The following is a 57,671-nucleotide window of genomic DNA, read 5'->3' on the forward strand; positions in this document are numbered from 1 at the left end:
GTATACCGTTGGGGAGAAGATGGACTGGCGGGCATTTCAGACTATTTGCAAAACTTATGTTTTGCTGTGGCTTTATGGAACGGTAAAGATCCTATTTTGAAAGAACGATTGTTTGGGTTAACGAATAGTGAAGGGAATCACGGAGAAGATGTAAAGGAACTATATTATTATTTGGACAATACTCCTACACATTATTACATGAAGTATTTGTACAAATATCCGCAAAGCGCTTATCCGTATAATGAACTGATAGAACGAAACAAAAAGCTTCCAAAAACAGAACCTGAATATGAGCTATTGGACACAGGTATCCTTGACGAAGGCAATTATTTTGATGTAGTTGTTGAGTATGCTAAAAATAGCAGCACAGATATTTTTATTAAGATAGAGATCATTAACCGCAGCACTCAACAAGCAGCACCTATAACGGTAATGCCTACACTATGGTTTCACAATCGTTGGTGTTACGAACCGCAGGCAATAAAACCTTCTATTGAAGCGGTTGCGAACGGCGTTTTAAAAGCTTCTCATCCTGTCACGGGAGAATATTTTTTTTATTTTGATTCCTCTGTAACCACATGGTTCACAGAAAATGAAACGAATACAGAACGGCTTTTTGAAAAACCCAATGCATCGATCTTTGTAAAAGATGCTTTTCATGAAGCGTTGATCAATAATAAAAATATAGATCTTGTAAAAAATAAAAAAGAGGGAACAAAAGCTGCGCCTGTATTTCAGTTGAATGTAAAGCCCGGCGAATCCCAAACGATTTTTTTACGCCTCGCAGATAAAAGTATTGACAAGCCCTTTGATGAAAATACATCAAAGCTCTTTGATCAACGAAAACAGGAGGCAGATGAATTTTATCGATCTATTTTATCAAAGCAATCCTCTTTAAGTGCTATTCAACGGCAGGCATTATCGGGTTTGTTGTGGAGCAAACAATATTATCATTATGATGTAGCGGAATGGCTGGAAGGCACGGATAATATTACTGCACCCAGTGATGAAAGAAAGAATGGTCGCAATCATGATTGGAAATATCTTAAGAACAAGGATATTATTATAATGCCCGATAAATGGGAGTATCCGTGGTATGCAGCATGGGATACTGCTTTTCATTGTATTGCATTTGCTTTGATCGATAGCGTGTTTGCAAAGCATCAGCTTATTTTATTAACAAGAGAATGGTTCATGAATCCCGAAGGACAAATGCCGGCGTATGAATGGAACTTCGGCGACGTAAACCCTCCTATTCATGCGTTTGCTGCATTGGAGATATATACTATCGAAAAACAAAAAAACGGAAAAGGAGATATTCAATTCTTAAAGAAAATATTTCAAAAGCTGATCATCAATTTTACCTGGTGGGTAAATAGAAAAGACGCTAATGGCAATAATGTGTTTGAAGGAGGATTTTTAGGATTGGATAATATTGGTGTTTTTAACAGGAGTGTTCAATTACCAAATGAAGTATTGTTGGAACAGGCAGATGGAACGAGCTGGATGGCAATGTATGCGTTAAACCTGATGGATATAGCATTGGAAATTGCACAAACAGATGACGCCTTTGAAGATACGGCCACAAAATTCTATGAGCATTTTATTTATATAGCCGAAGCGTTAAATAAAATGGGTTTATGGAATGAGGAGGATTGCTTTTTTTACGATGTGCTGTTAACCTCCGGGCAGCCTCCTTTTTCTTTGAAAGTCCGTTCACTGGTGGGGTTGGTTCCATTGTATGCAGCTTCTGTAATTCCTTCAAACGTATTAGAGATACTAAAAGACTTTAAAAAAAGAACAGACTGGTTCAATGAGTATCGTTCAAAGCATAACCTGTTTTTACCTAATAAGGAAACAGAAAATAATAACGATATGCTGCTCTCCGTGGTAAATAAAGAAAAGCTGTCAAAAATTTTAGAAAGACTATTAGACGAAAGTGAATTTTTATCAAAAGGGGGTATAAGAGCATTATCAAAATTTTATGAACAAAATCCTTACTCTGTTAATTTAGGAGGACAAGAGTTTTCTGTTGCCTATGATCCTGGTGATTCCACATCGGGAATGTTTGGCGGCAACAGCAATTGGCGTGGGCCCGTATGGATGCCGGCTAATTATCTTTTAATAAAAGCTATAAAAAAATATGGAGAATATTATGGGGATAGTTTTAAAACAGAATACCCCAAAGGTTCCGGCAATTTTTTAAACCTTCAACAAGTGGCGTTAGAACTGGCAAAAAGAGTGATCGGTATTTTTTCGAAAGATGAATCAGGTGACCGCCAGGTGTTCGGAAAGTACAATCAATTTTACAAGCGGCCTGAAAATAAAGACTTGCTTTTATTTCATGAATACTTTCATGGAGATACATCCAGGGGAATAGGTGCCAGTCATCAAACAGGCTGGACAGCTTTGGTTGCTAATTTGATCGCGGAATTTGAAACAGCTTAATTTCCGTATACGCTTAAAAACTTAATACGCATTATTTTTAATTGCTCCCAATCAAAATTGCTGTCTGCTAATTCTTCCTGTGCAGCTTGTAAGCTGCTTGTTTCACACGACTTAAAGTAATCTATGATCTCGTCCTGTTCATATTCATCTACTAATTCATCAATAGCATAATCCAGGTTTAGCCTGGTACCGCTTGCAACAATTGTTTCCATTTCTTCCAACAATTCATCCATTCGCAAATCCTTGTTTTTAGCAATGGTTTCCAGGGGAATCTTTTTATCAACGTTTTGTATGATGAATATCTTGTTGTTATTACGGTTTACAACCCCTTTCATTACAAAATCATCAGGACGTTCAATTTCATTTTCTTCAACAAATTTTGCGATCAGCTCAATGAATTTTTTACCGTAACGAATGGCTTTTCCTTTGCTTACACCCTGGCATTTTTCCAACTCTTCTATGGTAGTCGGGTACATCGTCGCCATATCTTCCAGCGTACCTTCTAAAAAGATAACAAAGGGAGGAAGGTTTTTTTCTTTAGCCACCTGCTTGCGCAGATTCTTCAGCATTTCCAGCAGTTTTTCATCTGCAGCACTGCTGCTGCCAATTGCCGGTGCGCCTTCATCATCATCTGCATCAGCGCCTTCAAATAAATTGTTCAATACAATTTTAAAAGAGGTAGGTTTTTTTAAAAAAGCTTCCCCTTTTTTAGTGAATTTCAGTACGCCATATTCTTCTATGTCTTTTTCTATCAAACGTTCCAAAAGCATTTGTCGTAATAAAGAATTCCAGAAATGCTCATCTTTATCTTTCCCGATCCCAAAAAAATCTTTTTCATCATGCCGGAACATTTTTACCTGTGGATTAGGCTTGCCTAATAAAATATGTAGCAGGTAATCCATGGTAAACTGTTCATCCAAACCCTTAATAACTTTTAAAGCCTGTTGTGTTTCAGCTTTGGTTTCGATCAGTTCTTTGGGATTGTTGCAATTGTCGCACATGCAATTGCATTGCTTGGTATTATATTCTTCACCAAAATAATTCAATAAGATCTTTCTGCGGCAAACAGCACTTTCTGCAAAAGAAACAGTTTCGTTGATCAATTGAGCACCCACTTCACGTTCACTCAATGGTTTGTCTCGCATTAAATGTTCCAGTTTTGAAACATCCTTATGAGAGTAATACAATATGCATTTTCCTTCCATTCCATCCCGCCCTGCACGACCGGTTTCCTGGTAGTAATTTTCTATCGATTTTGGAATGTTATAATGAATTACAAAACGAATGTCCGGCTTATCGATACCCATTCCAAATGCAATGGTGGCAACAATTACCTGTGTATCTTCATTTAAGAAAAGGTCCTGTCGTTCTGCACGCAGCTTAGCATCTAGTCCGGCATGATAGGCAACTGCCTTAATGCCGTTAGCCATCAGCATTTCAGCCAGTTCTTCGGTTGTTTTTCTATTAAGGGTGTAAATAATGCCACTCTTTCCTTTGTTTTGAGAAATAAAGCGGACAATACTTTTAATAGTTTGATCTTTTTTTATTTTGGGTAATACCTCGTAATAAAGATTGGAGCGATTAAATGAAGAAATATAAATATCCGCATTGCGAAGTCCTAAATTTTTGACGATATCGCTTTGTACTTTTGGTGTAGCCGTTGCTGTTAGTGCGATCATGGGAGCTTTTTCATTTATCATTTCCATCATTTCCCGCAAACGGCGATACTCAGGACGAAAATCATGTCCCCATTCAGAAATACAATGCGCCTCATCTACAGCAAAAAAAGATACATTAAGGTCTTTGAAAAACTCAATGTTCTCTTCTTTGGTCAATGTTTCAGGAGCTACGTACAACATTTTTGTTTTTCCGGCTACCAGGTCGTCCCGAACTACTTTTTGTTGTCCTTTATTTAATGTGCTGTTTAAAAAATGGGCTACATCATCCTTGCTGCTGTAGCTTCTTACCAGGTCAACCTGGTTTTTCATTAATGCAATTAATGGAGAAACGATAATGGCGCAACCCTCACTTATAATGGCAGGCAATTGATAGCATAAGCTTTTACCCCCTCCGGTCGGCATTATTACGAATGTATCTTTACCGGCTAATAAATTTTTAATGATAACTTCCTGCTGACCTTTAAATCCTTCAAACCCAAAATGTTCTTGCAATTGAGCAGCAAGATTATTGTTTTCTTTCGATGAGGTTTTTATAGTTTTTCCTTTGACAGCAGTTTCTTTAACAGGTTTTTCTGCTTTAGGTTTGGGTTTTGCTTTTGTTGTCGTCATTCTCTCTCTACATTAGTTTAGGACAAAAAATATTCATCAAAAATTTAAAGGGTAGCGAAGTTACTTTAATATGCCCGCAATTTCAAATTGGCAGTACATTTTAAGTTATCATTAAGATACATAAAATTCCCGATAATCCTATGGGTTTAACAAACTATATTCTTTTGCTTTATCGGGTAATTAAAGTAGGTTTGTGCTTTTTTATAACAGATATACAGCATGGGTAAACATCATTATGTGGCAATAATGGCAGGTGGTATTGGAAGCCGTTTTTGGCCAATGAGCAGAACAGATTTTCCTAAACAATTCCTGGATATTTTAAACACAGGCAGAACGCTGATACAAGGCACGTACGATCGTTTTGCTAAATTTATTCCTGCAGAAAATATTTATATAGTTACATCTGCTCAGTACAGGGACTTAGTTATTAAACAACTTCCCGAATTAAGCGAAGATAATATTCTGTGCGAACCTTCCCGTAAAAACACAGCACCTTGCGTTGCTTATATTTCTTATAAATTATATCAAAAAGATCCTGCTGCTAATTTGATTTGTGCGCCTGCAGATCACATTGTTACAGATATAGAAGGATTTAAAAACGTTTGCGAAAATGCACTGCATTTCACGTCGCATATTAAAGCGTTGGTAACATTGGGCATAAAGCCTACACATCCAAATACTGGTTATGGGTACATACAGTTTGAACAACAACCTGTAACGGAAAATGTATATAAGGTAAAAACTTTTACCGAAAAGCCGGATAAAGAATTGGCAAAAACGTTTTTGGCAAGCGGAGATTTTTTATGGAATGCCGGCATATTTGTGTGGCAGGTTAAGAATATTATTAAAGCATTTGAAAAGCTGCTACCCGAAATTCATGAGTTGTTTGAACAGGAAAAAGTGAATTTTAATAGCAATAAAGAAAAAGAGTCAATCGAAAGAATTTATCCTCAATGCGTAAATATTTCAATTGATTACGGCATTATGGAAAAGGCAGATAATGTGTATGTAATACCTTCTTCATTTGGATGGAGTGATCTGGGAACCTGGGCCAGCGCTTATGAAAATCTGGAAAAAGACTATCTTGAAAATGCTGTGGCAGGCAATAATGTAATGGTTATTGATGCAACCAAAAATGTGATTCACGCGGATAATAAAAAACTTGTATTACTGCAGGGATTAGACGATTTTATAGTTGTTGACACAAAAGATGTATTGCTTATTTGTAAAAAAGATAAAGAACAAACCATTAAAGAATACGTAGCAGAAGTAAAAAGAAATAAAGGCGATAAATATTTGTAGGTTTTATGTAAATTGGGTTTTAAATCAACCATGACAAAACCCCTGCTTGCGCTGTTTTCTTTTGTTTTATTTATACCCAACCTTATCCATAAAGATATTAATGAAGTGTTGCCTTATAATGGCATAGAAGCATATGATCCTTCACTTGCTTACCTGAATTCAATTTCAAAACTGGAAAATTATGTGGATAGTGTAGCAGAGAAAAAGAATATTCCTATAAATGATAACCTGGCTTTTATGGAAGTAATGGCGAATACCATAAGAGAAAGATTTTATCATGGATTTTCGCACTATACTTTAAATGAAAATTGGATAGCGGCAGTTTCTGGTAAATATATTTGGTATAACCTTGCATGTATAGTTAACCCTGAAGAAATCATGAAACACGATTATGCTGCTTGCTCTCAGCAGGCGCTGGTTGTGATATCAATACTAAGACATAAAAAGATTCCTTACCGCACAGTTCTCTTTCCACATCATTATGCACTGGAAATAAATATTAATGAGCATTGGTATTATTTTGACACCAATCTTGAGCCTAAGATCTATGGCGAGCAACGGTCGGCGGAAAAATGGAACGACTCGAACGATAGCATAAAACAATATTACACTTGGTTGAATCGCGGTAATGGTTGGTTAGATACAACATTTGGCGTACATCAGAAAACTCAATATGGACCTGTAAATAATATACCGGCCCGGCATGCAAAACTTTTCCATTTAAGTACCAAGATCATTTCAAAAACAGCATGGTTGCTGCCTTTGCTATTTATTTTTTTCTTAGAAAGAAGACAAACTAAAAGAGCAGATTTTTCTGTTGAATAACATCTCTTCCCTGGAATTTTTTCTTTACACTTTATGCGAAATAAAAATCTAATTTTATTTCATGAACCCTTTTATACAAAGTAAGCTTCCTACTATTGGCACTACTATATTTACAGTAATGACTTCTTTGGCTGCGGAGTATAGATCTGTTAACCTGGGGCAGGGCTTCCCTGATTTTGAAATGAGTGAGCAACTGGTTGAGTTGGTAAATACCGCCATGAAAAAAGGGAACAATCAATATGTACATATGAATGGCTTACAGCTGTTACGGGAACGCATATCCGAAAAAATACATACCCTTTATAACACTTCCATCGACCCGGATAAAGAAATCACCATAACTCCGGGTGGTACTTATGCTATTTACACCGCACTAACAACTGTACTGCAACCTGGCGATGAGGTAATTGTTTTTGAACCCGCATACGACAGCTATATCCCTAACATTGTAATAAATGGCGCAATTCCGGTTTTGATTCCCCTCATCCACCCTGAATATAAGATTGACTGGCAGTTAGTGAGAAATAAGATATCGCCCAAAACAAAAATGATAATGCTGAATACGCCACATAACCCTACCGGCAGTATTTTAAGTAAAGAAGATATTGAACAATTGCGCAGTATTGTTAATGACACTAATATTTTTATTTTGAGTGATGAAGTGTACGAACACTTGATATTTGATGGCAAGCAACATGAAAGCATGTTGCGTTATCCTGATCTATTGGAACGAAGCTTTATTTGTTTTTCGTTTGGTAAAACCTACCACTGCACCGGATGGAAATTGGGGTATTGCATTGCGCCTGCATCATTAATGAAAGAATTCAGGAAAGTACATCAGTTCAATTGCTTTAGTTGTAATAGCCCAGCACAATTTGCCTTGGCTGAATTTTTACAACAGAAAGAAGCGTATTTGCAGGTAGGAAAATTGCTTCAACAAAAAAGAGATCATTTCCAAGGCCTGATGCAGCAAACAAAATTCAAAGCATTACCTTCTTACGGCAGTTATTTTCAATTGTACGATTACAGTAACATTAGCAATGAAAAAGAAAATGACTTTGCAGTTCGGTTAACGAAAGAATATGGTGTCACAGTAATTCCGGTTTCAGCCTTTTATCAAACTGAAACCAATAATAATGTAGTGCGATTCTGTTTTGCCAAAAAGAACACAACATTGGAAGAAGCCGTTAACAAATTGATTACAATATAGAAATTTTCGTTGTGCTTCTTCTCCTCCTTTGTTGGAAAAATCAAGATATCTCTTTTAAAAGGCATCCTTTTTTTGTAACTTTAAGAGAACTAAAAACTTGGTTATGAAAACGATTCTTGCGCCTGTAGATTTTTCAGATGCAGCCTTCAATGCAGCTGAATTTGCAGGAAACCTGGCGTCTTTTTATGGTGCTGATCTATGGTTATACCACGCTTACGAGTTACCGGTTTCCATTTCAGAATATGTTTTTCCAATAATGGGCAGCGAAGAAATGCAATTAGCTGCGGAACATGAGCTACAGACATTTGTCGATGATATACATGATAAGCTAAGGTTCCCCATCACTATAAAAACTAAAACAGAGATGAGCGTTCTACGTGATGGCTTGAACAATCTTGCAGAAAACATAAAACCTGATATTATTGTAATGGGTTTAACGGGTAAAACAGAATTTGAAAAATTATTAGTAGGAAGCAACACGATCAAAGCCATTCATTATCTAAAATTCCCTGTATTGGTTGTTCCTTATATGGCAACGTTTACGCCTGTACGAAAAATAGGTTTTGCCTGCGATTATGAAAAAGTATTGGAGAACACTCCAATAGATGTGCTTGGAAAAATTGTAAAAGATTTTAATGCTGAGCTGCATGTAATGGATGTGCATCCTAAAGATAAATTATACAAGCCCGCAGAAATTACAGAAGGGTTATTGATAAGTGAAAAACTGAAGGAATTTAAACCTGAATATCATACAATAGAATCGAATGATGTTACAGAAGGAATAAACTGGTTTGCTGAAAGGACAAGACTGGATTGGATTGTAGCTATTCCTAAAAAACACAATTTGGCAGACAAACTATTTAAAAGAAGCCATACTGCACACTTGCTACATCATACGCATGTACCGGTATTATGTATGCATGAATGATGCTATTGTTATAAAGAGATGAAATAAGAATAATCTCCACTGCCTTTTGATATAAAAAAGAACGACCAAACTTTATTTCGCTTAAATAATAGATACGTCAAAACGGTTTCTCCTAAAAGGACACCATAAATATTTTTATTGCTTTTGCCGCCAAACACCTGCTTCTGTTTTGCTTCAATTGTATCGTATTGAACAATTTTAATTTTATCTAAATTTTGGCCGGCAAGTAACGTATCCAATTCTTTTTTAGTTTCTACAACAAAATATTTTAATATACTATTTACAGTATCAGCGTTATTTCCGCGATGGTAAATCGGTGGCATGTAGTTTTTTAAGTTTTCTACAGATGAATCCAACAACAAATTTGTAATAAAAGCTTTACCTGTTTTTATTCTGGATTCCTGTGCAACTGTAATTGCGGAAAAGTATATAATGCAAAAAAGTATAAGGGTGCTTTTTTTCATTTTTCAAATTTATCATACACCAAACTGTCTCAAATGATGATCCAAATGTTTGTACATCATTTGTCCCCATTGTTCTTTGGTAAATTTTCCAAAAAAAGGGTGTGGATGATTACCCGCTTTCATTGGGCCTGCCGAATAAAATTTATCAACCAACGTTATCAATTGTTGTTTTTCCTCAGTAAAATTTCGCTGGTCTTTGATTATAAAATCAGGAGAGGTAGGTAAGCCCTGTTTCCAAACCTTATCGTTATACAATTGAGACTTGAACATAAAGCCAATAACTCTGCCCAGAATCATCCTGGGATAAGCAAGATCACTTAAAGGTATTTTAAAAGCTTCTATACAATGAGCCATCATTTGCGCCACATCCATTTTTCCCCATTGGCGAGGCGATTGTTCGGATAATTTATTAAGCCGTTCTTTTATTTCCGTGTAAGTAGAATTATCGAATAAAGATTTCATGGATTAAACTTATTGCTCTTATTTTTCATCCCATTATTAAAATAAGAAATTGGAATTTGTTGGTTACAACCTGGAATTTAATAATTGATCACCTGCTCTTCCATTACTTCCGGCATCTTTCTAAACTCGTATTGCTGGTTGCGCAATTGAGGTTCAAAGCCCGCTTCTCTTATAGCTTCCTGAATTCCTTTGCTTGTAAAGCGGTGTGGCGCACCTGCTGCACTAACAACATTCTCCTCGATCATGATACTGCCGAAATCATTAGCGCCTGCCTGTAAACATAGTTGCGCTGTTTTTTTGCCAACTGTTAACCAGCTTGCCTGTATGTTTTTTACATTCGGTAACATGATGCGGCTCATGGCGATCATACGAATATATTCTTCAGGAGTAGTTAAATTATGAACGCCACGTATTTTAGTAAGTAATGTATCAACATCTTGAAACGTCCATGGTATAAACGCTATAAAACCCTTTGCTTCTTCAGGCTTCCTGCTTTGTACCTCACGTAGCTTTACCAAATGCTCAAAACGTTCTGTAATTGTTTCAACGTGACCAAACATCATTGTTGCCGATGTGGTAATATTTAGCTTATGTGCCTCATGCATGATATCCAGCCATTCCTGGCTGCCGCATTTTCCTTTGCTGATCAAGCGACGAACCCTGTCCACTAAAATTTCTGCTCCAGGCCCAGGTAAGCTGTCCAAACCTGCCTCTTTTAATGCCATTAATACTTCACGATGTGTACTCTTTTCTAACTTGGTAATATGCGCTACTTCCGGCGGGCCAAGTGTATGTAATTTTAACGTAGGATATAATCGCTTTAAATCTTTAAAAAGATCTACATAATATTTCAATCCTAAGTCTGGATGATGACCGCCCTGTAATAACAACTGTTCACCACCATATCGAAACGTTTCATCGATCTTCTTTTTGTACGTTTCAATGTCGGTGATATATGCTTCCGAATGGCCGGGTATTCTGTAAAAGTTGCAAAACTTGCAATTAGCAATGCATACATTGGTAGTGTTTAAATTCCTATCAATGATCCAGGTTACTTTTCCATGCGGCACTTGTTTCTTTCTAAGTTCATTTGCCACATACATTAATTCGGTAAGCGGTGCATTTTCAAATAAATAAACTCCTTCTTCTACTGAAAGAAATTCAAAGTCTAACGCACGTTGCAATAAGTTATTCAGTTCCATTTTCCGTTTATATAATTAATAACAAAAGTACGTTCATTCGGTTGTATATTTATTTGTAATTGCCATGAAAAAAACAATTTGCATACTGCTTATTTTATTATGCCATTTTTGTAATGCTCAGAATGCAGCGCAGGCAAGCTTTTTGACGTCGTTTAATTTTGAGCAGTTTACCGGCGGTATCATATTGGTGAAGGCAACCCTGAACAATTTTCCTGATTCATTAAATTTTATTTTAGACACCGGTAGTGGCGGTATCTCGCTCGATTCAACTACTTGCGTAGAGCATGGATTAGATCCTGTACCCTCTGATACCACCATTACTGGTATGGGAGGCGCACGAAAAGTAAAATTTCTATTTAATCAAACACTTCATTTACCCGGCTTGGCAATCAGTGGCTTAAATTTTCATATTAATGATTATAGCTTACTTACCAGCGTATATGGAGAAAGAATTGATGGGGTGATCGGTTACGGATTTTTTAACAGGTATATAGTGAGAATAGACTTTGACAGTACAAAGATTGAAATATACCGTCCCGGTAAAATTCAATATCCAAAGCAAGGCTATTTGTTACATCCTCTGTTTACAAGTATTCCAATACAATCAGTACAGTTAACAGATGCTCGTCCTATCGATTTTAATTTTTATTTTGATACCGGCGCCGGTATTTGCTTTTTAATGAGCGAACAGTTTGCACAGGATAGCGCTGTTTTATTATCAAAGAGAAAACCTGTTGCCACTTTTGCTGAAGGTGTTGGTGGCCGATTGCAGATGCACTTGACAGTGGTGAATAAAATACGTATTGGCAAATACAAGTTTAGAAAGGTACCTGCTTATATTTATAAAGATGATTACAACGTAACATCTTACCCTTATATAGGTGGATTGATTGGGAATGATCTATGGCGTCGTTTTAATTTAATGATCAATTATCCCAACAGGGAAATTTATTTGACTCCTAATACTCATTTCAGAGATGCTTTCGATTATGCTTACACCGGAGTGTCGCTTTACTATGAAAACAGCTTAATTGTGGTTGATAATATTGCACCGGGTTCTCCTGCCGAAAAAGCCGGTTTAAAAAAAGATGATATTGTAATAGGTGTTTCTAATAATTTCAGCAATAATATCCAGCAGTATAAATTGTTGCTGCAATCCCCTCATGAAAAAATAAGATTATACATCAATCGGAACGGACAATTATTAGACCTTATTTTAAAACCCCAAAGTATTTTATAAAATATTTCAGTGAAGAATCTTATCCCTTGAAGCTTGCTTCTTGTAACTTACCTTTGCCGCATGATTCACTACGAGAAATTTACCCTAAGCAATGGCTTGCGAGTTTTAGTGCATCCCGATAAAAGTACGCCCATGGCGGTTATCAACGTTATGTACGATGTGGGAGCAAAAGATGAAAATCCTGACAAAACCGGCTTTGCGCATCTATTTGAACACTTAATGTTTGGTGGCAGCATCAACATTCCAAGTTATGACGAACCCTTGCAATTGGCAGGTGGTGAAAACAATGCGTTTACCACAAATGATCTAACAAACTATCATTGCCAGTTGCCGGCAGAAAATATTGAAACAGCTTTTTGGCTGGAAAGCGACAGAATGCTAAGCCTTGGCTTCAACGAGAAAAGCTTAGAAGTGCAACGCAAAGTTGTTAGCGAAGAATTTAAAGAACATTACATTAATAAACCTTATGGTGATGTTTGGCATCAGATAAGAGAGCTGGCATATACAACACATCCTTATAAATGGATGACGATCGGTAAAGAATTAAGTCATGTTGAAAATGCAACCTTGCAGGATGTAAAAGACTTTTTCTTTAAACACTATACACCAATCAATGCCATCCTGGTGGTTGCAGGTAACGTAGAAGTTGATAAAATAAAAGAATTGGCTGAAAAATGGTTTGGTCCTATTCCCGCAGGAACAAAATATCAACGCAATATTCCTATTGAGCCCGAACAAAAAATTGCCCGTAAAAAACAAGTACACGCCAATGTTCCGTTGGATGCATTGTATAAAGTATGGCACATCTACCCCCGTTTAGATAAAAGATATTACACGGTTGATTTAATGACCGAGATATTGAGTGGTGGCGGTTCTTCACGTTTAGTGCAATCATTGGTAAAAGAAAAGCAATTGTTCAGTGGTATCAGCTGTTATCATTTAGGAAGCACAGATGCAGGCTTACTAACTATTGAAGGCAAATTAGTAAAAGGCGTTAAGATGGAAGATGCTGAAGCCGCACTCAATCATGAATTACAATTATTACAACAACAAGGTATTTCCGAAGAAGAATTGCATAAAGTGATCAACAAAACAGAAAGTCTGCTTTCTTTTGAAGACATGAGCGTAGAAAATCGTGCAACCAAATTAGCCATGTACGAGTTGTTGGGGGATGTATCCTTAATAAATACAGAACTCGATAATTACCAGTCTGTAACCGCAGAAGAAATTGTAAACGAAGCAAAAAAAGTTTTTGACCCCAATAATAGTAATACGTTATACTACTATTCAAATAATTAAAGATGATCGACAGAACAATAGCTCCATCCATAAAAGACGCAGTAGAATTTGATCTAAAATTAAAGCCATACGAAAAATTTGTATTAGACAATGGCGTAGAAGTATATGCTGTAGATGCAGGTGTACAGGAAGTATTGCAATTGGAATTAGTATTGTATGCAGGCAATAGTTTTGAAACACAAAATGCTGTAGCCACTGCAACTAATTACATGTTAAAGTCGGGCACATCCGGTAAAACAGCCTTTCAATTAAACGAACACTTTGAATATTACGGTTCATTTTGCAAGCGGGCTTGTTATAATGAAACAGCTGTTTTCTCTTTGCATTCACTAACCAAACATTTATCACACTTATTACCTGTAATGAGTGAAATGCTTACTGATTCTATCTTTCCTGAAAATGAATTGAGTATCTATAAGCAAAACACCAAGCAAGCGTTGGCTGTTAGTTTAAAGAAAAGTGATTTTGTTGCAAACAGGATGATCGATGTTTATCTTTTTGGAAAAGATCATCCGTATGGAAAATATAACAATGCCGAAGATTATGATGCACTACAAACGGAACAACTTAAAAAATATTACCAACAATATTATTTAAATGGTAACTGTGTAATTTTTGTTGCGGGTAAATTACCTAAAGATTTGTTTCAACAACTCAATAACAATTTTGGCAAGCTAGCCTTACGTCCAAAACCTTCAGCTTTAGACCTTTTATCTCCTTCTCCGGTGGTAGAAAAAAAATATCGTTTGCAAAACGATGATAATGGTGTACAGGGTTCAATAAGAGTAGGAAGAGATTTTCCCAATCGCCATCACCCTGATTTTGCAAAAGCAATGGTGTTGAATAGTTTGCTTGGCGGTTTCTTTGGTTCACGTTTAATGAGCAACATCCGTGAAGATAAAGGTTATACCTACGGTATATACAGCTATCTCCAAAACAGTATTCAGCAAAGCGCATGGATAATCAGCACAGAAGTCGGGCGTGATGTTTGTGAGCCAGCTATCAAAGAAATTTATCATGAACTTAAAACATTGCAGGATAAGTTAGTAAGTGATGAAGAATTATTATTGGTACGCAATTTTATGATGGGCAGTATTCTCGGTGATTTAGATGGCCCGTTCCAGATCATCGGCAGATGGAAAAATCTTATTTTAAATAACCTGGATGAACAATACTTTTATAGTTCAGTCAACACTATAAAAAATATTACCGCGGCTGAAATAAAACAGTTGGCAGAAAAATATTTTAACCCGCAAGATTTCTACGAATTAGTCGTTATATAAGCAATGAAGTTTTTATTAAAAATATTGATCACTACCGTTAATGTTTTTATACTGGCGTATATATTACCGGGCGTTGATATTGTGAATAACAATATTTTTACGGCAGTAATAGTGGCGTTTGTATTAGCCATTTTGGATTCATTTGTAAAGCCAATATTGATCTTATTTACGCTACCCGCTACCATTTTCACGCTCGGTTTGTTTTTGTTTGTCATCAATGCCTGTATTATTTTGATCGGCGCATATTTTGTACACGGTTTTAAAGTAGATAGCTTCTGGCATGCATTATTGTTCAGCGTATTCCTTTCATTTTTCAATTCTTTCATTCACAAACGAGCCTTTTCCGACGAAAAGGGTAATAAATAGTTATCCTCGCCGACTGTATTTGTTTTCTCAAAAACAACCAATAAATTGTGTATGATTTTTGGGAACAAACATTGTGCTGTTATTAAGCATCGTTGTGTCACTCCCTTGTACGGCATACCATTATTGAACTTATTTCACACAGCGTCACTAAGAATACAAAGTAAACAAAGGTATTGCGTTGTTTCTCTGTGTCCTTTGTGTGAAATTTAAGCTGAGAGAAACAAAACAAAATGCAATTCAATCGCAAACAATATAACAACGAATTACTCATCAATCTTTATAAGAGCCTTCTTTATCCAAGATTGATAGAAGAAAAAATGCTGTTGTTATTACGACAAGGAAAAATCTCAAAATGGTTTAGCGGCATCGGTCAGGAAGCAATAGCAACAGGCGTTACCATGGCGTTGCAAACTGATGAATGGATAATGCCTTTGCATCGCAATCTCGGCGTATTTACCACACGACAAATGCCTTTGAATAAATTATTCAAACAATGGCAAGGCAATAAAGACGGTTATAGCAAAGGAAGAGAAAGAAGCTTTCATTTCGGAAGTAAGGAATATCACATCTGCGGAATGATCTCACATCTGGGACCACAACTGGCATTAGCAGATGGCGTTGCATTAGCACATAAACTAAGAAAAGAAAATAAAGTGTCTGTTGCTTTTACCGGTGAAGGCGGTACCAGCGAAGGCGATTTTCATGAGGCATTAAATGTTGCCGCTGTGTGGGATCTTCCTGTAATATTCATTGTTGAAAATAATGGCTATGCATTAAGTACACCAATCGAAGAACAGTTTCGCTGTTACAGCATAGTGGACAAAGCAAAAGGTTACGGCATGGAAGGTGTTCGGATTGATGGTAATAATGTATTGGAAGTGTATGATACTATAAAAGGAGTAAGAGAGTATTGCATCAAGTATCAAAAGCCATATTTAATTGAATGTATGACCTTTCGCATGCGTGGACATGAAGAAGCAAGCGGCACCAAATATGTTCCGCAACGGCTATTCGACTTATGGGAAAAGCAAGATCCCATTAAAAACTATGAACGTTTTTTATTGGACCAAAAAATTTTAACCGATCAAGCAGTTGTGGCTACACGAAACGACTTGCACGCTAAAATTGAAGAAGAACTGCAGATTGCTTATACAGCTCAACCAGTTTCACCAAATACTGAAGAAGAATTAAATGATGTATATGCTCCTAAACTACAAAGCATAAACTTAGCGCCACAAGCAAAAAAAAGCTCACGCTTTACTTCGCCTGCACCTTCTTTTGATCCTTCAGATCTCACGTCTCACCCATTACGTTTCATCGACGCTGTTCAACAAGCGCTTCGTCAATCCATGCAAAAACATTCTAACCTTGTTTTAATGGGACAGGACATTGCAGAATATGGCGGTGCTTTTAAAATAACAGAAGGCTTTGTGCAGGAGTTTGGAAAAGAAAGAGTGCGTAATACTCCCATCTGCGAAAGCGCTATAATCGGTGCCGGACTTGGGTTGAGCATTGAAGGGTATAAAAGTGTTGTTGAAATGCAGTTTGCCGATTTTGTAACAATGGGCTTTAACCAGATCGTAAATAATCTTGCTAAATCATATTATCGCTGGGGGCAAAATGCAGATGTAGTTATACGAATGCCAACAGGCGGCGGCGTTGGAGCAGGACCTTTTCACAGTCAAAGCAATGAAGCATGGTTCACGCATGTGCCTGGCTTAAAAGTGGTGTATCCTTCTTCGCCTGCGGATGCAAAAGGATTACTCATTGCAGCAATCAACGATCCTAACCCTGTTTTATTTTTTGAACACAAGGCTTTGTACAGAAGCGTTACCGGCGATGTTCCGGAAGAATATTATGAAACAGCAATTGGAAAAGCAACACATGTTCGTACAGGCGCTGACGTTAGTATTATAACTTATGGCATTGGCGTTCATTGGGCGTTGGAATTTGTAAAAGCAAATCCCGGCATTGATATAGATATTTTAGACCTGCGAACTTTGCTGCCACTGGATCATGACGCCATTCGTTCATCTGTTGCCAGAACCGGAAAAGTTTTACTATTGCACGAAGACACGTTGACCGGTGGTATTGGCGGCGAAATAGCTGCATGGATAGCTGAACATTGTTTTGATGTGTTGGATGCTCCAATTATGCGTTGCGCAAGTTTGGATACACCTATTCCTTTTAATATCGACCTGGAAAAAAATTTTATGGCGTATTCGAGATTAAAAGAAAGCATTCACAAACTAATGAAGTATTGATCTAAAACATTTATCTCCGCCATTCGTTCTATCTAACAAATGATAATCACTCTACTAATAATTATTCTTTTTGTTGCGGCAATATTTGTATTCATGCAACAACCTGTTTTTGGAAAAAAGCTTATGGGACAAAGATTAAAGGAAATAAAAAAGCTGCCGAACTATAAAAAAAGTTTCCAAAATATCAGTTATACTCCGAGTATTTCTGAAGACACCAATATCTGGAAAGTATTGTACGAGTTCATGTTTAAATCAAGCAAACGAGCAAAGCCTTTGCAAAAATTACCCTCAATAAAAACGGATCTATTGAATCTTAATAAAGATGAAAATGTATTGGTTTGGTTTGGACACTCTTCTTATTTTTTACAGATAGATGGAAAAAGATTTTTAGTTGATCCGGTTTTAAGCGGTTCTGCATCGCCGGTAAGCTTTACCAATAAAAGCTTTGTTGGCAGCGATATTTATACAACCAATGATATTCCTGAAATAGATTACTTATTTATCTCTCACGATCATTATGATCATTTGGATTATATCACCATTAAAAAATTACAACCCAAAATAAAAAAGATCATTACAGGCATTGGTGTTGCAGAACATCTGCTGTTATGGGGCTATAAACGGGAACAGATCATTGAAAAAAATTGGAATGATAAAGAAACACTCGAACCAGGGTTTTCTATCGCTGTAGTTTCTGCACGCCATTTTTCAGGAAGAAGTTTTAAAAGAAATAGTTCATTATGGATCTCATTGGTGCTGCAAACGCCTACTATGAAATTGTTTTTAGGCGGCGATAGCGGTTATGATAAGCATTTTAAAGAAGCAGGAGAACAATATGGTCCGTTTGATTTAGCGATCTTAGAGTGCGGTCAATATAATAAAGGCTGGAAGTATATTCACATGATGCCGGAAGAAACGGTACAGGCTGCCATCGATCTAAAAGCAAAAAAATTATTACCGGTGCATTGGGCAAAGTTCAAGCTGGCAAACCATTCCTGGGATGAGCCAATTATAAGGGTAACTAAAGAAGCAAAAGAAAAGAGCTTGTTAATTGCTACGCCAATGATCGGCGAAGCAGTACATTTGAACACGCAACAACAATTCTCCGATTGGTGGACAACGATGCAATAAATATTATTGATCATTTAAAAAAAGCATTCCTGCTTTTTAATGCAATTTATTTTTAGTGGCTGCAATGTTTTTGCCCCCAAGCGATTTTACCCGTAATCAAAACCATTTTCCATTTATCATCAGCAGAAAACCTGCAGGAAAATTTATAGTTTAATTCTTCGGCGCCGATGGATTAATTATTCCTCCGTCACTTTTATCCGTATTTTTCTTTTGTAGCATTTCCAATAATTGCAAACCCATTAATCCGCTTAAGCTTCCATCAGCCCCATTACCACCATTAATTAAAACCTCCGGAATAATTTTTATACTGCCTTTTCCAATCTCTTCGGTGATCTTATAACGGGTAAAGTTGTCGCCGCCCATTGCTTTTACTTGTAATTCATACGCCTCCGCAGTTGATTTACCAATTGCCATAATTTTTTCCGCTTCTGCCAAGCCTGTTTTGCTTATTTTCTCTGCATCGGCACTGGCATTCAGCTTGGTGGCTTCTGCCTGTGCACCTGCTCTTGCCTTAGTAGCTTCTGCTTCGGCATTGGCCCGCATTTTAGTAGCAGTAGCTTCCGCATCCACTTGTAGTTTTAAACTGCTGGCATCCCCTTCTGCTTTTTTAACGGTGGCATCTGCAGTACGTTGTGCGATTTCTACACTTTGTTGTGCTTTTACAATTTCCTTTTGCATATCGGCAATGGCAGTTTCTTTTTCCATTCCCTGCCTTTGCTCCTGCGCCATCTTTTGTGTTTGATATGTTTTTTGTTCTTCCTCTGCGATCTTTCTGTCAGTCAATGTTTTCATCAGTGCTTCAGGAGGAACGATATCGCCGATCAATGTATCAACAGCGTTTACATTATAATCGTCTAACACAGCTTTAATATGTTCTTTAGCTGCAACCTGTCTTTCTTTACGGGTAGATAAGAAAGAGATAACATCACTGTCCTGAGCAGAGTTGCGGAAATAGTTACCGATAGTAGGTTCCAACACTTGTGATACGAGATTACTCATACTGCCAAAGCGAGCAATAACTTTGGGTGCTTCATTAGCTGGTATATGAATGATCTGTGCCACATCTAAATTAAAAGGAAAACCATCTTTCGACCGAACAGTGATAGTTGATAGGTTTTTATCAAGATTATGTGCTTCACTTCTTGCCGTAGCCCAGTTCAATACAAGATTGGTTGTTGGTACCAATTCAACCTTCATGGTGTATTTATTAATGGGATATTTACCCGGGCCAAGCGGCTCCAGCCAGACTCCACGAAATCCTTTATCAACAATGTTACCATGTTTAAATGTATCACCGGTAAGATCTTTCCCATCTTCTCCGATATAACTTATTACTACACCCACATAACCAATAGGAACATCCGTCATGGGAATTTCTTCGATCTGCACTGCCCATGGATTTAAATAATAACTACCCGCTAAAATTACCTGTGGCTGTAACCCACGATTACCGCCGGTTTGTAAAAAACTGTCTATGTCCTGGAAATTATTATGACCTTCTATATGCTTACCAGCGATCTGTCCTTGTATAATCGGCGCTCCGTCCATGGTAGTTATAATGCCCAACATGTTTTCATGAATAACAGCCATATCAACCGTTGTAATTGTAAAAGCATAGGTGTTGATACGATAAGTACCCGGTGTAAGCAAATGTGTTTGTCTACCTTTTTGTCCGCCATTATTTAAAAATGCTTCCGCATCCTGGAAATTATCAGAAGGTACTTTTCTTGCGAGGATATTTCCTGTTGGCAACTCTGCACCATCATTACTTAATATCAAGCCCACTTTTCCTTCAGGAATAACAGTGAATGCCTGCATATCTACACCATATTGCCAGGGCCAATAACCCCAATATAAACCGGGCGCTAACGCTTTAGCCTGGAAACCAGCTTCACCTTTTGTAGCAATAATTCTTCCATCGGGCAACGATTTATTGGCGCCTACCAATGCAAACTTTTTGGTGACCAACCCGATTCTGTCTTCGGGAACGATCACCATCCCAAAGAAAACACGTAAAATAAATTTGTAAAAAACAATAGCAAGAATGACTACGATTATCCACCAGTAACTTGCTAAGAATTGACCGAAATCCATAATAAGGGTATTTTAATGTTACGAATAAAAGCTAATTAAAATTCTCTTAAATGTAGATTATTTTATTGATCCCTTTGGCAAATAATCAGCTGATTTAAGATAATTTAATAAAGTGGTAGTATTTGCTGTTGCACCACATTTATTGAGATGATAATGTGGAACATCCATTTGATTGTTTAAGAACTGGCTGCTAGAAAATGAATTTATTGTAGAAAAGATATTTGCCAAAGTGTCTATTTCTGTAGTTCTAAAAGAATAATTATTTTTATTTAACTCAGGAAGATAGTAGTAGTGCGGCTGATTAAAATTAGCATCGATATAATTCTTTACTTTTTTAATGTAAGTCATATTTAGTTCATTCCCTACTCGCTGTTCTTTTGCTTTGTAAGGATAAGAGCAATCGAAATAGGAATCTAAAAAACTTCCATTATGTGGAGTTTGTGTTATTAATAATTCATTTTTCCCCAATGGGTTAAGTACAGAACTAGTAGAGTTCTTCCAATTATTGAATACGAGTTCAAAATAAGTAATTAGGTTTGAATTTAAAACAGATTGGTTAATTAAATATTTGCAAAGAATTTTTGGAGAAAATTTTAAAACAGATTTATAATCTTCCAGAGACAAACATCCATACACAGCTGTATTGGCTGGAAGAAAATTATCTTCTTCGTAAATATTATACGTAAAATCAAACAACATAATATCATTTAATGTGCTATTTGCTTTTGCATTCTTTAACATTAAATATAATCCCCATGGAGACGTCAATGATGACGATCTTGCTGTAAAGCCATTTAATTGATTATTTATTCTGTTATAGTCAAAATTTGCCTTTACGTTTGAGGTGCCAACAATTATAAAGTTTTTGGCAGAATTAATTCCATAGTCTCTTTCCCTATAATTTGCAGTAACATTGTATGGGGAGGATTTGCACCACATAATGGCACCAAATAATATTAGTTTATACCCAACAAAAATTGCCGCCAGAATAGAAAGAGATTTTATAAAACGACGCATAAATTTAAAATTGGAAATAAATAAATTGCTGTGCGATGGATTTATTAAAGCTAATTAGAATAATTTCAACGATGGCAACATAACAAATCATTCTTGCCCATTTTGGTTTTATAAGTTCGAAAATGGTAATAACTTTTTTTCTGTTTTGTATAAATTCTATAACAAATAAAAATAAGATTAATCCTAAGTAAGTGATCAGCGAACCAACTTCCTGCCCTTCTGAGTATTTGAAATTCCAATATTTTAAATTATTAAAAATCTGTAAAGACTGGGAAAAATTTTCTGCACGAAAGAACACCCAAATAAGGCTAACAATAGAAAAGGTTATTAATGTTGCCGGTATTCCTTTATTCCTATCAAGTTTAAAGATCCTTTCAGCAATAACCAATAGACCATGTAGAGCTCCCCACACAATAAATGTCCAGTTTGCACCGTGCCAAATACCGGAAATCATGAAAACGATCATTAAATTTTTATAGATTTTCCATTTTGAACTTGATTGACTTCCTCCTAATGGAATGTACACATAATCTCTAAACCAACTCGATAAAGATATATGCCATCTTCTCCAAAACTCTGTAATGGAAGCTGAAAAATATGGGTAGTTAAAATTTTTCATTAACTCTATTCCCATAACCCTTGATGCCCCTAATGCTATATCTGAATAGCTGGAAAAATCACAATATATCTGTATTGAAAAAAAGAGGATAGGGAATATTGAACTAGAGGAAGTCTCATGTAAATTAGAATAATAGGTATTTACAAAAAGGGCGAATTTATCTGCAATAACAATTTTTTTAAAAAAACCCCAGAGCATTTGTCTAAGTCCAGATACTACGCGATCATAATCAAAAAAATATTTCTTTTTAAATTGATGCAATACATTTTGAGGACGTTCAATGGGCCCCGCCACTAATTGTGGGTAATACATTACGTATAAAGCATAGTAGCCAAAATGTTTTTCTGAATGTTGATTTTTTCTATACACTTCTATTGTATAGCTCATGGCTTGAAAAGTGTGAAACGAAAGCCCTATTGGCAATATCATATGCAGATAAGGAATATGATTTTTAAAACCTAATAGAGAAGCTAGTCCTGTAATGTTATCGTTAATAAAATTATAGTATTTAAAAACTGCCAATATTGAAATGTTGGCAATTAAAGAAATAACCAAAATTCTTTTTCTTTTCTTTTGATCCGCTGTTCTTTCCAAAAAAATACCTACATAATAATCAATTATGATAGTAAACAAGAGTATTAAGATATACTCCGGTTTGAAGAACATGTAAAAGAAACAGCTTGCCGATAATAATAACAGCCACCTATAACGAAACGCTAAAAGAAAATACAATATAGTAACAACAACAAAAAATATAATAAACTCAAATGAGTTGAATAACATTTTATAAAGGATTGTTTGTAAAGTACAATATAATTAATTGAACTGTCCATTAATTTTCTTAATCTTCTTTGCTTCCTTTCTCACCCACAAACCAATGTTCTTTATCTTTAAACAACACATTAAAGGTAGTAAGCGAACCATAACAACGGGTAATATATTGCTGGATGTTTACTTTTTCTTCATCATTTAGTTTTTTATTGCTATTGATATTTTGCTCCAATACTCGTAGCCTGTCTCTTAACATTACTACTTTGTGAAAAAAATCTTCAATCGGGATTTCTTTCGCCTTTTGTGTTTTGTCATAAGGCTGCAGTAATAAAGTGCCGCCTTTCCAACGATCTCCTAAAGAAACAACTTCGCTAACGCCACCCCATAAACGCAAAATCTTTAATAAAGATTTTTCTGTTTCCGAAACGGTTTCAACCTCAACACTTGCATTCTCAGGAATGATCTCATCTAATTGCGGATCGGTTTTATCGATTTCTTTTATTCCATGATTAATGAAGGAGATAAGATAAGTTGCGTAACGAATGCCAACAATAACCCCGGGTCCAAATTGAGTATGTTGTAAGCGGGTACCAACTCCTAAAGTTGTTTGTTCCATGTTGTAAATGATTTGAACAAAAGTACAGAAGATATTGTATTTATATAATATTAGCGGTTAAGGAGATATTTGGTATAACTTTACAAAGCCTGCTAAATTAATAGACTATTAAATTATGTATTATGGCAAATTCTATTGATTGTCCGGTTGATCTTATACCGGTTAATGAAAACAGGGTTCGCTTAACAGCTCTGTGGGTGTTTTTGTTGGTTGTAACAGCATTACTATTAAATAAATTCGGACATTTTGTTTTTGCTTTTTTAACGGTGGATTTTTTTCTGCGTGCATTTAAGTATGGGAAGATAAGCCCTTTGAATATTTTGAGTGGAGCTGTAGTAAAAAAATTAAACATTCCTAATAAGCCTATCGATCAGGCTCCTAAAAGATTTGCTGCAGGAATAGGATTTGTTTTATCGCTGGCAGTATTCGTTTTTATTATTACAGGGTTTTCTAAAACAGTAATAGTGCTTTCAATAATATTTGCAGCTTTTGCTTTCCTGGAATCTTTTCTGGCTTTTTGTGCAGGTTGTAGGGTATATACCTTACTGGTAAGATTAAAATTGATACGTAAACAGTAAAAAAATTTTATTGATAACCGTAAGCACAATGCTTACAATTGTTGCCGCAACAAGCACCTCTTTGAATATGATACAATTCTGTAAAAACAAATAAGCCCTTTTCCATAGTATAATGCAGCCCTTCCACCAGCAATTCTTTTTGTAAAGGAAAAGAATGTTGATGGCTGAATTTTACCATTTCGTTGATCTGTCGTAAACAATTGTTGCAAAGACAATCATATCGTGTTTTTTGTAAAAATCTTTTTGTTTCGTCAGATATTGTGACAGCACCGCATTGGCAATTAACGATATCACCAACCTTACACTCAAATACAGCTTTACAACGTGGACAATATTTTTCTTCGTGCTTCTTCAAACAAAAAAATTTAAAATGACAGGCTATAAATATACAGCCCGTCATGGATTAAAATTATACGGTTGCCGCAACAGCTTCTCTTAATTCTTTTGCTGCTGCCACCATTTCTGTTAATGCGGTTTTTGTTTCATCCCAGCCGCGGGTTTTTAAACCACAATCGGGGTTTACCCACAATTGTTCACCCGGAACAACTGCTTTTGCTTTTTCCATTAGTTCCATCATTTCAATTTTAGATGGTACACGTGGCGAATGAATATCGTATACGCCCGGGCCAATATCATTTGGATATTTAAATAAAGCAAATGCATCCAATAATTCCATTTGCGAACGGGATGTTTCAATCGTAATGACATCCGCATCCATATCGGCAATACTTTTAATGATATCATTAAACTCGGAGTAACACATGTGCGTATGTATTTGTGTACTATTCTGCACACCACTTGCCGAAATGCGAAATGCACGAACCGCCCAATCCAAATATTGCTGCCAGTTTTCTTTGCGTAACGGTAAGCCCTCTCTTATTGCCGGCTCATCAATTTGTATAATTTTTATTCCAGCTTTTTCAAGATCAACAACCTCATCTCTTATTGCCAGAGCAATTTGTGTGCAGGTTTCGCTGCGAGGCTGATCATTACGTACAAAGCTCCATTGTAAAATCGTAACAGGCCCGGTTAGCATCCCTTTCATCCATTTTTTAGTAAGTGATTGTGCATATTCACTCCATTCAACGGTCATTGGTTTTGGTCTATACACATCGCCATAAATAACAGGCGGTTTTACGCATCTGCTTCCGTAGCTCTGCACCCAACCATTTTCTGTAAAAACAAATCCTGCTAATTGTTCGCCGAAATATTCCACCATATCATTGCGTTCAAATTCGCCATGCACTAAAACATCCAAACCAATTTCCTCCTGCCAGCGAACGGCTTTTTCTGTTTCTGCTTTTAATAGATTATTGTACTCATTATCAGTTAATTCCTGCTTTTTCCATTTGGCTCTCCAGCTTCTTACTTCTTTTGTTTGAGGAAAAGAACCGATGGTTGTTGTTGGGAAAGATGGAAGTTGTAATAATTCTTGTTGTAATTGTTTTCTTATTGCAAATACACTTTCACGTTGGTTATCTTTTGCTGTTAAATGTTGAACTCTTGACTTTACATTTGGTTTATGAATTAATGAAGAGGTATTTCTATCTTTTATTGCCAGCTTATTTTCTTCCAATGCTTTTAATGCTTGCTCAGAAGGTTCGTCGGTTGCGAGCTTTGCTAATGTTACTACTTCATCTAATTTTTGTTTAGCAAATGCCATCCAGTTTTTTACTGTTAAAGGAAGGCATAGTTCGTTTGTTTCTAAATCTAAATCACATGGTGTATGCAATAAAGAACATGACGGAGCGATCCACAAGCGTTCTTTACCAATTGCTGCAATTGCTTTTTTTATGATTGTCAATGATTGTTCAAAATCGTTCTTCCAGATATTTCTACCATCAACTATACCCAATGAAAGTTGTTTATTCGATTGAATGAATTCGTTTGTTAGAATATCATCTAACTGCGATGGACAACGCACTAAATCCAAATGCAATGTTTTAACAGGAAGACTTACTGCTGTTTGTAAATTTTTTCCGTAACATTCAAAATAGCCGGCTACAATAAAATGTATATGCGAAAACTCTTTCTGCAATTCCTTATAAACATTTGTAAATACCTGCTGTTCTTTCTCTGTAAGATTTAATGACAAGCAAGGTTCATCTAACTGTAAATAAAATACATTGCCATCATCCAATTTCTTAATTACTTCTTTGTAAACAGGCAATAATTTATTGATCAAATCAAGCCGATGAAAGCCCTTTTCTTTCTCTTTACCTAATAACAAAAATGAAACCGGGCCTAATAAAACAGGCTTTGCAGTATATCCTTCTCTCTTTGCTTCGTTAAATTGATTAATAACTTTTTCTGAAAAAAAAGTAAAGCTTTGATTGATGGAAAACTCCGGGACGATGTAATGATAATTGGTATCAAACCATTTGGTCATCTCCATTGCCGTAATATCATACTCGTCTTTTTGATAACCTCTTGCCATAGCAAAAAGCAGATCGACCTCGGACAATTGTTTTTGAATTAACAGGTCATGATAGCGCTTGGGAATAGCGCCTACCATCAGGCAGGTGTCTAATACATGATCATAAAAAGAAAAGTCATTACAGGGAATTACATCAATGCCGGCATTCTTTTGTGCTTCCCAGTTTTGTACACGAATGCTTCGTGCAGTTTGCTGCAATTCGTTTGCAGAAATTTTGCCTGCCCAATACTGCTCGCAGGCTTTTTTCAGTTCGCGGTGGTTACCAATGCGGGGATAACCAAGATTGTGTGTTTGCATTTTTTTTGTTTAAATCGTGAAACAATTAATGATGCTATTTGCAAACAGCACAGCGGTACAATAAAAGAATAGAAAAGGTGAATAGACAGACGTTTCCCTTACAGGAAAGAATTTCAATACGCAACCAAACTTTATATCGTGAAAGCTGTGTCATTAAGATATAGGCAAGTCTCCTGGCTTGTAACATTTTGTCTCCTTCTCATCTCGCCTTAGGCAAGACAATGGATTTGATTGACAAAACTTTTTTGTTACTTACAGTTGCACGACAGCCCGTGATTTTCACACGGTTCCTTATTAATTCCGGTTAGGGAAACCAATATCTGATTGTAGTATGCAAAGAACGTGGGGCAAATATACAGGATAAAGATTGTTTGAGAGATGAACTTATTGTTCTTCCTTTTTTTTCTGCATCAGCATTTCGCTTTTAAATTGATACGATGCATCGAGAATGTATTGATAGAACTGAACCGTAGAACTGGTGCTGGTAAATAAATAATCAGGACGATAGATCTTCATAAAGGTGTCCAGCTCTGCACTGTCCAAGCGTGTAATCCTTTTTACCAATCGTTTATTAAAACGATAATCAATGTATTTATCCTGCTCCTCTTCTTCCAGTCTTTTTTGTAAAGATTGCAGCTGGCGGTTTCTTCTAAAGCGAAACACATTGATCAACTCATCCAGGTCTAATCCGGCACCACCGGAATAGCTGTCTGTGGTAGTGCTGATGCCAGGTTTTTGATAACCAAATACATCTCTGTTATCAATGCGGTTTTCCAATGAATCCTGTCGGTATGTATTACTATAAACTCTTACTTCTTTTAATATTTTATATTTTTCGTTTACCCGTACCAGTAAGGAAATATCAAATTGTGCCAGGTTTTGTATTTGCTTAACAGAAAATTTTAAAGTAGACTTGTTATTATAAATAAAAGTAAGAGAATCCTCCTCTCTCACCATAATATCATAATGCCCTAATGAATCGGTTTTTGTTGTACTGCCAAAGCTGCTTTTGACAATTACGTTTTTTACGGGAACAACTTTGGAAGAGTCATACACGTTACCACTTACGATGAATTGCGCCATGCTGCTATTGGTGAGCATGAGTAAAAGAAAAAAACCTAAAAACGAAAATCCTTTGTGGTATCTCATTCGTGTAATTCGCTAAAATTCGTGTAATAAAAACTCATTTAAGCAAAGGGTTAATTTTTTAACTGCGATTTTGCAATTCTATCAATTCTCCCAAAACTCTTGGAAAATGTAAATGCTCCAATACATGAATTTTTTTTGCCAGCAAATCAGGAGTATCGGCTTCGTCTATATCACAGGTTGCCTGGTATATAATATTACCGTGGTCATACAATTCATCTACATAATGTATGGTAATGCCGCTTTGTTTTTCTTTAGCAGCAATTACAGCTTCGTGCACAAAATGCCCATACATTCCTTTGCCGCCGTAATTAGGTAATAATGCAGGATGAATATTGATGATCTTATTTGGATAGGCTTGTATCAATGCCAGGGGAATTTTCCATAAAAAACCTGCCAGTACTATAAAGTCGATGTGATGTTCTTTTAATTCCGGTAAATAAGCATCGCCTTTAAAAAAACGTTCTTTATTTATTAATAGTGATGGGATCTTTTCGGTTTTGGCGATATTCAAAACGCCGGCACCTTCTTTATTGCAAACGATCAAAGCAATTTTAATGTGAGATGAGCTTCTGAACCTATCGATTATTTTTTGCGCATTGCTTCCTGCCCCGCTGGCAAAAATGGCAATATGCATAACACTGGATGATGACATGGCACAAAGGTGAATTAAATAATGGTGAAACAGAAATTTGATGAATAGAACGTCGATGTGTTATAATACTGCTGATTTCCGAAGATTTTTATTTTGTCAAATCATAAAAATCGGAGGAATCTATGTTCTATTCATTTACGAAATCGGGAACGTTCCCAACTAAAACCGACATAAAAAAAATATAAAATATGAGTATCGGGACCAGTTGACCAAAATATGACAATCATCTTAACAAAAAACCCAAAATCGGCTGAAACTCAAGCCAGATGCGGATAAATTTTTTTTAAAAATGTTGATATTATATCATCTTACTGGCTTATTTTTGCAACCGAAATAGGATTTTTTTCCACACAAGCATCCGAATTAACTATATGAGTTGTTACCGAAACATCATTACAAGAGCGTTCATAAGTTTATTATTCGTTTTTTCTTTTTCTCTATTTAATATAAGTTTTGCGCAAGACGGTGAAGCCTTGTTTAAGGCGAATTGTGCATCGTGCCATAGGCCTTTAGAAGACTTTACCGGTCCGGCTTTAAAAGGAGCTCGCGATAGAGAACCAAGTAAAGACTGGGTTTATAAATGGGTTTACAATACCAATTCAATGGTAAACAGCGACCCTTATGCGATGGCTTTGAAAGCTAGGTTTCAATCGGTAATGACTCAGCAAAGCGAAGCCAATCTTAGTAAAAAAGATGTTGAAGCAATTTTAGATTGGGCAGATAAATACGAAAAACCTGCACCAACAAAGACTCCTAATGGTGGAACAGGAGAAGACAATTCTTTATTATACGGTATTCTTACTATCATATTAGCGGTAATTGCATTTATCCTATTGCAGGTAAACAGCAGCCTTCGTAAATTATCAGATGAAAAAGAAGGCATTCGCCGTTCAGAACCGGTTCCTTTCTATCGTAACAAAACTTACCTGATGGCGGGTATTTTAGTATTGTTCCTGATAGGTGGTTATTTTGTAATTGATGCTGCGATTGGCTTGGGTCGTCAACAAAATTATCAGCCTGAACAACCTATTTATTATTCTCACCAGGTACATGCAGGTGTTAACCAGATAAGCTGTTTGTATTGTCATACCAATGCACAATACAGCAAAACAGCAGGTATTCCTTCGGTGAATGTTTGTATGAACTGCCACAAAGGAATTAAAGAATATACCGGCGAACCTATTTTAAGAGAAGACGGTTCCCAGGTAGATGCTACAGGAGAAATTCAAAAATTATATGAATATGCCGGATGGAATCCAGTAAAGAAAGTATACGACAAGCCTGGCAAACCAATTCAATGGGTAAAAATTCATAACCTTCCTGATCACGTTTATTTCAATCATAGTCAACACGTAATGGTGGGTAAACAACAATGTCAAACCTGCCACGGACCAATTCAGGATATGCCACAAGTTTACCAGTTTAGTCCTTTAAGTATGGGCTGGTGTATCAATTGCCACAGAACTACCAAAGTGGATTTCTACAATAAAGAAACCGGCGAAGGCAATAAGTTTTACAGCATTTACGAAAAATTCCACAACGATATAAAATCAGGTAAGATCGATAGCGTAACCGTTGAAAAGATCGGTGGAACGGAGTGTCAAAAATGTCACTACTAAGCAATATGCTAATTAGCTAATATTGCTAATGTACTGGTGAAAATGCAGAAACTAACAATTGAAGAATTAGCATATCAGCACATTATCGAATTAGCACATTATTAAAAGAATTATCGAATTAGTATAATATGGAAAAAAAATATTGGCAAAGTTTCGGAGAATTAAATCATACTGAATCCTTTGAGGAGTCGAACAAGAATGAGTTTAAGGAAGATCTATTGCCGTTTGAGGATGTAGATACCGGGATGCTGGATGCAAAAACACCACGTAGAGATTTCCTTAAATATTTAGGTTTCAGCACTGCCGCAGCAATGATTGCAGCAAGCTGCGAAATGCCTGTGCGTAAAGCAGTTCCTTATTTGCATAAGTCCGATGAGGTGGTTCCGGGTGTTGCTAACTATTATGCTTCTACTTATATTAATGAAGGCGATGCAGTTCCCGTTGTTGTAAAACAAAGAGATGGTCGTCCGATCAAGATAGAAGGAAATGAATTATCAACGATCACAGGAGGCGGTACCAGTGCGGCTGTTCAGGCTTCTGTGTTGGATCTATACGATACAACACGTTTACGTTTTCCTTTACAAAAAGATGGCGGTACATTTAAAGAAGTAACTACGTTTGATGCATTCGATAAATTGGTGGGTGATGCAATAGCTGGTATCGGGGCAAAGCCTGTAGTATTATTAACTTCTACTATCAACTCTCCCTCTACTTTAAAATTAATTGAAGAGTTTAAAGCAAAATTTGCCGGAAGCCGTCACGTACAATACGATGCGGTGAGCTACAGCGGTATGTTGTTGGCGAATGAAGCTACTCACGGTAAAAAAGCAATTCCTTCTTACCGTTTTGATAATGCAAAAGTAATTGTGAGCCTGGCGGCTGATTTCTTAGGCACCTGGTTAAGTCCTGTAGAATTCGGTCATCAATATGCACAAACTAAAAAGATAAAAGGCGAAAAGCCTGAATTAAGCCGCCATATTCAGTTTGAAAGCAACATGAGTATGACCGGTAGTAACGCAGATGATCGCTTTGCACACAAACCTTCTGAAAAAGCAGCGGTTGCTTTGGCTTTATTAGCTAAAGTAAGCGGCGGTGCAGAAGTAAGCATCAGCGATGCGAAGTTGAAAAAAGGAATTGATTTAGCTGCTGAACAATTATTAGCTCACAAAGGCGAAGCATTGGTAGTAAGCGGTAGCAACGATGTAAATATTCAGATAGTTGTAAACGCAATTAACGAAGCTATTGGTGCTTATGGCAAAACAATCGATTGGTCGGTAACCTCCAACTATCGTGCAGGCATAGACGCAGATTTTGAAGCGTTGGTTGCAGACATGAATTCCGGCGCTATCGGTGCGTTGTTCATTCAAGGTGTTAATCCTGTTTATAATTATTACGCAAAAGATAAATTCATCAGCGGACTTAAAAATGTTGGTGTAACTGTTTCGTTCAATGCAACGATGGATGAAACAACGGAGCTGGTAAAATACATTGCTCCTTCTCCTCATTGGTTGGAAAGCTGGGGCGATGCTGAACCTAAAACCGGTTATTACAGCATTCTTCAGCCAACAATTTACCCTTTATTTAAAACGCGTCCATTCCAGACTTCTTTATTAAAATGGAGTGGTAACAATACCAGCTACGACAATTATTTCAAAGCATATTGGATCAGCAAATTAGGTAGTGAAGATGCTTACTTTAAAGCATTGCAGGATGGTGTGATTGAACCAGCATTGCTTGCTGCTGCAGTAGCAGCCGTTGCTTCTACAACAATCACTTTCAGCAATGCAAAATTGGCTGAAGCAACTTCTAAATTGAGCGCTGAAAAAGTTAGCGGTGCAGATACTATTGAATTGGTATTGTATCAAAAAATTGCAATGGGAACCGGTAACCAGGCAAATAACCCTTGGTTACAAGAGTTGCCAGACCCAATCACTAAAGTAACCTGGGATAACTATGCTGTTATAAGCCCTGCATTGGCAGAAAAATTATTAGGCATTGATGTTGTAAAAAATCAACGCCAGGGAGATGCTTATGAAGTACATCCAGAAAAGCCAACGATCAAGGTTACACTAAATAATATTTCAAGAGAATTGCCGGTGTTGATCATTCCGGGAGTTCATCCAAGTGTAATCGCAGTGGCTGTTGGTTATGGTCGTCAAAGTGCAGATGATAAAAACACGAGTGACTATATAGGAAGAGCAGCTGCAGGTGCAGGTTTTAACGCTTATCCTTTTGTAACGTATGATGGGATCAGTCGCCGTTACTCCTCTGTAGTAAAAGCAGAAAAAACAGGCAACACTTATATTATTGCTCAAACACAAGTGCATGGCTTTACAGAAGGTCGCCCTGTTATTTACGAAACTACTTTAGAAGAGTTTATCAAAAACCCTGAAGAAGTTTTAAAAGAACCAAATGAAGAAAGAGAAAAATTAATTCCTTACGGACATACAGATTTTGTAAAAGATGCTACCATTTATCCTCAGCACGATAAGCCGGGAATTAAATGGGGTATGAGTATCGATTTAACTACCTGTACAGGATGTAGCGCCTGCGTAGTGGCTTGTACCGCTGAAAATAACGTAGCAGTTGTAGGAAAATCGCAGGTAAAGGCTGCGCACGAAATGCATTGGTTACGTATTGATCGTTACTTTACCGGTGATGTTGAAAATCCGGATGTGGTGTTCCAGCCAATGTTGTGTCAGCATTGCGATAATGCACCTTGCGAAAACGTTTGCCCGGTAGCCGCTACCAACCACAGCAGTGAAGGATTAAACCAAATGGCTTATAACCGTTGTATCGGTACAAGATATTGCGCTAACAACTGCCCGTTCAAAGTTCGTCGCTTTAACTGGTTAGATTTCACCGGCGCTGATAGTTTCCCTGATAACCAAAAACCGTTGATGGGTTCTGCAGAAAATGGATTAGATCCTGCAGTATTTCAGATGAACGAAGACCTAACAAGAATGGTATTGAATCCGGATGTTACCGTTCGTTCAAGAGGTACTATGGAAAAATGTTCTTTCTGCGTACAGCGTTTACAGGATAGTAAATTACAAGCGAAGAAAGCGCAGGATCCAAGCTTGGTTCGTAATGTAAAAGTAGCTTGTGCACAGGCTTGTAGCTCAGGTTGTATCACATTCGGCAATGTGAACGATCCCGAAAGTGAAGTATCGAAATTAAGAGCAGACAAGCATCGTACGTTCTACGTGTTGGAACAACTGCACGTACTCCCTAACGTTAGTTACATGGCGAAGATCAAGAATACGGATAGAAAAGTAACGAACGAAAAGGCAGAAGCTTAATAAAAAGGCGCCGTTGCGTGAGATTATCTCATTCTTTTACTGAAAGAAATAGATAACAGAACAAGTTCACAACGGTGTTGATTAAAGAAATATAGTTGACAACAAAATAAAAAATAGCCGAAGGCTTAAAAGATATGTCATTATTAAAATACGAATCGCAATTAAGGGAACCGTTGGTAGATGGCGAGAAAACCTATCACCAGGTAACGGAAGACATTATACGTCCGATTGAGGCAAAGCCAAGCCGTTTGTGGTATGTTGGTTTTTACATTAGTGTGGCATTGCTGATGTTTGGAGTGTATAGTATTTATCGTGAGGTTACTTATGGTATCGGTCAGTGGAACCTTAATAAAACCATCGGTTGGGGTTGGGATATTACCAACTTCGTTTGGTGGGTTGGTATTGGTCACGCCGGTACGTTGATCTCTGCGATTCTATTATTATTCCGCCAGGGTTGGAGAACAGGTGTGAACAGAGCTGCGGAAGCGATGACAATTTTTGCGGTAATGTGTGCGGGTCAGTTCCCGATCTGGCATATGGGTCGTGTATGGATGGCATTTTTCGTATTACCTTATCCAAACACCCGCGGTCCTTTGTGGGTTAACTTTAACTCACCATTACTTTGGGACGTGTTTGCGATCTCTACTTATTTCACTGTATCATTATTGTTCTGGTATAGTGGTTTGATTCCTGATATGGCAACCATCCGCGACAGGGCTAAAACTAAAACACGTAAATTATTATACGGTATCGCTTCATTTGGTTGGAGCGGAAGTACCAAACACTGGCAACGTCATGAGAGTTTATCATTGGTGTTAGCGGGGTTGAGTACTCCACTTGTATTATCGGTGCATACGATCGTATCTTTTGACTTTGCCACTTCAGTAATTCCTGGTTGGCATACAACTATCTTCCCTCCTTATTTTGTGGCGGGTGCGATCTTTAGTGGATTTGCAATGGTGCAAACATTGATGATCGTATTACGTAAAGTTTTTTATCTGAATGATTATATCACATTGGGTCATATCGAAGCAATGAATAAGGTTATTGTATTAACCGGTTCTATTGTGGGTATTGCCTACTTAACCGAGTTGTTTGTTGCATGGTACGGACAAAATCCTTACGAATGGTGGGCATTCAGCCAAAACCGTGTAAACATCAACAGTCCTTACGGATGGAGCTATTGGTTAATGATGTTCTGTAACGTGGTTTCTCCGCAAGTATTCTGGAGCCGTAAGCTGAGAAGAAATATTCCTTTTACTTTCTTCATGAGTATTATTGTAAACATCGGTATGTGGTACGAACGTTTTGTGATCATCGTTACATCTACGTATCGTGATTATTTACCATCATCGTGGAGCACGTACTATAGTCCTTCTCCTTATGAAATAGGATTTTATCTAGGAACGTTCGGATTGTTCTTTACTTGTTTCTTCTTATTTGCTAAATACTTCCCTGTAATTGCAGTGGCGGAAATTAAGTATGTATTGAAAACAAGCGGTGAGAACTATAAGCGTAAAATGACGGATATTGAAAAAGCGGATGCAGAGAAGTTTTATCATGACGAAGTAGAACATGCTCATTAGAATTAATAATTTATAATTAATAATTAGAAATTAATATGGCTGGTGGAATTAAAAAATTTGTGGTAGGAAGCTTTGATGATGAAAAGGTATTGTTCCCTGCGGTAAAAAATGCCCGCAAGTCAGGATACAAAATACACGATGTGTATACGCCTTTTGCTGTTCACGGTTTAGACCACGCAATGGGCTTACGTGAAACAAGCTTACACACTGCCGGTTTCTTTTACGCTATTACCGGAACAACTACTGCGTTAAGTGGTATCAGCTGGATATTGGCAAAAGACTGGCCGTTAAACATTGGCGGTAAGCCACACTTTTCTTTACCGGCGTGGATTCCTATTACGTTTGAGTTAACGGTATTGTTCTCTGCAGTAGGTATGGTATTGACGTTTTGTTATTTGTGCCAGATAGCGCCATTTGTAAAAAAGCACGTGTTTAGCTCAAGAGCTACCGATGATGCATTTGTTATGGTTATTGAATGCACCGATAAAACAAACGATGTAGAAGTACAAAGCTTTTTACAAAATGCAGGAGCGTCAGATGTAAATGTTCAAACAGTAGAATCAGGCTGGTGGATCGGAACATACGATAAAGAACAAAAACTATACAAAGAATACGAGCCGGGATATTAATTGAAATTGATAATTATTTAAGATAATTTATAAATGAAACGAATTACTTTTTTAACAGCTATTATAATTGGAGTTATTGTTACGGTAACGAGTTGTGATAGTAAGAAGGAGCCTGGCAAAGTATATATGCCTGATATGGCTTATAGCCGTGCGGTAGAAACGTACGCCGGTTTAGACTCTGCTGTTTTTATGGATGATACTGCTGAATTAGGTCATAAAATATTTTATAATCGTTTACCGGTAGATAGCACTATCAGAAGAGGGCATGATGATGATTTTCCTTTCTTAGCACCTCCTCCAACAGCCGATGCAAATGGTAAAATAGATTCTACAGGATACAGAGTAAGCGAAAGCATTAAAAATCCTTTACCTCCTTTGGTAACAAAAGATAGCATTGAAGCAGCCCGCTTGTTTAATATTAATTGTGCGGTTTGTCATGGTGCAAAAGCAGAAGCAAACGGACCGGTGGCTGCAAAAATCGGTGGTGTAAAAAGTATAATGAGCGCTGCCGCAACTTACAGCGATGGGCATATTTATTATATAATGACCTACGGACAGGGAAACATGGGAAGCTATGCTTCGCAATTGGATAGAAAGCAACGTTGGATGATCATACAATTCATTCGTTCGTTGCAACCAAAGCCTGAAGCAAAGCCAGTAGCGGACAGCGCAGCAGTAACTAAAAAATAATTAAAAGCATTCATTCAAAATAGAAGTTTAAATGAGTAATCATTCATTCGAATTACCGGCAGGATATAAAAAGTGGACGATAGGCCTTATAGTTGCCGGTGTTATAGCCTTGTTATACGGGGCAATAGCATACCATCCATTTGGTCATTCCGAAGGGATAACGGACAGCACACGCTTTTGGGCAGTGTTATTACAAAACAGTGTGTTTTGGCTATTAATAGTAAATGCAAGCATGTTCTTTATTTGTATTACTACTTTAGCATGGGGCGGATGGCAGGTTGCTTTTCGTCGTGTGCCGGAAGCGATTTCGAGTGTATTACCTGTATTAGGCATTATTGCTTTTGTGGTATTGATGGCAATTGTTTGGGGAGGGCATCACGATATTTATCATTGGACAGATAATGAAGTGTATAATAAAAGCTCTTCGCTTTACGATAAAATATTGGATGGTAAACACGGCTTTTTAAATCCAAAATTCTTTACCATCTGGTCGGTTATTACAATTGGATTATGGTGGTTTTTAGGACAAAAAATGCGTAGCCTTAGTTTGGAAAGTGACAAAGGCGGCCCAATGGATTATGAAACAGCTAAGAAATGGAACATTACTAATATTACTTACGGATCTGCTTATCTTATATTTTTTGGTTTAACAGTAGGTTCAACCATTCCCTGGTTATGGCTAATGAGCATTGATGCACATTGGTACAGCACCATGTTTAGCTGGTATACTTTTGCGAGCTCATTTGTATCTGGTTTATCATTGATGGCATTGTTTGTTATCTTCTTAAAAAACAGGGGACAACTAGAATATGTTACAGACGAGCATTTACATGATATAGGTAAATTCATGTTTGCATTCTCTATTTTCTGGACATACTTATGGTTCTCTCAATACATGTTGATATGGTATGCGAACATACCGGAAGAAACAGGATACTTTAAAATAAGAGTGCAGGGTCCTTTCCGTGGAATATTCTTCCTGAACCTGATCATCAACTTTATTTGCCCGATCTTGATATTAATGAAGAAAGGCTCTAAACGTAACTGGACATTAATGACGTTCATGGCCGTATTGATCATATTCGGACACTGGATAGATTTCTGGCAAATGGTAATGCCTGGCACATTAAAAGAAAATGCTCATTTATCATTCTTTGAATTTGGTATCGGTGCTTTGTTTGTAGGTATTATAATGTGGAGAGTGGGTGTGTATTTAACAAAGAATCCATTGTTGGCAAAAAATCATCCTTTCTTAAAAGAAAGTATAATACACCATACCTAATAAATTATAATTGATAATTAAGAATTATCAATAGGCTGAATAAAAATTTACGGTTGAAGAGAGTGACACAACGATGTTGAATAAAGTGATAATGCTTGTGTCATAATAAAATAAAAATAGAATTAGTAAAATAACTTTGCATCATGACAGGAATTTTGTTAGTAGCGATTATTGTGATGATATTCGTTATCATCTTTCAAATCTCGAAGGCGAGCGAATACGTTAGTGTTTTAAAAGGAGAAGAAACAGCTCGTAAACAAAACAACAAGATCAATGCTTTTTTGATGATCACATTTTTGATCCTGGGTTTGATCGGTGTTTGGGTATGCAATGATTTTTACTATGGTAAAACATTATTTGTACAAGGGTCTGCTTCTGAACAAGGAAAGAAAATTGATCTGATGCTGTACATTACCATTGGCGTAACCGGGGTGGTATTTGTAATTACGCAGGTATTGCTTTTCTGGTTTGCGTTTAAATACCAGGAAAAAGATAATCGCAAAGCATTTTATTTTCCTCATAACAACAAGCTGGAATTATTATGGACAACCGTTCCTGCTATTTTCTTAACGGTACTGGTAGTATTTGGTTTAAAGTATTGGTTTAAGATGACGGGTCCGGCACCTGATAATGCAGTTGAAGTGGAAGTTACAGGGCACCAGTTTGGATGGGAATTTCGTTATCCCGGACCTGATGGAATATTAGGTCATAAAGATTATAAATTAACACAAGGAGCAAATAGCTTAGGTATTGATTTTAGTGATAAAGCAAGCTTAGATGATATTCACGTTGGCGGAACAATGCACATACCTGTTGGCAAACCAATTAAATTAGTTATCAATTCACAGGATGTAATTCATGATGTCGGGTTGTCACATTTCAGAATGAAAATGGATGCGGTTCCCGGTATTCCAACTACGCTTTGGTTTACTCCTTTGTATACTACAGAACAAATGAAGAAAAGGACCGGCAATCCTAATTTTGCTTACGAGATCAGTTGCGATCAGATGTGTGGTAAGGGCCACTTCTCTATGAGGGGTGTAATTATTGTAGAATCAGAAGAAGAGTATAAAAAATGGTTGGCTCAGCAAACCCCGGAATACTACACGGTATATCCGGAAAAGAAACCACCAGTGCCTGCAGCACCTGCAGACAGTACAGAAAAAGGTAAAACAGCGATGCTGTCTGCAACTAAATAAAATATTATTAGAGAATAGAAAATATTCAAAAAGACTATGAGTAACGCGGCTACATTACATGCAACAGATGCACATCACGGACACGATGATGCGCATCACGAACATCACCATCACGAAACGTTTATTACCAAATACGTTTTCAGCCAGGATCATAAAATGATCTCTAAACAATTCTTAATAACCGGTATTATCTGGGCTATTATTGGTGGATTGTTTTCGGTGTTGTTTCGTTTGCAATTAGGTTATCCTGAATCTACTTTCCCTTGGTTGGAAGATATTTTGGGACATTGGGCAAAAGGAGGAAAGATTTCTCCTGAGTTCTATTATGCGTTGGTTACCATGCACGGAACCATATTGGTATTCTTTGTATTAACAGCCGGCTTAAGCGGAACCTTTGCTAACTTTTTAATTCCTTTACAGGTGGGTGCAAGAGATATGGCTTCACCCATGTTGAATATGTTGAGCTATTGGTTTTTCTTTTTGGCATCTATCATCATGTTCTCTTCTTTATTTGTAGAAACAGGTCCTGCAGCAGGCGGTTGGACGATCTATCCTCCGTTGAGTGCATTAGGAGAAGCATCAATAGGATCTAAAATTGGTATGGACTTGTGGCTGGTAAGTATGGCAATGTTTATTGTAAGTTCTTTATTAGGTGGTTTGAATTATATCTCTACCATTCTTAACCTTCGTACAAAAGGAATGAGCATGACGAGAATGCCATTAACTATTTGGGCTTTGTTCTTTACGGCTGTATTAGGAGTGTTATCTTTTCCTGTATTATTATCAGGTGCAATTTTATTATTGTTTGATAGAAATCTAGGTACGAGTTTTTATTTAAGTGATATAGTAGTTAATGGTAAAATATTGCCGAATGAAGGCGGTAGCCCTATTTTATTCCAGCACTTATTCTGGTTCCTGGGTCACCCTGAAGTATATATCATCTTATTGCCTGCAATGGGAATGTCATCAGAAATATTAGCAACACATAGCCGTAAACCTATCTTTGGTTATATGGCGATGGTAGGTTCTTTATTTGCTATTGCGATATTGGCTTTCTTGGTATGGGCACATCATATGTTCGTAACAGGGTTGAATCCATTCTTAGGAGCATTCTTTGTATTATTAACACTATTAATTGCGGTTCCATCTGCCATTAAAGTATTTAACTGGTTAACTACCTTATGGCGAGGGAATATTCGGTTTACGCCGCCAATGATGTTTGCCATTGGTTTTGTGAGCTTATTTATCAGTGGTGGTTTAACCGGTATCTTCCTGGGTAACTCCGCTTTAGATATTCATTTGCACGATACATACTTTGTTATTGCACATTTCCATATTGTAATGGGTGTGGCATCCTTCTTTGGAATGTTTGCAGGCGTATATCATTGGTTCCCTAAAATGTATGGCCGTTATTTAAATAATACCATGGGATATATCCATTTCTGGGTAACGATCATCGGTGCTTATTTGATCTTCTGGCCAATGCATTACGAAGGATTAGCAGGTATGCCTCGCCGTTATTACGATTATTCAGGATGGGAATCATTTAAAATGTTTGCAGGATTGAACCAGTTCATCAGCTTTGTTGCGATGATCGTGTTTGCTACGCAATTGTTGTTTGTATTTAATTTCTTCTATAGCATTTTTAAAGGAAGAAAAGTTACTACTCCTAATCCATGGGGTTCAAATACATTGGAGTGGACAACACCTATTCGTCCGGGTCACGGAAACTGGCCGGGTGAAATACCTGAAGTATTCCGTGGGGCTTATGATTATGCGAAAGACGGAAAAGAATTTATTCCGCAAAATGTACCTATTGGTGCAGATGAGAGCGAAAGCCATTAATCCCTAAATTCCCTGAAAGGGGACTTAAGAGGAGTAAAATAATTTGAAGTTCTTTATGGAGGAGCAGCAGGATAAAACTACCATATCCAATTCAACATCGTTTGCATTGGCAGCTAAGGTGAAAGATTACTTTCAGTTGATCAAGTTCACTTTAAGTTTTATGGTGGTGTTTAGTACAGTAGTAAGTTACCTGCTGGCACCGAATGTAACGTTTAACTTACTATCAGTTCTTTTACTTTTTGTTGCAGGCATGTTGATAACGGGTTCTGCCAATGCTATTAATCAGGCAATGGAAAAAGATACCGATGCCATGATGAAACGCACTGCTAAACGTCCGGTTGCATCCGGCCGTATGAGCGTAAGTGAAGCACATACTTTTGCAATGATTGCAGGAATATTGGGCGGTTTTATCTTGTGGTCTGTGTTTAATATTTCCAGCGCATTATTGGGCATAGCAAGTTTGTTTTTGTATGGGTATGTTTATACACCATTAAAAAAAGTGAACTCTGTTGCGGTATTGGTTGGCGCATTGCCGGGAGCTTTACCTTGTTTGATCGGCTGGGTGGCAGCTACAGGAGAAATAAACCCCGTAGCGGTTATTCATACAAATCATGGTGATTATACAAATGCGGGCGGATGGATCTTGTTTGCGATACAGTTCTTATGGCAATTCCCTCATTTTTGGGCAATTGCCTGGGTAGCGCACCAGGATTATTCCAAAGCAGGATTTAAATTATTGCCAAGTGATAAAGGGCCGACGAAGTTTACAGCAATACAAACCATCATGTACAGCACATTGATGATACCGGTGGGAGTATTGCCGTATTATTATCACATAAGCGGTGCAATCAGTTTATGGATATTATTGGCTTGTAATTTATGGATGGTTTTTGTGAGCGTGTTGCTATATATAAAGATGGATGTGAAGAGTGCCAGAAAAGTGATGTTCAGTTCTTATTTTTATTTGATGATCGTGTTTTTGTCGTTGTTGGCAGATAAAGCTCATTAAGAGCAAGCCGTACAAGGGAGTGACACAACGATGTTGAAAGAAGAACAAATGTTTGGGACAAAAATTAATAACAAAAAATTGCCCTTTAGGGGTTAGGGGTATGAGTACAGTGGTGATGGAACAACGAAAAAGAATACATCCGCACAAGTTTACACTTTGGGTGGGCATTGCAAGCATTATTATGATGTTTGCAGGGTTTACAAGTGCGTATATCGTAAAACGTAATCAACCCAATTGGGTATCGTTCGATCTGCCTAAGGTTTTTTGGTACTCAACGGCGGTGATGGTTTTAAGTAGTGTAACCATATGGCAGGCATTAAAGGCTTTTAAGCAACGTGCCATGCTGAATTACAGGAGACTGGTGATGGTAACGTTTTTTTTGGGAGTTCTTTTTGTAGTGTTACAGATAATTGGATTTAACGAATTATATCAAAAAGGAATTACGTTGCAGGGAAATGTTTCGTTTTCGTTTTTGTTTATAATTGTAGGATTACATGCATTGCATGTTTTGGGAGGAATAATTGTTTTGTTGATACTTTTTTTAAAAGCATTCAGCAGTTCGGTTAGAAACTACAATACAGTACCGATTGAACTGGCGAGTACGTACTGGCATTTTGTAGATTTTTTATGGGTTTACTTATTGATTTTTTTAATATTGATTAGATAAAAATTATGTCAACAGCAGCAGCACAACAAGGCACTAAATGGTGGAGCGGTGGTAGAAGCCCGTTCAATGCAAGCTATGGTAAAGTGATGATGTGGTATTTTTTAATGAGCGATGCATTTACATTTGGCGCTTTCCTGATTAGCTATGCTACACTTCGTTTTAGCTTGAACGATTGGGTGGATGCTAACCATGTATTTAATGCATTTCCATTTTTTGGGCATCAGAATTTGCCACTGGCATTTGTGAGCTTGATGACATTTATTTTGATCGCCAGCTCTGTTACCATGGTGTTAGCTGTACATGAGGGACATCATATGAACAAGAAAGGTGTTGAAAAGTACATGTTGTTAACCATTTTGGGAGGTTTGGCCTTCTTAGGTTGCCAGGCTTGGGAATGGACGCACTTGTTAACTGGAGAGCATTTTATTTTAGCGGCAAACGGAACAATTGAAACATTAAATACTACTGTTAGTCATAACCCATGGGGACATTTGGTAGGTAGTGCAGAAATATCTGCAGCATTGCAAAAAACATCACCGGAAGTATTGCGTGCAATGATCCTGGAACATGATCACTCTGCAACAGCCGCTTCTTTACAAAGTTTATCTGTAAGCGACCTGATCAGCAAGATAGATCTAAATGCAGTACAGATACATCATATCGGTCCCCCATCATTTGGTAGTTACTTCTTTGGTATTACGGGGTTCCATGGTTTTCACGTATTTAGTGGGGTGGTGATAAACGTAATTATGTATATCAAAACAAAGCTGAACCATTTTGAAGACAGAGGACATTATGAAATGATCGAAAAGGCAGGATTATACTGGCACTTTGTGGATCTGGTTTGGGTGTTTGTGTTCTTATGTTTCTATTTAATCTAATAATTATTTTAATAAAGATAGTATGAGTGAAGTTTTAGCATCTCCGGAAATTACGTTTGCACACGAGCCTGCAAAAGGTACCGGAAGAATCTGGAAAATATTTTGGATTTTATCAGGCATCACAATTATTGAGCTGGCGTTGGGCTTTGGTTTAGCCAAGGAATGGTATGGCGATCCACATGCACATGCAACTGCTATTCTTTTTGTAAAAGGAGTTATCTGTATTTTATCGTTAGCCAAAGCATTTTATATTGTTTCTGTATTTATGCATCTGGGTGATGAAATAAGAAATTTTATCATGACAATTGTTGTTCCTCTTTCTTTATTCATTTGGTTTATTGCTGCGTTTTTGTGGGATGGGAACAGTTGGAGAAACTTACGTAATGAGTATAAAGAGAAAAGGCCGACAACAGAACAAGTAGCGCCTGCCCCGGAGCATTAATTGTGTTATAAACTTAGTTAAAAACATTTTTTATAAATAAAACCATCGCATCTTTGCGGTGGTTTTTTTTGAAATACGCCGGTAAGACAGCAAGACATTTAATATATCATTCTTCAGCTTTCCGCCTTTCCGGCAAAAAATAATCTCAATAAATTCTTTGCGACTTAGCTCCTTTGCAGCTTTGCGTGAAATAAGTGATTATGAATAAGAAAGCTTTTTTAGCGTTAATGCTGGCGATACTGATGCCTGTTACAGGTTACCTGTTGGTAAAATATTATGCAGAACGTGATGTGCAAATGCCCCGCCGTTATTTTTATGATGATGTAAAAATAATTGAGAAAGACGGAAAGATATCTAGGGATACTATTTGGCACAGCGTACGAAATATTACATTGGTAAACCAGTTAGGCGATACCGTTAACCTTGATGATCTGAAAGGAAAGGTATTGGTAATTGATTTTTTCTTTACACACTGTCCTACCGTTTGCCCGGGATTGGCCCGCAGCATGCAACGGTTGCAAAATTCTTTTAAGGATAATAATGATTCTATTGTTCAGTTTCTTTCTATCAGTATTGATCCGGTACACGATTCAGTTAAAAATCTAAGAAGCTTTGCCAATCATTACACTTCCAATCATGATACATGGTGGTTTTTAACCGGCGATAAAAAAGACATCTATGATTTTGCTTTGCATGAAATAAAGGCAAATATTGCGGACATTAATATAGATACAGCATTTGTACATACTCCTATGTTTTTTTTATTAGACAGAGACAGGGTAGTAAGGGGCTGGTATGATGGACGTGATTCTGTTGAACAGGCAAAGCTGGTACGGGATATTCCTTTATTGATGTTGGAAAAAGACAGGAAACGAACCTTTGGTCAGTTTTTAAAAGAGTTATTTCAAAGAAGTTAATTTAAACTATGTTACCGGAACCATCTATAAAAAAAGATGATAAAAAAGCTGCTATCTTAATATGGGTAGTGTCAATAGTTGTTTTTGTGGCTGTTGCTTTTTTAGCGTCTAAAAAATTCGATATTAAATTAGGTTTTGATGTACACATTTTTGCATTGATAAATGCTATCCTCAATTCGATAGTGGTTATGTTATTAATTGCAGCACTGCTGGCAGTTAAGCAAGAAAAATATGTACTGCATAAAAACTTAATGCTGATAGCAATTGTTCTATCGGTGTTATTTTTAGTTTCATACATCTGTCATCATTTATTGGCAGGAGAGACAAGATTTGGAGATATCAATCATGATGGTATTTTAAGCGATGATGAAAAAGTAAAAGTCGGCGTTGTACGGTATATTTATTTTATTCTTTTATTTACACATATTCCATTAGCGGCAATTGTATTGCCTTTTATTTTATTTACTGCTTATCGTGCCTTGATAGGAGAATATCCCCAGCATAAAAAATTAACTCGTATTACTTGGCCAATGTGGTTATATGTAGCTGTTACCGGAGTAATTGTTTATTTAATGATAGCTCCCTATTATACATTAAAGTAGTTTCATAGGAGTACGGATGGGTTGGGTTTTTAGGGTTATTCGAACGCTTTACAGTATTCCAGGGTGATCGTTTAATATCTGTTGCGTTTAACAAAATCAATTCCTTGGGCTTATCTTTTTTAAGTCGCCATTTGGTGTGATGATAAAATATTCTTTAAGATCATTTTTGATGTCTTTTTCCATATCAACTTCTAACTTAATTTCATAAGTTATTTGGATGGCGGGTTCTAAAATTGTTGGGTTTAGTACAAGATCAAAGTCTTTGTTAACGACGGGCTGATAGTATAGAGTTGTCGATTTTTCAACCTGGTTACTATTTGCGGTTTTCTTTAGATCAAGGTCTGAATTGGAATATGCCTGGTATGAATTATACATTTCAACCGGATACATTATTTTAAATCCATCCACTAAATTCTTCTCGCTGCTGTCAATTCTTGAGCCTATAATTTGCTTGTAGCCTTTAATTTTTTCCTGCAGTAAAAGCTTAGCTCTATTCACAAGGTCTGCTTTAGTAGCTTCTATCTTATCCGAAATATAATCTACACGAACCAGGTCATAAATTTCTGAATTTGCAAGAGTGGCAATTATTTCATTCAACAGGTTCGGATCCTTATATTTTATGTGAATGTTTTTTTTGACCTCAAAGCCTTTGGGAATTTCATTGTAAGTTTTTTTATTGAATAATTTTTTCTCTACTTCATACTCATACACCGGTACAAAAGAGATCATATCTACGTATGTTTCTACTCCTTGTTTAGTCTTTATGTTTTTTAAGGCTTCATTTATTCTGTTATCGATCAAATTATTGACCTCTTCTGTAGTTTTTCCTGTTTGCGCCACACTAAAAATTGCTACATAATTGTCTGCAGTAAGATTTGCTAATCCTTTTACAACTATTGTCAATTTAGAGTTAGAAGGAATATCTAATTCGAAATTATCGTTTGAATACCGAACCTGTCTTTGGTAATTAATATTTCCCGATACCTGTCCGCAAGAAATTTTGCTGACAATACAAACCAAAGAAATTAGAAATATTTTTTTCATGATGATTTTTTATTTGAAGCATTATAAACAGTACCTGAATAGTATTATAGATTCGCTAATTTTTTATCTTTTGGATATTTAACAGTATAGCTGAATTTGACTTTTTGGCTTTCGCCTGGTTTTAATTGTAGCTTCCAGTTGAGAATACCCGTTTCCGGAATTACTTCTGCGTTGTCTGAATCATTTAATGTTACTTCAACTTCTGAAGTAGTGCTTATTGGATATTGATCTTTCAAGGCTACATTAACTGGTGTCAATTTGTTATTCTTGACTGTTATTTCGTAAGTTACTGTTTGAGAAGTGGTGTTGCCTTTGGTTTTTACCGTCGTAAACTCTTTAACAATATTTCGTTTTATAGCGATGCGTTTGTCTTTTCCTAACGATAAACTTAATGTATCCGCAATACTGTTAGGATCAATAACAGATTTACCTAAATAAGTATCATCTATAATAATATTGGCGGTGCCTGGCAGTAAATCCAGGTTTTCCCAATCAGTTATGTCCGCAAGTAAATAAGCGCTGTTGTCTAATTTAGGGATCGCATAATTTTTTAAGCCTGCATTTATCTTTTCTTCTTTGATCGTTACTGCATGTATTTCTCCATCGCTTTCTATATCATAAGGCAGTGCAATTTCAAAATTGGTATTTAACTGACTTTCTTTTAAAGTGGTAAACTCCTGTAACGTGCTGGGTGTAACAGTGTCATTGGTAGTTTGAGGAGCAAGGTAGTTTAGGCTATTGGATGTGCTGTTTGCAAAGCCAATGAAAGAAGTGTTCATTGTTGCTTGATTGCCGATTTTTCTTTGTAATGAGTTAGAAAGATCTTTATACAATAACGGTACATACCATTGCAAATACCACGCATTTAAAACGGGCATTGTATTGCTCATAGAAGGATTAGCCGTGCTTAATGTTAGATTTGTGTGCTTCCAGTCAATGCCTGTTGATTGTGTTAATGAAGCTTTGTAAACCAATTTTATTTCATTGGTTTTGGAATTTACTCTAACGTCGTAAAGTGGCGTCCAACCGGCAGTATTAGTAAAATAACTGAACGATATAGGTACAGTTTGTGCTTCATTGCAAATAACCTGTAAAGTTAATTGCCCGTAAGGCTTTGATGAAGGAAGCGTATTGTCATTAGCTGTATTAATTCTTTCTTGTAAAGATTGAACTTTGGCATTCAATGCGGTTTCTATTTCTTTATAATTGAAGATGTTGGTCTTTGCTTTTTCAATTTTGATGGTATAAGCATTTACCAATTTCAATATTTCATCTGATGAAGTTGCTTTGTTTCCCTCATTTGAAACGGCGGCTTCTATTAATACTCCTGTTTTAGCTAACGTTTGCTCTTCTATCGAGATCAAATTAGCATTGCGTCGTAGTTGTATATTAAGAAGCGTAATGCTATCCTGTAATGTTGTTGTGAGCGGATCCTTTACAACCTCAGCCTGTGGATAGATCACTTTAAATTTTTGCGATAATAAGGTGATGCTTTCAGGGACTTTTATCTGCAAGCTGTTTTCATCAATAGAAGTACTTAACTGGCTTATCACAATTTGTTTGGTGCTGTTGTTTACAGATGCTTTTGTTTCATGTGTCAGCTCTGCGCCATAACCATAATAAACAGTTGCAGAAATTAATTTGGAAGATGCTTTTGTAGTGTCTTGTGCTGCTGTAGTAAAGTAAGAAGCGATCATTAGTACAGCGATAACTATTTTCTTCATAACATTCTTTTTTGTTTGGTAAAAATAGATGGGGCAAAAGGCGTTTTATTGGCATACTTGGTGAAACCGCATTTTGACTTGGTGAAGGATAGTATAAAACGGCTTAAAAAGTTCTTATTTTGTATAAAGTTTATAATGCGCCGGAATTATAATTTTTTAATTGCAGGTTTTTTGTTGCTTTTTAGCAGCATGCAACTCCGTGCCCAGGATGCAAAGGGTTATACTAATATGAATGATGCTTCTAATAAAATAGAAAAAGGATTTAAGCAAAACAATTCGGACACATTGGCGCAAGGTTATTTTGATTTTGCTGAAGGTCTTTACCAAAAAGGGCAAGTACAAAAAAGCGAATACTACTTTAATAAAGCAAAGGAATTATTTACAAGCGCAAACAATTTAGAAGGTATTGTTAAGAGCAGTCGGTATTTAGCTAAAGTGCAGGAAGAGCTGCATAAAAACAATGAAGCCATTTCTAATTATAAAATAGCGCAGCAAAACAGCACAAAAAACAATGACAGTATTACCAACTTTTTAAGCACCAATGATGTGAATAGGCTAAGCTATGCACAGCCATTAAACAAACAGGAACAATTTTTATTCAAGAATATTAAGTTAGGGGTTATAAAAAAAGACACCAATGAAATTGTAACAGGATTTTCAAAAATAGCAGATATTAGTCTTCAGAAAAAAGATACGGGCGCTGTTGTTCACGCATATCTCAATGCGTATAATTATTCAAGAAAAGTTCCCGATCAGGCATTGTTTTATAATCAAAAGATCACAGATGTATATATTCAAAATAAAGATTTTGCAAAAGCAATTGAAACCAAACAAACAGCACTCAAGGAACCATTTGTACAAAACTCTACAAAATTAAAGGCACAGGAAATAACCTCACTTGCTGCTATTTATGCGTTACAGAATAAAGGACGAGATGCCATTGACCTTTTGAAAGAATCGTTTAAAATATCTACAGAAAATGGCCATACGCTACAGGCAAAAGAAAGTGTGGAGAAGCTGGATAGCATTTTTACCAGCCAGAACAAAAAAGATTCAAGCTTATTGTTGTATAAAAAATTTGTAGCACAGCTACCTTCTATAATTGAAAAAGACAGTTCTTTAATTGATGGCAGAATTATTAGCGCAACGGAAACAAGAATAAGAGAACTGGAAGGAGATAAAGCGTTAAAAGATGATCTTATCCGAAGAAAGAATATTTTTAATTATTGGCTGATGGGCTCTTTACTTGTGGTAGTAGCTTTTACAATAATTACTTTACTCATCCTTAAAAAGCTAAGAGTTAAAAATAAAAAAATTGCACTGCAATCATTGCGCAGGGAAATGAATCCTCATTTTATTTTTAACAGCTTAAATAGCATTAATCAATTTATATCTAATAATAACGAGCTGGCAGCAAATCAATACCTCACAAAGTTCTCTATGTTAATGCGGCGGGTTATGGAAAATTCCAAGGAGGATTTTGTATTATTTTCAAAAGAACTGGAACTGTTGCAGCATTATCTCGAATTAGAGAAAAGCAGGTTTTCAGATAAATTTGATTTCAGTATAGAAGTTGATGATAGTTTGTTGTTGGAGGAACAACTATACATTCCAGGTATGTTGATACAACCTTATATAGAAAATGCCGTGTGGCATGGATTGCGCTACATGGATAAAAAGGGATTTTTAAAATTATCTTTTAATAAAAATACAGGGAATGTGATCATTGTAGTGGAAGATAATGGCATTGGCATGGCTGAAAGCAAAAAAAATAAGACATCCAATCAGAAGAAACATTCCGGCAGAGGAATTACAAATACGTTAGAGCGAATTAAGATTTTAAATCAACTATATAACAAGAACATCACTTGTAAAATGGAAGATAAAGCCGCTCCACAAAATGGAGTGAGAGTAGAAATCATTGTTCCTGTTTTAAATAAATGGTCGCATGAAGATTAAAAGTATTATTGTTGACGATGAAAAAATTGCCAGGGATGTAGTAGCAAATTACCTGGAAAAATATTGTCCGGTAGTAGAAGTTATCGGGCAGGCGCAGCATATAAAAGAGGCGGTACCCATGATACAATCCTTACAACCTCAATTGGTTTTTTTAGATGTTGAAATGCCTTTTGGTAATGCATTCGATATTTTGGAAGCCTGCGAAGGCATTCCATTTGAAACTATTTTTATTACTGCATACAGTGAATATTCTTTAAAAGCGCTTAATTTAAGCGCAGCATACTACATACTGAAACCTATCGACATCACTGAATTGGTTGCGGCAGTAAATAAAGTACAGCTTTCTTTATTAAAGTCAGATGAATTTAACAGGAATAAAATACTATTACAAAATCTTCGATCAAAACCGGAACTTCAGCAAATTGCATTACCCACATTGCATGGTTTTGACATTATAAAAACAGCGTCCATTACAAGGCTGCAGGCAAAAGGAAATTTTACAGAAGTTTATTTTACAGACGGCTCTTTTAAACTCATTTGTAAATTTCTAAAACATTTTGATGAATTGCTGGATGCTCCGTTCATTCGAATACATCGCTCTTATATTGTGAACAGTAACTTTATTAAGTCGTATTCTAAAAGTGCAGGCGGTTATGTTACGTTACACGATGGAACTGAGATAGAAGTATCCACTACCTACAAAGAACATCTACTAAAAATGATGGGTGTTTGATTTTTTATTAAGAATGTTGGAAATAAAAACTCCCCGTAGAAACGGGGAGCGTAGATATTATACAGCAACCAAACTGTATATTTCAACCTAAAACCAACTTTCATTCCATGCTTGACTGGAATTTTTATCGTTAATTAATTTTCTTTTTCTCCTGGTTACTTCTGATTTGTGTTTAATCCAGGTAATGATCATCAGTATCGGAAAACCTAAGACCAATAAAAGTGTTAACAGCATATTACCTCCGGCTAACGCATTACCGAAACCTAAACCGGGGAATAAAAGGAAGCTAAATGATATCCATTTGCCGCCAAACATTCTTCTCATCGGGCGTTTCAATCTTTCTCCAATTAAATACATTGATGGTACGATAACCAATGTCATAAAGAAAGCAAAGGCCAAACCAAAGATGATCGTCCAACTCAATGGCTTCCAGAACACATTGTTATCACCTCCGAAATAAATATGCGGGTTTAATTCGGAGAACATAGTTACGAAATTTATATTAAAACCAATGGCTAGTGGTATTAATGCTAATATCGCAGCCAGTGCCGTTAACAATACAGGAATGATACGCGTTTTACCTGCCTGTATCACCGCTTCTCTTGTTTTTAAACCTCTTCCCCGCAATTCATCGGCAAACTCAATTACCAGGATACCATTCTTTACCACAATACCCGCTAATCCAACAATTCCCATACCTGTCATTAATATTGATACTTCCATTCCTGTAATTGCAAAACCAAGTAATACACCAATAACGCTAAATATGATCTCGGTTAAAATTATGATAGGCTTACTTACAGAGTTAAATTGCAAAACGAGAATAACTAAGATAGATCCTAATGCGATCAATAATGCTTTACCAAGGAAAGCCGCTGTTTCTGCTTGTTGTGCACCCTCGCCTGTTTGACGAAGCATTACATCATCCGGTTTCTTTTTAAATTCATCAATTGCTTTTGCAATATCTGCATTCACCGCCGTTGGTGTGTAACCTGTCAATACATTTGAAATAAGAGAGATGGTTCTTTTTTCATTTTTTCTTTTAACACTTCCCAATGTGCTCGTTAGATCAAACTTTACTACGCTGCTGATAGGAACACGCTTGATAGCGCCACCGCTTGCCATATCGCGGAACATGATATCCATATTCAATAAGGCGGTAAGATCATTGCGCTGCTGTTCATTATTGCGAATCTGGATTTTATATTCATCTTCTCCTTCTTTGATCTTTGATGCTTCTTTACCAAACAAAGCAGTACGCAATGCATCGCCGATCTGGCCGCTGGATACACCTGCCGCCAAAGCTCTTTCACGATCAACGGTTAATGTTATTTCAGGATTGGTCAGATCCACATCCATTTTTAATTCTTCTACTCCGGGAATATTAATAGAATCCAAATAGTTTTTAAGTGTGACTGCTGTTTTGGTCAGATCATTAAAATCATCACTTACTACTTCCACATTGATTGGTGGATCTGTAGGCGGCCCGCCTTTTTCCTGGTCAACAGAAATCTGTGCGCCTGGTATTCCTTTTAAAGAGCTCCGGATATCATCTAAATATTTTTTAGTAGATACACCATTGCGTTTTTCAAATTCAACAAAGGAAATCTGTATGCGACCTAATTCACTACGGGTGCTTCTATCGCCGCTTGTTGGATCGTTTGCACCAACTGCTACGTTGGCAATGATACTTTCCACCGCAGGATTTGTTTTTCCATTTTCAGTGCCCAATACTTTATTTACTTTTTCCTCCAATACTCTTGTTAGTGAATCAGTGTATTCCACCGAAGTACCAACAGGTAATTTTAAGTAAACGTAAATGTAATTAGGATCGCCTTGCGGGAAGAATACCACGGGAACTTTTCTTGCGCCGAAGAAAATGAAAGTAAATATTAATAATGCTATGGTGCCCAATAATAATTTTACAGGACGCCATCCCGTTAGAGCCCAGCGCAATAAGTTTTCGTAATGACTCATTATCCAAGGCAATACTTTGTTTTGGAAACGATGAATTAAACCATCCAATACAAAGCGATTTAATAAGATCAGCAATGCAAAGAAGATCAATAAATTTCCAAAGAACAACGCACTACCTCCCGGTTTTACAATATCTGTACCTGTTGTAATGCCTTGTACAGCACTGTTCATGTTTATACCCACAAGATCCAGTATAATACCAACAACGATCAATGCCCAGAAGACCGGTTTTTTGAAGATCGCTGTTTTCTTTTCTTTTTCTTCGCCTTCAGGATGATTCATGAAATCAACCGCAAACACAGGGTTCATTATGAACGCAACAATTAACGATGCTGTTAATGTAAAGATCAGCATGGTAGGCAGGTAGATCATGAACTTACCAATAATGCCCGGCCAGAATAATAATGGTACAAACGGAGCCAATGTGGTTAACGTTCCTGCTAATACCGGAATGAACACTTCGCCGGCGGCCATCTTGGCACTTGTTGGAGCATCGATCTTTCCTTTACTTTCCGTAAAAATGCGATGCGTATTTTCAATTACCACAATAGCATCATCCACGATAATTCCTAATCCAAACAGCAACGCAAATAACACAATGAAGTTGAGCGTAACATGCGTACCAACAATAAGATCTGCAGCAGGTAAAAAGATGAACGCCACAAACATACTTAACGGAACACTTAATGCTACGAAGAACGCATTGGTAACACCCATAAAGAACATCAGGATAATTAATACCAACACAAACCCGATCACAATAGAGTTTACCAGGTCGTTAAAAGATGTTTTAGTTTGTTTGCTTTGATCACCGGTAACAACTACACCCAGGTCTTTAGGAAATTCTTTTGCTTTTAATTCATTTACAGCCTGCTTTACATTATCGCTTGTTTCAATTAAATTTTCTCCTGCACGCTTAATAATGTTTAAGGTAATTACATTTTTACCATTTAAACGGGCATAACTTTCACGTTCTTTAGTTGTGTCTTTAATAGTAGCAATATCTTTTAAATACACAGGAGCGCCACTGGTATTGCGTACCAATATCTGGGAAATATCTTCCGATGTTTTAAGCTGACCTTTTAGTTGCAGGTTACGCTTCATATTGCCAACATTCAATAAGCCGCCGCTTACATCCAGGTTTTCGTATTGCACAGCTCTTGAAATATCGTCAAACGTAACATTGGCAGCCTGCATACGATAATTATCTACATTAATTTGAAACTCACGTTCAGGTGCACCTACCAGATCCACTCTTGTAATTTGTGGTAATTCTTCCAGCTGATCTTTTAGATCATCGGCATATTTTTTCAATCTTACCAGGTCATAATCGCCATACACGTTCACATACATGATGGGCTGATCGCTAAAGCTAACTTCCAATGCGGTGGGTTCCTGTGTTAGATCGGTCGGCAGATCTTTCTTCGATTTGTCGATCGCATCTTTTACTTTTTGCAGCGCAATATCTGTTTTCACATCTGTACTAAATTCTACCGTTATAGCAGAATAGTCCTGTTGCGATGTGCTCGTTACTTTATTGATCTTGGCACCGGTAATACCCTTGATCTGTTTCTCGATCGGCTTGGTAACAAGGTTCTCGATATCTTTCGGCGAGTTACCTACATAAATTGTTTGCACATAAATAGTAGGAATTACAATATCCGGAAACTGCTCTTTTGGTAACGTAACAAATTGCATTACACCCCAAAGAGTAACAAACAACATTATTAAATAAATAGATGTTTTGTTTTTAATACTCCACGTGGTGGGTTTAAATTGCTTGAACTTGTTTGTAAAATTTTCTAATGCACTCATACAATTAGTTTGTCCCTAACCCTAAAAGGGAATAAGGAATTAGTATTTATTTTCTTTCGTCAATCATGAATGGCAAAAACAAAGACGTGGTATTCACGTCTCCCGCCTAAGAACTATTGTGTTGTGATAACCTGTCCATCGTACAATCCCTGGAAGCCATCAGTGATCAAAACATCTCCTGCTTTCAATCCTTCTTTTATTTCCAGTTGATCATCATTGATCGATCCAATAGTAACTGTACGTTTGTGGGCAATCAATTTGCCACCTTCTTTTACAGCTACCATGATATATTTACCGGTAAGGTCGTTTTGCAGCGTAGCTACCGGCACAACAATGCTATTGTTGGCAGCATAATCTTTGATCTTCATTTCAACAACTTGGTTAGGCTTTAATAAAGTCTCGGTTGGTAATTTAGCCTCAACATTAAAGCCACGAGTTAAAGGATCAATAGAAGCACTAACAAAACTTAAAGTAGTATTAATAGTTTTGTTTACATCAGGTACTGTTACAATTACTGCAGCTCCTTTGCTTACGCTGCTTAAATAATTTTCAGGAATAACGCCTTTTGCTTTTAGGTTAGAATTATTTACAATTTCAATTTGAGGGCCTTGTTGCGTCATTCCCTGGAATGTTTCACCAACTCTTATATTCACGATATCAGCTATGCCATCCACATCACTATTTACATTCGTTGTATTTAATTGGGCTAATGCCTGCTTTGCAGATTCCTGGGCTGTTTTCAGTTGGTTTTCTGCAGTTGCTGCATTATTTTTTGCGCTTATTACCTGCACTTCCGTTCCAATATTTTGATTCCATAAGTTTTGCTGGCGTTGATAAATATTTTGCAAATACGCCAATTGTGTTTTTGCATTTTCTACATTTTGCTGGGCAGTTACGTAAGCTTGTTTCATAACTGCATCATCTAATTTTAAAAGGGCTTGTCCTTTTCTAACATGATCGCCTTGTTTTACATAAACTGCTTTTACTAAACCCGGCGCTCCGGAAGGAGCTATGTAACTGATGTTTTCGGCATCTATCTTACCTTGTAATTTTATGTAGTGTGTAAAGTCTGATAGCTGGATAGTTTGCACTGCTACCAGTTTTGCTTTTTGTGCATTGGCAGCACTTGTATCCAACTTGTCTACTTCTGCCTGTAAAGTTTTTACCTGTTCTTTTAATTTCTCCAGTTGAGCTTTTTTCTCACTCAATCCGCCGTTGTTGTCTTTCTTTCCTCCGCATGAAGAAAGAAGAACGATTACTGCTGTTGTTCCTATTATTAAATATTGTTTCATATCCAGTTTGTTTATTGGTTTAATTGTTGATTATTTATTAAAGTTTACCTACCGCTTGTAAATAGCTTATTTTGGCAACAATGGCATCGTATAACGAGCTGTAATAATTGTTTTGTGCTATTTCTAATTGAGTTTGTGCATCGTACATTTCCTGGTTGCTGCCCAATCCTTGTGCATATTTTAATTGAGTACTCTTGAATACACTTTCCGCTAATTGAATATTTTGTTTTTGATTGTCAATAGTAGCTAACGCTGTTTTCATATTTTCTCTTGATTGCACCACATCGTTATCAATTGATTGCTTTAGTTGCTCCAGACTGTTTTTTGATTTTTCAACTGCAATTTTAGCCTCTTGAATTTTTGAATTAGTATTAAAACCTGTGAAGATTGGAATTTTAAGGTTTACTCCAACATATGAGCTGGTGTACCAGGTTCCTTTATAAAAATCAAAGTCGGTTCCAAATGCATTTTTTCCATAGCTCGCCACTCCGGATAATGTAGGTATCTTGCTTAACTGGTAGCGTTTAACATTATACTGACTCATTTTAGTGGTTATACTTAAAAGTTGAAATTCTTTTCTATCTTCATAATTATAGGATTCATCTAAAATGTTTTGTTTTAGCTCGTCCTCATTTAATGTATCTGTAAGAATTAATTCTTCTTTTTGTGGCATCCCGATAAGCATTTTTAGAGCTGCATTGCCTGCCGATACCTGGTTTTCTATTTTCTCTTTTTGAGTTTGAAGATTATTTAGCTGAACGGTTATTTTATCTACATCTAATTTTTCCGCGAAGCCATTCTTATAAATTTCTTTTGTGTCGTTAAGCTGTTTAGAAATATTATCAATATTTGCCTGTATACTTGCCTGCTGCTTTTTGGCAACTACCAACTGGTAATAAACTTTGTAAACATTGGCTTTGATCTGCTCTTGCGTTACTTCAGCTTGTTTTTTGAAAGAATTTAATACGGTATTCTTTGCCTGTAATCCTACAAAAACTTGCCCATCAAATAATATCTGGTTCAAGGTTACTCCTATATTAGAGGTCCAGGGGAGCGTAAAAGAAAATGCTAGATCCGGATATACTCCATGATTAGGATCTGTAATGGGTTGTCCATTTCCATTTTGCACACCATTTTTTGTCAGGATATTATAGAACTGAGGGCTGATAAAATCCGGAATAGGTTGCACGGGAATATCATAATAATGAGTAAGCCCTGCGCTTGCACTTATTTGAGGAAAGGCAGCCGAAGTTACCTCACGATTAACTTGTTGTTGGTTTTTAATATCCAGCAATGCATTTTTAACCTGTATAGAATTTTTCAACCCATAGTCGACGGCTTGCTTTACCGAAAATTCATTTTTCGTTTGTGCGGTAACGGTAGTTGCCGTTATTATCAGCGTAAATAATGTAGTTAGGTTTAGTAAAAGCTTTCTTCTCATCTTGATTATTTTTTATTTCTTTCCTGTTGGTATTTTAAAATTAACTTGTGTCCTTTAGGTGAAGCAAGGCCGAA

Annotated in this window: 46 protein-coding genes and 1 riboswitch (2 of these 47 cut by a window edge); of the genes, 28 read left to right on the forward strand and 18 right to left on the reverse strand. The window is 36.7% G+C overall.

Features of this window, described 5'->3' with window-relative positions; all coding sequences use genetic code 11:
- Window positions 1-2,448 carry the 3' portion of an MGH1-like glycoside hydrolase domain-containing protein gene (locus K9M53_RS00270; protein ID WP_224016880.1) on the forward strand. 162 nt of this gene lie to the left of the window's left edge, so the window shows 2,448 of its 2,610 coding nt (coding positions 163-2,610); its start codon lies off the left edge, out of view; its stop codon occupies window positions 2,446-2,448.
- Here K9M53_RS00270 and recQ read toward each other — a convergent pair.
- Complete coding sequence (gene recQ, locus K9M53_RS00275) at window positions 2,445-4,736, reverse strand: DNA helicase RecQ (RefSeq protein ID WP_224016882.1); 2,292 nt, start codon at window positions 4,734-4,736, stop codon at window positions 2,445-2,447. The genes K9M53_RS00270 and recQ overlap by 4 nt on opposite strands.
- Window positions 4,737-4,955: 219 nt before the next feature.
- Here recQ and K9M53_RS00280 point away from each other — a divergent pair, with 219 nt between their 5' ends.
- The 4 genes from K9M53_RS00280 to K9M53_RS00295 all read left to right on the forward strand — a co-directional run bounded on the left by K9M53_RS00280 (window position 4,956) and on the right by K9M53_RS00295 (window position 9,001).
- Window positions 4,956-6,038, forward strand: coding sequence for a mannose-1-phosphate guanylyltransferase (locus K9M53_RS00280; protein ID WP_224016883.1), 1,083 nt, complete (start codon window positions 4,956-4,958; stop codon window positions 6,036-6,038).
- 30 nt (window positions 6,039-6,068) lie between these two features.
- Complete coding sequence (locus tag K9M53_RS00285) at window positions 6,069-6,863, forward strand: hypothetical protein (RefSeq protein ID WP_224016886.1); 795 nt, start codon at window positions 6,069-6,071, stop codon at window positions 6,861-6,863.
- Window positions 6,864-6,924: 61 nt separating this feature from the next.
- Complete coding sequence (locus tag K9M53_RS00290) at window positions 6,925-8,073, forward strand: methionine aminotransferase (RefSeq protein ID WP_224016888.1); 1,149 nt, start codon at window positions 6,925-6,927, stop codon at window positions 8,071-8,073.
- 103 nt (window positions 8,074-8,176) lie between these two features.
- Window positions 8,177-9,001 (forward strand): universal stress protein, encoded by an 825-nt coding sequence (locus K9M53_RS00295; RefSeq protein ID WP_224016890.1) that lies wholly within the window; start codon window positions 8,177-8,179, stop codon window positions 8,999-9,001.
- Between the two features lie 8 nt (window positions 9,002-9,009).
- Here the strand turns inward: K9M53_RS00295 and K9M53_RS00300 are convergent, their stop codons facing one another.
- The 3 genes from K9M53_RS00300 to mqnC all read right to left on the reverse strand — a co-directional run bounded on the left by K9M53_RS00300 (window position 9,010) and on the right by mqnC (window position 11,129).
- Window positions 9,010-9,357, reverse strand: coding sequence for a hypothetical protein (locus K9M53_RS00300; protein WP_224016892.1), 348 nt, complete (start codon window positions 9,355-9,357; stop codon window positions 9,010-9,012).
- 120 nt (window positions 9,358-9,477) lie between these two features.
- Window positions 9,478-9,927: a DUF1569 domain-containing protein gene (locus tag K9M53_RS00305; protein WP_224016894.1), complete on the reverse strand. Its 450-nt coding sequence runs from the start codon at window positions 9,925-9,927 to the stop codon at window positions 9,478-9,480.
- Between the two features lie 77 nt (window positions 9,928-10,004).
- The gene (gene mqnC, locus K9M53_RS00310; protein WP_224016896.1) at window positions 10,005-11,129 is read right to left on the reverse strand and encodes a cyclic dehypoxanthinyl futalosine synthase; all 1,125 of its coding nucleotides are present in this window, start codon (window positions 11,127-11,129) and stop codon (window positions 10,005-10,007) included.
- A 64-nt stretch (window positions 11,130-11,193) separates the two neighbouring features.
- Between mqnC and K9M53_RS00315 the strand changes: the two genes are divergently transcribed.
- The 6 genes from K9M53_RS00315 to K9M53_RS00340 all read left to right on the forward strand — a co-directional run bounded on the left by K9M53_RS00315 (window position 11,194) and on the right by K9M53_RS00340 (window position 18,712).
- Complete coding sequence (locus K9M53_RS00315) at window positions 11,194-12,369, forward strand: aspartyl protease family protein (RefSeq protein WP_224016898.1); 1,176 nt, start codon at window positions 11,194-11,196, stop codon at window positions 12,367-12,369.
- Between the two features lie 60 nt (window positions 12,370-12,429).
- Complete coding sequence (locus tag K9M53_RS00320; RefSeq protein ID WP_224016900.1) at window positions 12,430-13,668, forward strand: M16 family metallopeptidase; 1,239 nt, start codon at window positions 12,430-12,432, stop codon at window positions 13,666-13,668.
- A 2-nt stretch (window positions 13,669-13,670) separates the two neighbouring features.
- A complete protein-coding gene (locus tag K9M53_RS00325; protein WP_224016902.1) occupies window positions 13,671-14,951 on the forward strand; it encodes a M16 family metallopeptidase in 1,281 nt (426 codons plus the stop codon).
- A gap of 3 nt (window positions 14,952-14,954) precedes the next feature.
- Window positions 14,955-15,317 carry a phage holin family protein gene (locus tag K9M53_RS00330; RefSeq protein ID WP_224016903.1) on the forward strand — a complete coding sequence of 121 codons (363 nt, stop codon included), beginning with the start codon at window positions 14,955-14,957 and terminating at the stop codon, window positions 15,315-15,317.
- Between the two features lie 230 nt (window positions 15,318-15,547).
- A complete protein-coding gene (locus tag K9M53_RS00335) occupies window positions 15,548-17,581 on the forward strand; it encodes an alpha-ketoacid dehydrogenase subunit alpha/beta (protein WP_224016905.1) in 2,034 nt (677 codons plus the stop codon).
- Window positions 17,582-17,674: 93 nt separating this feature from the next.
- A complete protein-coding gene (locus K9M53_RS00340) occupies window positions 17,675-18,712 on the forward strand; it encodes an MBL fold metallo-hydrolase (protein WP_224016907.1) in 1,038 nt (345 codons plus the stop codon).
- Window positions 18,713-18,862: 150 nt separating this feature from the next.
- On the opposite strand, the gene K9M53_RS00345 is transcribed toward K9M53_RS00340, so the two are convergent.
- The 4 genes from K9M53_RS00345 to K9M53_RS00360 form a co-directional block, all read right to left on the reverse strand.
- Complete coding sequence (locus tag K9M53_RS00345; protein ID WP_224016908.1) at window positions 18,863-20,806, reverse strand: SPFH domain-containing protein; 1,944 nt, start codon at window positions 20,804-20,806, stop codon at window positions 18,863-18,865.
- Window positions 20,807-20,863: 57 nt separating this feature from the next.
- Complete coding sequence (locus K9M53_RS00350; protein WP_224016910.1) at window positions 20,864-21,823, reverse strand: hypothetical protein; 960 nt, start codon at window positions 21,821-21,823, stop codon at window positions 20,864-20,866.
- A 4-nt stretch (window positions 21,824-21,827) separates the two neighbouring features.
- A complete protein-coding gene (locus tag K9M53_RS00355; RefSeq protein ID WP_224016912.1) occupies window positions 21,828-23,036 on the reverse strand; it encodes an MBOAT family O-acyltransferase in 1,209 nt (402 codons plus the stop codon).
- 247 nt (window positions 23,037-23,283) lie between these two features.
- Window positions 23,284-23,829: a hypothetical protein gene (locus tag K9M53_RS00360; protein WP_224016914.1), complete on the reverse strand. Its 546-nt coding sequence runs from the start codon at window positions 23,827-23,829 to the stop codon at window positions 23,284-23,286.
- A 122-nt stretch (window positions 23,830-23,951) separates the two neighbouring features.
- Here K9M53_RS00360 and K9M53_RS00365 point away from each other — a divergent pair, with 122 nt between their 5' ends.
- Window positions 23,952-24,407: a DUF4395 domain-containing protein gene (locus tag K9M53_RS00365; RefSeq protein ID WP_224016916.1), complete on the forward strand. Its 456-nt coding sequence runs from the start codon at window positions 23,952-23,954 to the stop codon at window positions 24,405-24,407.
- A 7-nt stretch (window positions 24,408-24,414) separates the two neighbouring features.
- On the opposite strand, the gene K9M53_RS00370 is transcribed toward K9M53_RS00365, so the two are convergent.
- The 4 genes from K9M53_RS00370 to purN form a co-directional block, all read right to left on the reverse strand.
- Window positions 24,415-24,762: a cysteine-rich CWC family protein gene (locus tag K9M53_RS00370; RefSeq protein ID WP_224016918.1), complete on the reverse strand. Its 348-nt coding sequence runs from the start codon at window positions 24,760-24,762 to the stop codon at window positions 24,415-24,417.
- Between the two features lie 54 nt (window positions 24,763-24,816).
- Window positions 24,817-27,141 carry a 5-methyltetrahydropteroyltriglutamate--homocysteine S-methyltransferase gene (gene metE / locus K9M53_RS00375; RefSeq protein WP_224016920.1) on the reverse strand — a complete coding sequence of 775 codons (2,325 nt, stop codon included), beginning with the start codon at window positions 27,139-27,141 and terminating at the stop codon, window positions 24,817-24,819.
- Window positions 27,142-27,287: 146 nt separating this feature from the next.
- Window positions 27,288-27,474, reverse strand: a riboswitch (cobalamin riboswitch).
- 51 nt (window positions 27,475-27,525) lie between these two features.
- Window positions 27,526-28,290: a hypothetical protein gene (locus K9M53_RS00380; protein WP_224016922.1), complete on the reverse strand. Its 765-nt coding sequence runs from the start codon at window positions 28,288-28,290 to the stop codon at window positions 27,526-27,528.
- A gap of 58 nt (window positions 28,291-28,348) precedes the next feature.
- Window positions 28,349-28,942 carry a phosphoribosylglycinamide formyltransferase gene (purN, locus tag K9M53_RS00385; RefSeq protein ID WP_224016923.1) on the reverse strand — a complete coding sequence of 198 codons (594 nt, stop codon included), beginning with the start codon at window positions 28,940-28,942 and terminating at the stop codon, window positions 28,349-28,351.
- A gap of 371 nt (window positions 28,943-29,313) precedes the next feature.
- On the opposite strand from purN, the gene K9M53_RS00390 reads away from it, so the two are divergent.
- The 14 genes from K9M53_RS00390 (at window position 29,314) to K9M53_RS00455 (ending at window position 45,612) form a co-directional block, all read left to right on the forward strand.
- A complete protein-coding gene (locus K9M53_RS00390) occupies window positions 29,314-30,561 on the forward strand; it encodes a c-type cytochrome (RefSeq protein ID WP_224016925.1) in 1,248 nt (415 codons plus the stop codon).
- Between the two features lie 128 nt (window positions 30,562-30,689).
- The gene (locus K9M53_RS00395; protein ID WP_224016927.1) at window positions 30,690-33,863 is read left to right on the forward strand and encodes a TAT-variant-translocated molybdopterin oxidoreductase; all 3,174 of its coding nucleotides are present in this window, start codon (window positions 30,690-30,692) and stop codon (window positions 33,861-33,863) included.
- A gap of 134 nt (window positions 33,864-33,997) precedes the next feature.
- Window positions 33,998-35,449: an NrfD/PsrC family molybdoenzyme membrane anchor subunit gene (gene nrfD, locus K9M53_RS00400; protein WP_224016929.1), complete on the forward strand. Its 1,452-nt coding sequence runs from the start codon at window positions 33,998-34,000 to the stop codon at window positions 35,447-35,449.
- Window positions 35,450-35,484: 35 nt separating this feature from the next.
- A complete protein-coding gene (locus tag K9M53_RS00405) occupies window positions 35,485-36,078 on the forward strand; it encodes a DUF3341 domain-containing protein (protein WP_224016930.1) in 594 nt (197 codons plus the stop codon).
- A 33-nt stretch (window positions 36,079-36,111) separates the two neighbouring features.
- The gene (locus K9M53_RS00410; RefSeq protein WP_224016932.1) at window positions 36,112-36,768 is read left to right on the forward strand and encodes a c-type cytochrome; all 657 of its coding nucleotides are present in this window, start codon (window positions 36,112-36,114) and stop codon (window positions 36,766-36,768) included.
- A gap of 31 nt (window positions 36,769-36,799) precedes the next feature.
- Complete coding sequence (locus K9M53_RS00415) at window positions 36,800-38,050, forward strand: quinol:cytochrome C oxidoreductase (protein ID WP_224016934.1); 1,251 nt, start codon at window positions 36,800-36,802, stop codon at window positions 38,048-38,050.
- A 143-nt stretch (window positions 38,051-38,193) separates the two neighbouring features.
- Complete coding sequence (locus K9M53_RS00420; protein WP_224016935.1) at window positions 38,194-39,249, forward strand: cytochrome c oxidase subunit II; 1,056 nt, start codon at window positions 38,194-38,196, stop codon at window positions 39,247-39,249.
- Between the two features lie 36 nt (window positions 39,250-39,285).
- Window positions 39,286-41,094, forward strand: coding sequence for a cytochrome c oxidase subunit I (locus tag K9M53_RS00425; RefSeq protein ID WP_224016937.1), 1,809 nt, complete (start codon window positions 39,286-39,288; stop codon window positions 41,092-41,094).
- Between the two features lie 55 nt (window positions 41,095-41,149).
- Entirely contained in the window at window positions 41,150-42,103 is a 954-nt protein-coding gene (gene cyoE / locus K9M53_RS00430) for a heme o synthase (RefSeq protein WP_224016939.1), read from the forward strand.
- Between the two features lie 115 nt (window positions 42,104-42,218).
- Window positions 42,219-42,770 (forward strand): cytochrome c oxidase subunit 3, encoded by a 552-nt coding sequence (locus K9M53_RS00435; RefSeq protein ID WP_224016942.1) that lies wholly within the window; start codon window positions 42,219-42,221, stop codon window positions 42,768-42,770.
- A 5-nt stretch (window positions 42,771-42,775) separates the two neighbouring features.
- Complete coding sequence (locus K9M53_RS00440) at window positions 42,776-43,651, forward strand: cytochrome c oxidase subunit 3 (RefSeq protein ID WP_224016943.1); 876 nt, start codon at window positions 42,776-42,778, stop codon at window positions 43,649-43,651.
- A gap of 22 nt (window positions 43,652-43,673) precedes the next feature.
- A complete protein-coding gene (locus K9M53_RS00445; protein ID WP_224016944.1) occupies window positions 43,674-44,093 on the forward strand; it encodes a cytochrome C oxidase subunit IV family protein in 420 nt (139 codons plus the stop codon).
- 200 nt (window positions 44,094-44,293) lie between these two features.
- Window positions 44,294-45,010: an SCO family protein gene (locus K9M53_RS00450; RefSeq protein WP_224016945.1), complete on the forward strand. Its 717-nt coding sequence runs from the start codon at window positions 44,294-44,296 to the stop codon at window positions 45,008-45,010.
- 8 nt (window positions 45,011-45,018) lie between these two features.
- Window positions 45,019-45,612 (forward strand): DUF420 domain-containing protein, encoded by a 594-nt coding sequence (locus tag K9M53_RS00455; protein WP_224016946.1) that lies wholly within the window; start codon window positions 45,019-45,021, stop codon window positions 45,610-45,612.
- 96 nt (window positions 45,613-45,708) lie between these two features.
- Here K9M53_RS00455 and K9M53_RS00460 read toward each other — a convergent pair whose 3' ends face one another.
- Entirely contained in the window at window positions 45,709-46,656 is a 948-nt protein-coding gene (locus K9M53_RS00460) for an SIMPL domain-containing protein (RefSeq protein ID WP_224016947.1), read from the reverse strand.
- A gap of 44 nt (window positions 46,657-46,700) precedes the next feature.
- Entirely contained in the window at window positions 46,701-48,380 is a 1,680-nt protein-coding gene (locus tag K9M53_RS00465; RefSeq protein ID WP_224016948.1) for a DUF4139 domain-containing protein, read from the reverse strand.
- Window positions 48,381-48,515: 135 nt separating this feature from the next.
- Here K9M53_RS00465 and K9M53_RS00470 point away from each other — a divergent pair, with 135 nt between their 5' ends.
- On the forward strand, window positions 48,516-50,339 hold the full coding sequence (locus K9M53_RS00470) for a tetratricopeptide repeat-containing sensor histidine kinase (protein WP_224016949.1): 1,824 nt from the start codon (window positions 48,516-48,518) through the stop codon (window positions 50,337-50,339).
- Entirely contained in the window at window positions 50,329-51,072 is a 744-nt protein-coding gene (locus K9M53_RS00475) for a LytR/AlgR family response regulator transcription factor (protein ID WP_224016951.1), read from the forward strand. Before K9M53_RS00470 ends, K9M53_RS00475 begins: the two co-directional genes overlap by 11 nt.
- An 87-nt stretch (window positions 51,073-51,159) precedes the next feature.
- Here K9M53_RS00475 and K9M53_RS00480 read toward each other — a convergent pair whose 3' ends face one another.
- The 4 genes from K9M53_RS00480 to K9M53_RS00495 all read right to left on the reverse strand — a co-directional run.
- Window positions 51,160-54,864, reverse strand: a complete 3,705-nt coding sequence (locus K9M53_RS00480) for an efflux RND transporter permease subunit (RefSeq protein WP_224016953.1) — start codon at window positions 54,862-54,864, stop codon at window positions 51,160-51,162.
- A gap of 113 nt (window positions 54,865-54,977) precedes the next feature.
- Window positions 54,978-56,156, reverse strand: a complete 1,179-nt coding sequence (locus K9M53_RS00485; protein ID WP_224016954.1) for an efflux RND transporter periplasmic adaptor subunit — start codon at window positions 56,154-56,156, stop codon at window positions 54,978-54,980.
- Window positions 56,157-56,193: 37 nt separating this feature from the next.
- Window positions 56,194-57,597, reverse strand: coding sequence for a TolC family protein (locus tag K9M53_RS00490; protein ID WP_224016956.1), 1,404 nt, complete (start codon window positions 57,595-57,597; stop codon window positions 56,194-56,196).
- Window positions 57,598-57,602: 5 nt separating this feature from the next.
- Window positions 57,603-57,671, reverse strand: the 3' portion of a protein-coding gene (locus tag K9M53_RS00495) for a TetR/AcrR family transcriptional regulator (protein WP_224016958.1). It continues 555 nt past the right edge of the window; 69 of the gene's 624 nt are visible here — the last part of the coding sequence; its start codon lies off the right edge, out of view — the gene reads right to left on this strand; the stop codon is at window positions 57,603-57,605.

The organism is Ferruginibacter albus (genome assembly GCF_020042285.1).
In the GTDB taxonomy this organism is placed as follows: Bacteria; Bacteroidota; Bacteroidia; order Chitinophagales; family Chitinophagaceae; genus Ferruginibacter; species Ferruginibacter albus.

Bases quoted from the DNA above. Each gene is read 5' to 3' on its own strand.
- recQ (WP_224016882.1), bottom strand. From the start codon at position 4,736: ATGACGACAACAAAAGCAAAACCCAAACCTAAAGCAGAAAAACCTGTT.
- K9M53_RS00280 (WP_224016883.1), top strand. From the start codon at position 4,956: ATGGGTAAACATCATTATGTGGCAATAATGGCAGGTGGTATTGGAAGC.
- K9M53_RS00285 (WP_224016886.1), top strand. From the start codon at position 6,069: ATGACAAAACCCCTGCTTGCGCTGTTTTCTTTTGTTTTATTTATACCC.
- K9M53_RS00290 (WP_224016888.1), top strand. From the start codon at position 6,925: ATGAACCCTTTTATACAAAGTAAGCTTCCTACTATTGGCACTACTATA.
- K9M53_RS00295 (WP_224016890.1), top strand. From the start codon at position 8,177: ATGAAAACGATTCTTGCGCCTGTAGATTTTTCAGATGCAGCCTTCAAT.
- K9M53_RS00305 (WP_224016894.1), bottom strand. From the start codon at position 9,927: ATGAAATCTTTATTCGATAATTCTACTTACACGGAAATAAAAGAACGG.
- mqnC (WP_224016896.1), bottom strand. From the start codon at position 11,129: ATGGAACTGAATAACTTATTGCAACGTGCGTTAGACTTTGAATTTCTT.
- K9M53_RS00315 (WP_224016898.1), top strand. From the start codon at position 11,194: ATGAAAAAAACAATTTGCATACTGCTTATTTTATTATGCCATTTTTGT.
- K9M53_RS00320 (WP_224016900.1), top strand. From the start codon at position 12,430: ATGATTCACTACGAGAAATTTACCCTAAGCAATGGCTTGCGAGTTTTA.
- K9M53_RS00325 (WP_224016902.1), top strand. From the start codon at position 13,671: ATGATCGACAGAACAATAGCTCCATCCATAAAAGACGCAGTAGAATTT.
- K9M53_RS00330 (WP_224016903.1), top strand. From the start codon at position 14,955: ATGAAGTTTTTATTAAAAATATTGATCACTACCGTTAATGTTTTTATA.
- K9M53_RS00335 (WP_224016905.1), top strand. From the start codon at position 15,548: ATGCAATTCAATCGCAAACAATATAACAACGAATTACTCATCAATCTT.
- K9M53_RS00340 (WP_224016907.1), top strand. From the start codon at position 17,675: ATGCAACAACCTGTTTTTGGAAAAAAGCTTATGGGACAAAGATTAAAG.
- K9M53_RS00345 (WP_224016908.1), bottom strand. From the start codon at position 20,806: ATGGATTTCGGTCAATTCTTAGCAAGTTACTGGTGGATAATCGTAGTC.
- K9M53_RS00350 (WP_224016910.1), bottom strand. From the start codon at position 21,823: ATGCGTCGTTTTATAAAATCTCTTTCTATTCTGGCGGCAATTTTTGTT.
- K9M53_RS00360 (WP_224016914.1), bottom strand. From the start codon at position 23,829: ATGGAACAAACAACTTTAGGAGTTGGTACCCGCTTACAACATACTCAA.
- K9M53_RS00365 (WP_224016916.1), top strand. From the start codon at position 23,952: ATGGCAAATTCTATTGATTGTCCGGTTGATCTTATACCGGTTAATGAA.
- metE (WP_224016920.1), bottom strand. From the start codon at position 27,141: ATGCAAACACACAATCTTGGTTATCCCCGCATTGGTAACCACCGCGAA.
- K9M53_RS00380 (WP_224016922.1), bottom strand. From the start codon at position 28,290: ATGAGATACCACAAAGGATTTTCGTTTTTAGGTTTTTTTCTTTTACTC.
- purN (WP_224016923.1), bottom strand. From the start codon at position 28,942: ATGTCATCATCCAGTGTTATGCATATTGCCATTTTTGCCAGCGGGGCA.
- K9M53_RS00390 (WP_224016925.1), top strand. From the start codon at position 29,314: ATGAGTTGTTACCGAAACATCATTACAAGAGCGTTCATAAGTTTATTA.
- K9M53_RS00395 (WP_224016927.1), top strand. From the start codon at position 30,690: ATGGAAAAAAAATATTGGCAAAGTTTCGGAGAATTAAATCATACTGAA.
- nrfD (WP_224016929.1), top strand. From the start codon at position 33,998: ATGTCATTATTAAAATACGAATCGCAATTAAGGGAACCGTTGGTAGAT.
- K9M53_RS00405 (WP_224016930.1), top strand. From the start codon at position 35,485: ATGGCTGGTGGAATTAAAAAATTTGTGGTAGGAAGCTTTGATGATGAA.
- K9M53_RS00410 (WP_224016932.1), top strand. From the start codon at position 36,112: ATGAAACGAATTACTTTTTTAACAGCTATTATAATTGGAGTTATTGTT.
- K9M53_RS00415 (WP_224016934.1), top strand. From the start codon at position 36,800: ATGAGTAATCATTCATTCGAATTACCGGCAGGATATAAAAAGTGGACG.
- K9M53_RS00420 (WP_224016935.1), top strand. From the start codon at position 38,194: ATGACAGGAATTTTGTTAGTAGCGATTATTGTGATGATATTCGTTATC.
- K9M53_RS00425 (WP_224016937.1), top strand. From the start codon at position 39,286: ATGAGTAACGCGGCTACATTACATGCAACAGATGCACATCACGGACAC.
- cyoE (WP_224016939.1), top strand. From the start codon at position 41,150: ATGGAGGAGCAGCAGGATAAAACTACCATATCCAATTCAACATCGTTT.
- K9M53_RS00435 (WP_224016942.1), top strand. From the start codon at position 42,219: ATGGAACAACGAAAAAGAATACATCCGCACAAGTTTACACTTTGGGTG.
- K9M53_RS00440 (WP_224016943.1), top strand. From the start codon at position 42,776: ATGTCAACAGCAGCAGCACAACAAGGCACTAAATGGTGGAGCGGTGGT.
- K9M53_RS00445 (WP_224016944.1), top strand. From the start codon at position 43,674: ATGAGTGAAGTTTTAGCATCTCCGGAAATTACGTTTGCACACGAGCCT.
- K9M53_RS00450 (WP_224016945.1), top strand. From the start codon at position 44,294: ATGAATAAGAAAGCTTTTTTAGCGTTAATGCTGGCGATACTGATGCCT.
- K9M53_RS00455 (WP_224016946.1), top strand. From the start codon at position 45,019: ATGTTACCGGAACCATCTATAAAAAAAGATGATAAAAAAGCTGCTATC.
- K9M53_RS00460 (WP_224016947.1), bottom strand. From the start codon at position 46,656: ATGAAAAAAATATTTCTAATTTCTTTGGTTTGTATTGTCAGCAAAATT.
- K9M53_RS00465 (WP_224016948.1), bottom strand. From the start codon at position 48,380: ATGAAGAAAATAGTTATCGCTGTACTAATGATCGCTTCTTACTTTACT.
- K9M53_RS00470 (WP_224016949.1), top strand. From the start codon at position 48,516: ATGCGCCGGAATTATAATTTTTTAATTGCAGGTTTTTTGTTGCTTTTT.
- K9M53_RS00475 (WP_224016951.1), top strand. From the start codon at position 50,329: ATGAAGATTAAAAGTATTATTGTTGACGATGAAAAAATTGCCAGGGAT.
- K9M53_RS00480 (WP_224016953.1), bottom strand. From the start codon at position 54,864: ATGAGTGCATTAGAAAATTTTACAAACAAGTTCAAGCAATTTAAACCC.
- K9M53_RS00485 (WP_224016954.1), bottom strand. From the start codon at position 56,156: ATGAAACAATATTTAATAATAGGAACAACAGCAGTAATCGTTCTTCTT.
- K9M53_RS00490 (WP_224016956.1), bottom strand. From the start codon at position 57,597: ATGAGAAGAAAGCTTTTACTAAACCTAACTACATTATTTACGCTGATA.